This is a genomic window from Globicatella sp. PHS-GS-PNBC-21-1553, assembly GCF_033564055.1.
Lineage (GTDB): Bacteria > Bacillota > Bacilli > Lactobacillales > Aerococcaceae > Globicatella > Globicatella sulfidifaciens.
The window spans coordinates 980,413-1,038,083 of sequence record NZ_CP085470.1 but is presented as its reverse complement, the minus strand read 5'-3'; the positions used below and the strand labels follow the sequence as shown (position 1 = coordinate 1,038,083).

55 protein-coding genes, 10 tRNA genes, 5 pseudogenes and 1 riboswitch (2 of these 71 only partly in view) are annotated in these 57,671 nt (G+C 34.7%); of the genes and pseudogenes, 64 read left to right on the top strand and 6 right to left on the bottom strand.

From position 1 onward, the window contains the following. From LB888_RS04890 to LB888_RS04825, 14 genes are all read left to right on the top strand, one after another. Positions 1-42: transfer RNA gene (locus LB888_RS04890), tRNA-Glu, on the top strand; it begins 30 nt to the left of the window's first position. A 15-nt stretch (positions 43-57) separates the two neighbouring features. Then, positions 58-130 (top strand) — tRNA-Val (locus tag LB888_RS04885). A 4-nt stretch (positions 131-134) separates the two neighbouring features. After that, a tRNA-Asp gene (locus LB888_RS04880) sits at positions 135-207 on the top strand. A 3-nt stretch (positions 208-210) separates the two neighbouring features. Then, positions 211-283 (top strand) — tRNA-Phe (locus tag LB888_RS04875). An 11-nt stretch (positions 284-294) separates the two neighbouring features. Continuing rightward, positions 295-375, top strand: a tRNA-Tyr gene (locus tag LB888_RS04870). Positions 376-398: 23 nt separating this feature from the next. Beyond that, positions 399-469: transfer RNA gene (locus LB888_RS04865), tRNA-Trp, on the top strand. 14 nt (positions 470-483) lie between these two features. After that, positions 484-556, top strand: a tRNA-His gene (locus LB888_RS04860). A gap of 12 nt (positions 557-568) precedes the next feature. Then, a tRNA-Gln gene (locus LB888_RS04855) sits at positions 569-640 on the top strand. Between the two features lie 38 nt (positions 641-678). Continuing rightward, positions 679-749, top strand: a tRNA-Cys gene (locus tag LB888_RS04850). A gap of 9 nt (positions 750-758) precedes the next feature. Next, positions 759-842 (top strand) — tRNA-Leu (locus tag LB888_RS04845). A 307-nt stretch (positions 843-1,149) separates the two neighbouring features. Further along, positions 1,150-1,989, top strand: coding sequence for a pur operon repressor (purR, locus tag LB888_RS04840; RefSeq protein ID WP_318753791.1), 840 nt, complete (start codon positions 1,150-1,152; stop codon positions 1,987-1,989). A gap of 76 nt (positions 1,990-2,065) precedes the next feature. After that, positions 2,066-3,436, top strand: coding sequence for a bifunctional UDP-N-acetylglucosamine diphosphorylase/glucosamine-1-phosphate N-acetyltransferase GlmU (glmU, locus tag LB888_RS04835; RefSeq protein WP_276645997.1), 1,371 nt, complete (start codon positions 2,066-2,068; stop codon positions 3,434-3,436). A gap of 40 nt (positions 3,437-3,476) precedes the next feature. Next, entirely contained in the window at positions 3,477-4,460 is a 984-nt protein-coding gene (locus LB888_RS04830) for a ribose-phosphate diphosphokinase (RefSeq protein ID WP_078755411.1), read from the top strand. A gap of 782 nt (positions 4,461-5,242) precedes the next feature. Continuing rightward, entirely contained in the window at positions 5,243-6,817 is a 1,575-nt protein-coding gene (locus LB888_RS04825; RefSeq protein WP_318753790.1) for an ABC transporter ATP-binding protein, read from the top strand. Between the two features lie 1,093 nt (positions 6,818-7,910). Here the strand turns inward: LB888_RS04825 and LB888_RS04820 are convergent. Next, positions 7,911-9,146: a transposase gene (locus tag LB888_RS04820; RefSeq protein WP_318753789.1), complete on the bottom strand. Its 1,236-nt coding sequence runs from the start codon at positions 9,144-9,146 to the stop codon at positions 7,911-7,913. Between the two features lie 377 nt (positions 9,147-9,523). Here LB888_RS04820 and LB888_RS04815 point away from each other — a divergent pair, with 377 nt between their 5' ends. The 16 genes and pseudogenes from LB888_RS04815 (at position 9,524) to ftsX (ending at position 25,532) form a co-directional block, all read left to right on the top strand. Further along, positions 9,524-11,011, top strand: coding sequence for a nicotinate phosphoribosyltransferase (locus LB888_RS04815; RefSeq protein ID WP_318753788.1), 1,488 nt, complete (start codon positions 9,524-9,526; stop codon positions 11,009-11,011). Then, positions 11,011-11,841 carry an ammonia-dependent NAD(+) synthetase gene (nadE, locus tag LB888_RS04810; RefSeq protein ID WP_318753787.1) on the top strand — a complete coding sequence of 277 codons (831 nt, stop codon included), beginning with the start codon at positions 11,011-11,013 and terminating at the stop codon, positions 11,839-11,841. The genes LB888_RS04815 and nadE overlap by 1 nt, the downstream gene beginning before the upstream one ends. Before the next feature lie 26 nt (positions 11,842-11,867). After that, the gene (locus LB888_RS04805; protein ID WP_318753786.1) at positions 11,868-12,038 is read left to right on the top strand and encodes a hypothetical protein; all 171 of its coding nucleotides are present in this window, start codon (positions 11,868-11,870) and stop codon (positions 12,036-12,038) included. A 62-nt stretch (positions 12,039-12,100) separates the two neighbouring features. Next, entirely contained in the window at positions 12,101-12,904 is an 804-nt protein-coding gene (locus LB888_RS04800; protein ID WP_318753785.1) for an MraY family glycosyltransferase, read from the top strand. A 14-nt stretch (positions 12,905-12,918) separates the two neighbouring features. Continuing rightward, positions 12,919-13,790, top strand: a pseudogene (locus LB888_RS12155) (DegV family protein). Next, positions 13,777-14,451: a YigZ family protein gene (locus tag LB888_RS04785; RefSeq protein WP_318753782.1), complete on the top strand. Its 675-nt coding sequence runs from the start codon at positions 13,777-13,779 to the stop codon at positions 14,449-14,451. Before LB888_RS12155 ends, LB888_RS04785 begins: the two are co-directional and overlap by 14 nt. 14 nt (positions 14,452-14,465) lie before the next feature. Continuing rightward, positions 14,466-15,341: a DegV family protein gene (locus LB888_RS04780; RefSeq protein WP_318753781.1), complete on the top strand. Its 876-nt coding sequence runs from the start codon at positions 14,466-14,468 to the stop codon at positions 15,339-15,341. Between the two features lie 287 nt (positions 15,342-15,628). Continuing rightward, positions 15,629-16,666: an LLM class flavin-dependent oxidoreductase gene (locus LB888_RS04775; protein ID WP_318753780.1), complete on the top strand. Its 1,038-nt coding sequence runs from the start codon at positions 15,629-15,631 to the stop codon at positions 16,664-16,666. 94 nt (positions 16,667-16,760) lie between these two features. Beyond that, complete coding sequence (locus LB888_RS04770) at positions 16,761-18,113, top strand: DEAD/DEAH box helicase (RefSeq protein ID WP_318753779.1); 1,353 nt, start codon at positions 16,761-16,763, stop codon at positions 18,111-18,113. Beyond that, positions 18,106-18,825 carry a ComF family protein gene (locus LB888_RS04765; RefSeq protein ID WP_318753778.1) on the top strand — a complete coding sequence of 240 codons (720 nt, stop codon included), beginning with the start codon at positions 18,106-18,108 and terminating at the stop codon, positions 18,823-18,825. Before LB888_RS04770 ends, LB888_RS04765 begins: the two co-directional genes overlap by 8 nt. A 209-nt stretch (positions 18,826-19,034) precedes the next feature. After that, a complete protein-coding gene (hpf, locus tag LB888_RS04760; protein WP_066126250.1) occupies positions 19,035-19,589 on the top strand; it encodes a ribosome hibernation-promoting factor, HPF/YfiA family in 555 nt (184 codons plus the stop codon). Between the two features lie 112 nt (positions 19,590-19,701). Further along, positions 19,702-19,947 carry a hypothetical protein gene (locus LB888_RS04755; protein WP_318753777.1) on the top strand — a complete coding sequence of 82 codons (246 nt, stop codon included), beginning with the start codon at positions 19,702-19,704 and terminating at the stop codon, positions 19,945-19,947. A gap of 172 nt (positions 19,948-20,119) precedes the next feature. After that, positions 20,120-22,555 (top strand): preprotein translocase subunit SecA, encoded by a 2,436-nt coding sequence (gene secA / locus LB888_RS04750; RefSeq protein WP_276645973.1) that lies wholly within the window; start codon positions 20,120-20,122, stop codon positions 22,553-22,555. 216 nt (positions 22,556-22,771) lie between these two features. Continuing rightward, positions 22,772-23,886 (top strand): annotated as a pseudogene (gene prfB, locus LB888_RS04745) (peptide chain release factor 2). A gap of 82 nt (positions 23,887-23,968) precedes the next feature. Beyond that, a complete protein-coding gene (ftsE, locus tag LB888_RS04740) occupies positions 23,969-24,655 on the top strand; it encodes a cell division ATP-binding protein FtsE (RefSeq protein ID WP_276645968.1) in 687 nt (228 codons plus the stop codon). Beyond that, the gene (ftsX, locus tag LB888_RS04735) at positions 24,642-25,532 is read left to right on the top strand and encodes a permease-like cell division protein FtsX (protein WP_318753776.1); all 891 of its coding nucleotides are present in this window, start codon (positions 24,642-24,644) and stop codon (positions 25,530-25,532) included. The genes ftsE and ftsX overlap by 14 nt, the downstream gene beginning before the upstream one ends. Before the next feature lie 51 nt (positions 25,533-25,583). Here ftsX and mscL read toward each other — a convergent pair whose 3' ends face one another. From mscL to LB888_RS04715, 4 genes are all read right to left on the bottom strand, one after another. Then, positions 25,584-25,952, bottom strand: coding sequence for a large conductance mechanosensitive channel protein MscL (mscL, locus tag LB888_RS04730; protein ID WP_276645961.1), 369 nt, complete (start codon positions 25,950-25,952; stop codon positions 25,584-25,586). Positions 25,953-26,049: 97 nt separating this feature from the next. Further along, positions 26,050-27,159, bottom strand: coding sequence for an FAD-dependent oxidoreductase (locus LB888_RS04725; protein WP_318753775.1), 1,110 nt, complete (start codon positions 27,157-27,159; stop codon positions 26,050-26,052). Positions 27,160-27,416: 257 nt separating this feature from the next. Then, a complete protein-coding gene (locus LB888_RS04720; protein WP_318753774.1) occupies positions 27,417-27,608 on the bottom strand; it encodes a hypothetical protein in 192 nt (63 codons plus the stop codon). 71 nt (positions 27,609-27,679) lie between these two features. Then, complete coding sequence (locus LB888_RS04715; RefSeq protein WP_318753773.1) at positions 27,680-27,955, bottom strand: hypothetical protein; 276 nt, start codon at positions 27,953-27,955, stop codon at positions 27,680-27,682. Positions 27,956-27,989: 34 nt separating this feature from the next. Then, a riboswitch (THF riboswitch) is annotated at positions 27,990-28,081 on the bottom strand. A gap of 121 nt (positions 28,082-28,202) precedes the next feature. Between LB888_RS04715 and LB888_RS04710 the strand changes: the two genes are divergently transcribed. From LB888_RS04710 to LB888_RS04655, 12 genes and pseudogenes are all read left to right on the top strand, one after another. Continuing rightward, a complete protein-coding gene (locus tag LB888_RS04710) occupies positions 28,203-28,955 on the top strand; it encodes an NADPH-dependent oxidoreductase (protein ID WP_311920677.1) in 753 nt (250 codons plus the stop codon). Between the two features lie 299 nt (positions 28,956-29,254). Then, positions 29,255-29,974: a 16S rRNA (guanine(527)-N(7))-methyltransferase RsmG gene (rsmG, locus tag LB888_RS04705; protein ID WP_078755428.1), complete on the top strand. Its 720-nt coding sequence runs from the start codon at positions 29,255-29,257 to the stop codon at positions 29,972-29,974. A 15-nt stretch (positions 29,975-29,989) separates the two neighbouring features. After that, positions 29,990-30,751, top strand: a complete 762-nt coding sequence (locus tag LB888_RS04700) for a ParA family protein (protein ID WP_078755429.1) — start codon at positions 29,990-29,992, stop codon at positions 30,749-30,751. Beyond that, positions 30,744-31,627: pseudogene (locus LB888_RS04695) on the top strand (ParB/RepB/Spo0J family partition protein). Before LB888_RS04700 ends, LB888_RS04695 begins: the two are co-directional and overlap by 8 nt. 9 nt (positions 31,628-31,636) lie before the next feature. After that, positions 31,637-31,845 (top strand): annotated as a pseudogene (locus LB888_RS04690) (DUF951 domain-containing protein). Positions 31,846-31,860: 15 nt separating this feature from the next. Beyond that, positions 31,861-32,961, top strand: coding sequence for a redox-regulated ATPase YchF (ychF, locus tag LB888_RS04685; protein WP_276932581.1), 1,101 nt, complete (start codon positions 31,861-31,863; stop codon positions 32,959-32,961). 14 nt (positions 32,962-32,975) lie between these two features. Continuing rightward, complete coding sequence (locus tag LB888_RS04680) at positions 32,976-33,833, top strand: DUF1129 domain-containing protein (RefSeq protein ID WP_318753771.1); 858 nt, start codon at positions 32,976-32,978, stop codon at positions 33,831-33,833. Between the two features lie 408 nt (positions 33,834-34,241). Continuing rightward, the gene (gene guaB / locus LB888_RS04675; protein ID WP_318753770.1) at positions 34,242-35,717 is read left to right on the top strand and encodes an IMP dehydrogenase; all 1,476 of its coding nucleotides are present in this window, start codon (positions 34,242-34,244) and stop codon (positions 35,715-35,717) included. 481 nt (positions 35,718-36,198) lie between these two features. Continuing rightward, positions 36,199-37,206, top strand: coding sequence for a sugar kinase (locus tag LB888_RS04670; protein WP_318753769.1), 1,008 nt, complete (start codon positions 36,199-36,201; stop codon positions 37,204-37,206). A 22-nt stretch (positions 37,207-37,228) separates the two neighbouring features. Then, positions 37,229-38,068, top strand: a complete 840-nt coding sequence (gene kduI / locus LB888_RS04665) for a 5-dehydro-4-deoxy-D-glucuronate isomerase (protein WP_318753768.1) — start codon at positions 37,229-37,231, stop codon at positions 38,066-38,068. An 11-nt stretch (positions 38,069-38,079) separates the two neighbouring features. After that, positions 38,080-38,859: a 2-dehydro-3-deoxy-D-gluconate 5-dehydrogenase KduD gene (gene kduD, locus LB888_RS04660; protein WP_318753767.1), complete on the top strand. Its 780-nt coding sequence runs from the start codon at positions 38,080-38,082 to the stop codon at positions 38,857-38,859. A gap of 80 nt (positions 38,860-38,939) precedes the next feature. After that, on the top strand, positions 38,940-39,779 hold the full coding sequence (locus LB888_RS04655; protein WP_318753766.1) for a sugar phosphate isomerase/epimerase: 840 nt from the start codon (positions 38,940-38,942) through the stop codon (positions 39,777-39,779). Between the two features lie 455 nt (positions 39,780-40,234). Here the strand turns inward: LB888_RS04655 and LB888_RS04650 are convergent, their stop codons facing one another. Beyond that, entirely contained in the window at positions 40,235-40,789 is a 555-nt protein-coding gene (locus tag LB888_RS04650; protein ID WP_078755436.1) for a hypothetical protein, read from the bottom strand. Between the two features lie 114 nt (positions 40,790-40,903). On the opposite strand from LB888_RS04650, the gene dnaX reads away from it, so the two are divergent. The 22 genes and pseudogenes from dnaX to LB888_RS04540 form a co-directional block, all read left to right on the top strand. After that, positions 40,904-42,919: a DNA polymerase III subunit gamma/tau gene (gene dnaX, locus LB888_RS04645; protein ID WP_318753765.1), complete on the top strand. Its 2,016-nt coding sequence runs from the start codon at positions 40,904-40,906 to the stop codon at positions 42,917-42,919. Positions 42,920-43,417: 498 nt separating this feature from the next. Then, complete coding sequence (locus LB888_RS04640; protein ID WP_318753764.1) at positions 43,418-43,924, top strand: hypothetical protein; 507 nt, start codon at positions 43,418-43,420, stop codon at positions 43,922-43,924. A 4-nt stretch (positions 43,925-43,928) separates the two neighbouring features. Further along, positions 43,929-44,678 (top strand): glycosyltransferase, encoded by a 750-nt coding sequence (locus tag LB888_RS04635; protein ID WP_318753763.1) that lies wholly within the window; start codon positions 43,929-43,931, stop codon positions 44,676-44,678. Further along, positions 44,678-45,634, top strand: coding sequence for an NAD(P)-dependent oxidoreductase (locus tag LB888_RS04630; protein WP_318753762.1), 957 nt, complete (start codon positions 44,678-44,680; stop codon positions 45,632-45,634). The genes LB888_RS04635 and LB888_RS04630 overlap by 1 nt, the downstream gene beginning before the upstream one ends. Further along, positions 45,609-46,394: an MBL fold metallo-hydrolase gene (locus LB888_RS04625; RefSeq protein WP_318753761.1), complete on the top strand. Its 786-nt coding sequence runs from the start codon at positions 45,609-45,611 to the stop codon at positions 46,392-46,394. Before LB888_RS04630 ends, LB888_RS04625 begins: the two co-directional genes overlap by 26 nt. Before the next feature lie 9 nt (positions 46,395-46,403). Further along, entirely contained in the window at positions 46,404-47,708 is a 1,305-nt protein-coding gene (locus tag LB888_RS04620) for a F390 synthetase-related protein (RefSeq protein ID WP_318753760.1), read from the top strand. Then, positions 47,689-48,627 (top strand): 3-oxoacyl-ACP synthase III family protein, encoded by a 939-nt coding sequence (locus LB888_RS04615; protein ID WP_318753759.1) that lies wholly within the window; start codon positions 47,689-47,691, stop codon positions 48,625-48,627. The genes LB888_RS04620 and LB888_RS04615 overlap by 20 nt, the downstream gene beginning before the upstream one ends. Positions 48,628-48,806: 179 nt before the next feature. After that, the gene (locus LB888_RS04610) at positions 48,807-49,121 is read left to right on the top strand and encodes a YbaB/EbfC family nucleoid-associated protein (RefSeq protein WP_318753953.1); all 315 of its coding nucleotides are present in this window, start codon (positions 48,807-48,809) and stop codon (positions 49,119-49,121) included. Positions 49,122-49,135: 14 nt separating this feature from the next. Beyond that, positions 49,136-49,732: a recombination mediator RecR gene (gene recR, locus LB888_RS04605; RefSeq protein ID WP_078755444.1), complete on the top strand. Its 597-nt coding sequence runs from the start codon at positions 49,136-49,138 to the stop codon at positions 49,730-49,732. Between the two features lie 11 nt (positions 49,733-49,743). Next, positions 49,744-50,385 (top strand): dTMP kinase, encoded by a 642-nt coding sequence (tmk, locus tag LB888_RS04600; RefSeq protein WP_276646839.1) that lies wholly within the window; start codon positions 49,744-49,746, stop codon positions 50,383-50,385. Positions 50,386-50,401: 16 nt separating this feature from the next. Beyond that, the gene (locus tag LB888_RS04595) at positions 50,402-50,731 is read left to right on the top strand and encodes a cyclic-di-AMP receptor (RefSeq protein ID WP_078755547.1); all 330 of its coding nucleotides are present in this window, start codon (positions 50,402-50,404) and stop codon (positions 50,729-50,731) included. Continuing rightward, entirely contained in the window at positions 50,731-51,684 is a 954-nt protein-coding gene (locus LB888_RS04590; protein ID WP_276933051.1) for a hypothetical protein, read from the top strand. Before LB888_RS04595 ends, LB888_RS04590 begins: the two co-directional genes overlap by 1 nt. 14 nt (positions 51,685-51,698) lie before the next feature. After that, complete coding sequence (locus LB888_RS04585) at positions 51,699-52,052, top strand: initiation control protein YabA (protein WP_159443846.1); 354 nt, start codon at positions 51,699-51,701, stop codon at positions 52,050-52,052. 5 nt (positions 52,053-52,057) lie between these two features. Then, the gene (locus LB888_RS04580) at positions 52,058-52,798 is read left to right on the top strand and encodes a tRNA1(Val) (adenine(37)-N6)-methyltransferase (RefSeq protein WP_318753758.1); all 741 of its coding nucleotides are present in this window, start codon (positions 52,058-52,060) and stop codon (positions 52,796-52,798) included. Next, positions 52,788-53,132: a GIY-YIG nuclease family protein gene (locus LB888_RS04575; RefSeq protein ID WP_078755449.1), complete on the top strand. Its 345-nt coding sequence runs from the start codon at positions 52,788-52,790 to the stop codon at positions 53,130-53,132. The genes LB888_RS04580 and LB888_RS04575 overlap by 11 nt, the downstream gene beginning before the upstream one ends. After that, positions 53,107-53,993, top strand: a pseudogene (gene rsmI, locus LB888_RS04570) (16S rRNA (cytidine(1402)-2'-O)-methyltransferase). The gene LB888_RS04575 and the pseudogene rsmI overlap by 26 nt, the downstream one beginning before the upstream one ends. A 12-nt stretch (positions 53,994-54,005) precedes the next feature. Then, the gene (locus LB888_RS04565; RefSeq protein WP_318753757.1) at positions 54,006-55,016 is read left to right on the top strand and encodes a YdcF family protein; all 1,011 of its coding nucleotides are present in this window, start codon (positions 54,006-54,008) and stop codon (positions 55,014-55,016) included. Positions 55,017-55,031: 15 nt separating this feature from the next. Then, positions 55,032-55,214 carry a hypothetical protein gene (locus tag LB888_RS04560; protein ID WP_066125448.1) on the top strand — a complete coding sequence of 61 codons (183 nt, stop codon included), beginning with the start codon at positions 55,032-55,034 and terminating at the stop codon, positions 55,212-55,214. Beyond that, positions 55,201-55,761: a DNA-3-methyladenine glycosylase I gene (locus LB888_RS04555; protein ID WP_318753756.1), complete on the top strand. Its 561-nt coding sequence runs from the start codon at positions 55,201-55,203 to the stop codon at positions 55,759-55,761. Before LB888_RS04560 ends, LB888_RS04555 begins: the two co-directional genes overlap by 14 nt. A 267-nt stretch (positions 55,762-56,028) precedes the next feature. Continuing rightward, positions 56,029-57,087 carry an acyltransferase gene (locus tag LB888_RS04550; RefSeq protein ID WP_318753755.1) on the top strand — a complete coding sequence of 353 codons (1,059 nt, stop codon included), beginning with the start codon at positions 56,029-56,031 and terminating at the stop codon, positions 57,085-57,087. A gap of 23 nt (positions 57,088-57,110) precedes the next feature. After that, positions 57,111-57,599 carry a GNAT family N-acetyltransferase gene (locus tag LB888_RS04545; protein ID WP_311920642.1) on the top strand — a complete coding sequence of 163 codons (489 nt, stop codon included), beginning with the start codon at positions 57,111-57,113 and terminating at the stop codon, positions 57,597-57,599. Positions 57,600-57,663: 64 nt separating this feature from the next. Then, positions 57,664-57,671, top strand: the start of a protein-coding gene (locus tag LB888_RS04540) for a neutral zinc metallopeptidase (RefSeq protein WP_318753754.1). 967 nt of this gene lie beyond the right edge of the window; the window shows 8 of its 975 coding nt (coding positions 1-8); its start codon is at positions 57,664-57,666; the stop codon falls past the right edge of the window.

Sequence of the window (57,671 nt, the reverse complement as noted above, 5' to 3'; positions counted from 1 at the left end):
CCTTTCACGGCGGTAACACGGGTTCGAATCCCGTACGGATCATAAGAGAATAGACATGGAGGTTTAGCTCAGCTGGGAGAGCATCTGCCTTACAAGCAGAGGGTCAGCGGTTCGATCCCGTTAACCTCCATTCCGGTTCCGTGGTGTAGGGGTTAACATGCCTGCCTGTCACGCAGGAGATCGCGGGTTCAAATCCCGTCGGGACCGTATGGCTTGGTAGCTCAGTTGGTAGAGCATTTGATTGAAGCTCAAAGTGTCGGCGGTTCGATTCCGTCCCAAGCCATTTAATAAAACGGAGGGATAGCGAAGTGGCTAAACGCGGCGGACTGTAAATCCGCTCCTTCGGGTTCGGCAGTTCGAATCTGCCTCCCTCCATAGGATAAGACCTAGAGGACGATAGGGACTTAGTTTAACGGTAGAACAACGGTCTCCAAAACCGTTAGTGTGGGTTCGATTCCTACAGTCCCTGTTAGGTGGATAATGGCGATTGTGGCGAAGTGGTTAACGCATCGGTTTGTGGCACCGACATTCGAGGGTTCGATTCCCTTCAGTCGCCTCTTTATATTATTGGGGTATAGCCAAGCGGTAAGGCAACGGACTTTGACTCCGTCATTCGTTGGTTCGAATCCAGCTACCCCAGTTTTTTAGTTTAAATAGAAACATAGCTATAAAAGATATGGCGGTATAGCCAAGTGGTAAGGCATGGGTCTGCAAAACCTCGATCACCGGTTCAAATCCGGTTACCGCCTTACAATTAGGCCGGTGTGGCGGAATTGGCAGACGCGCTGGACTCAAAATCCTGTGCCTTCACGGGCGTGTCGGTTCGACCCCGACCATCGGCATCTTTTTATAACGACATTAGTTTTGAAGACCTTAGTTGCTTGGTAGCGCTAAGGTTTTTTTGTATGCCTATGAATTTTTAGTCTATTTTTATTAGCTCTATGTCAAGAAATGTTGTGGAGCTTGAATTTCGCCTCTATGATAGATGAATTTTTTTAATAATTCTTATGCACTTTGAGGGTTGAGCAAGTTTTTTACTTATTAAAACTTGGTTAATTTTATTATTTTTCACGAACATTAACATTTATTTGCTAGCTATCATTTGTTTTTTTGCTATAATAGATTTATTAAGAGACTGGAGGTTTTTTTATGGCAACAATGTCGAATAAAATGAAACGCAATCAGAGGATTGTATATATTAGTCAATATTTTGTGACTCATCCAAATGAATTAATTGGTTTATCATATTTTTCTGATTATTTTAACTCTGCTAAATCTTCCATCAGTGAAGACATTGATTTTGTTAGAGGGATTTTTGAAGAAACAGAGATTGGTGTCATTGAAACAATAGCGGGTGTTCAAGGCGGCATGATTTTTAGACCGGCTTATTCAGACGTTAAGACAAATGAATTAATGGATGAAATTCGTCAAAGATTAACCGAAGGAAAGAGAATTTTACCCGGAAATTATGTATATTTGGCGGATTTATTACAAGATCCGAGGTTATTAGATAATATTGCGAAACTAATTGCTGTTAAATATCAAAAAGAAGAGATTGATGCTGTCGTAACGATTGAAACTAAAGGAATTGGACTTTGTGTTGCGGTTGCTAAATATTTAAATGTTCCACATGTAGTCGTTCGTAGAAGTTCTTCTGAGATGGATGGTTCTACTATTTCTGTTAACTATGTGTCAGGGTCTCACCAAAGAGTTTCTAAAATGGAGCTTTCAAAAGTGAGTTTAAAAGCAGGAAGTAAAGTATTAATCATTGATGACTTCCTACGAAATGGTGGCACAATGATTGGTTTAATGAATTTAATTGAAGAATTTGATTGTAAAACTGTTGGTATTTGCGTGTTTGTCGAGAGTACGTATCGAGACCATGAACCCATCCCGAATTATGACTCTTTATTAAAGGTCGAGATCGTTTATAATAAAGAAGAATCTCGTTTTGAACTTCAATCAGAACTTGGAACTTTTTTTGAGTAAATGCAGTTTTTTTATCAATATTCTGTTCTTGTTATGCTATAATTAGGTGGTAAGAAATACACAGAGGAGTGTTTTGATGGAAAATCGTTTAGCTGTTATTCTAGCAGCCGGAAAAGGAACCAGGATGAAGTCAAAATTATACAAAGTATTGCATCCAGTATGTGGCTTATCGATGGTGGAACATGTGGTAAATTCAGTAAAATCATCGGGTGTAGATGAAATTGTTACAATTGTTGGCCATGGTGCTGAAACAGTTAAAGAAGTTTTAGGTGAACAATCTAAGTACGCATTGCAAGAAGAACAATTAGGGACGGGTCACGCGGTCCTACAAGCTAAAGATTTAATTGGTGATTTAGAAGGACAAACATTGGTTATTTGTGGAGATACGCCGTTACTTTCAAGTGACACTTTAAATTACCTATTTAAATATCATTCTGAAAATCAAGCAAGTGCTACTATTTTAACTGCTATTGCTGAAGATCCAACGGGCTATGGGCGTGTCGTACGTTCTACGAGTGAAGATGTTGAAAAAATTGTCGAACAAAAAGACGCTTCAGAATCAGAATTAAAAATTACAGAAATCAATACAGGTACTTACGTTTTTGATAATAAAGCCTTATTTAAAGCTCTAGCAAATGTCAAAAATGATAATGCTCAAGGTGAATATTATTTACCAGATGTGATTGAATTGATTAAGGCTGAAGGCGGTAAAATTTCCGCTTATATTATGGATGATATGTCAGAAGCATTAGGGGTCAATGATCGTGTTGCTTTATCTCAAGCCAATGAATTAATGACAAAACGTATTAATTTAGAGCATATGCGTAATGGTGTCACAATTGTGAATCCAGCCACCACTTTTATTGAAGCGAGTGTTAAAATCGGCAACGATACCATTATTGAGCCAGGTGTCATGTTAAAAGGAAATACTGTCATTGGTTCTGACTGTGTAATTGGTGCAAATAGTGAAATAGTAGATAGTGAAATCGCAGATAATGTTGAAATTACCCAATCTGTTATTGAAAAATCAGTAGTTGCAGAAGGCGTGACGATTGGACCGTTTGCTCATCTTCGTCCAAATAGTAAGTTGGATAAAAATGTCCATATTGGAAACTTTGTAGAAGTAAAAAATAGTACGATTGGTGAAGGAACCAAAGCAGGTCATCTAACTTATATCGGGGATGCTGATTTAGAAGAAAATATTAATGTGGGATGCGGTACTATTTTTGTGAATTATGATGGTAAACATAAACATCGTTCACATGTTGGAAAAGATGCCTTTATTGGATGTAATGCGAATATTGTTTCACCTGTTAATATTGGCGAAAAAGTATTTGTTGCGGCCGGCACAACGGTAATTAAAGATGTTGAATCAGAATCATTAGTCATTTCAAGATCTGAACAAAAAAATATTCCAGGCTATTGGGAAAAATTACAAAAAAAATAAGCGTCAGAAAATAGATCAAAATTAATTGGAGGTTCATTTCGTGACAAAAGTACATTATAAAGATCCAAAGTTGAAGATTTTTTCATTAAGTTCAAATAGACCTTTAGCAGAAAAAATTGCAGAAGAAGTAGGAATTGAATTAGGACAATTAACAATTTCTCATTTTTCTGACGGTGAAATTAAAGTAAATATTGAAGAAAGTGTTCGTGGGGATCATGTTTATATAGTCCAATCGACTTCATTCCCAGTAAGTGATCATTTAATGGAATTAATGATTATGATTGATGCTTTACGACGTGCAAGTGCAAAAACAATTAATATTGTAATTCCTTATTATGGATATGCGAGACAAGACCGCAAAGCCCAATCAAGAGAGCCGATTACAGCTAAGTTAGTAGCGAATATGTTAACGATGGCCGGAGCTTCTCGTATCTTAGCATTAGACTTGCATGCAGCTCAAATTCAAGGGTTCTTTGATATTCCAGTGGACCACTTAATGGGAGCACCTTTATTAGCAAATTATTTCTTAGAAAATAATTTACATGGGGATGATTGTGTAGTCGTTTCCCCTGACCATGGTGGTGTTACTCGCGCTAGAAAATTAGCAGAATTTTTAAAATCTCCGATTGCGATCATTGATAAACGTCGTCCACGTCCAAATGTTGCGGAAATCATGAATATCGTTGGGGATGTTGAAGGTAAAAAATGTATTATTATTGATGACATGATTGATACAGCTGGAACCATTACTTTAGCCGCCAATGCCTTAAAAGAAAAAGGTGCTAAAGAAGTTTATATTTGTTGTACTCACGCTATTTTATCAGGCAATGCAAAAGAAAAATTAGAAGCAGCGCCAGTTGAAAAAGTGATTATTACCGATTCAATTGTCCTACCGGAAGAAAAGAGAATTGATAAAATTGAAATTATTTCCGTTAGTCAGTTAGTGGGAGAAGCCATTCGTCGTATCCATGAAAATCGTTCTGTCAGTCCATTATTTAGCGAAAAATTCAATATTTTGGATTAATTTAAGTTAAACAGTTAATCTATTATTAAAACCTTTCAAACCAATTTACGAAGTTTGAAAGGTTTTTTGCGGTGCGCCTAGCATGGGCGTTAACTTGGCGGCTTAAGTTCGCTCCTTCTAACGCATCTGAGACAGGGCATAAACTTGATAAATTTAGTTAAGATTATTATTCATTAATTAAAAGCGCAGTGGTTGAGTGGTCTCAAACTGCGTCTTAACAAGATTGAACATAAATTTGAAAAATTCAGTCATATTAGTGCTTATTCATTAAAAGCGCAGTGATTGAGTGGCCTCAGATGGGGTCTTAACGACTTGTTTGAGACCTACTCAACTTTGCGGGGGTAGGCCGACGAAGCGAAAATTATTTAATTTTCTACTTCTTGCCCACTCCCAGCAAGGCTTTGCAGTAAGAACTGTTAGCTAAGGGCAAGGGGGTCGGTAGCCTATCCTTAATCTATAAGAGTCAAGTCCATAATATTGTGTAAAGGGAAACGAGTTTTTCCCTCCATAACTATTACAAAGTCTTGATGAAAATAAACGAACAAAATACACTATAAGATTAAAAAAGAATTAGAAAAAAGGTTGTTTTTTTTTATTTTTTTAATATAATAAAATAGTATATTAAATTAAGAGTTTCCAAGGGTTTTATGACTTCAAAATTCACTATTTCGTAGGATAATTGGCGAAACTGTTGGTTTTGTTTTATCTAACAAGTTAGTAGTATTGAATAAAAGTCTATTTATTTGCGAAATCCTAAATATATTATTTAAAAGGGGGATTTTATGAATTTAAAAACAACATTAAAATGGACACCTTGGTGGTTATTAGTTTTGCTTGTTTTCTTCTCGCTAGTAGCATCATTGGATGGTGTCGTTTTTGCTGAAATTATTGGTCGGCTGTCGACATTAGATGATAGCGTATCTCAGCCACAGGTGGTTGAGTTTGCGGTGTATGCTTTAGCTTTGCGCTTGTTTGTTTTCTTAGGAATGTACTTTAATTATCAAGTCAAAGCCAAAATTGAGCAAATTCTTAATACTCGACTTAAACAAAATTACCTGAATAATATCTATCACAGTCAGGAGTTTATTAAACCATCTGAGAGTATAGCGACTATGACAAGTGATTATGAAGTAATTAGTGATAAATATTTTGGAGTTATTTTTGAAATATTTGGGTATTTGTTGATGCTCATTACGTCAATTGTTTATATTCTATCAATTGACCTTAAATATGGTGCAATATTTGTAGCTGTTTCCTTGTTAGCTTTATTACCTAGTTTTCTTTTTAGTCAACCGATGAATAAACGTACACAGGAGTATCTTGATAGTAATCAGTATTTGCTAGCAAGGTTGTCAGATATTATTCACGGTCTTAAAACGATAAAAACTTACCATCAAGAAAAGACGATTCAGGCAATGTATGAATCGAGTCTCAATCAAAGGGAGCAAGCCAATTACAAAATGGTGATGTTTCAAACATTTGTGACGATGTCATCTAGTATCATATCCTTTGTTGGTCGTTTTGTGCCAGTTGTTCTGGCGCTATATTTTATCCAGTCAACTCAACTGACAGTTGGGGGAATTATCGCCATGTTCTTGGCGAGTGATAGAATTGATTTTCCAGTTCGTATCATTTCAGGTTATTTGACAATGGCTAAGTCAACACAACAAGTTCGTCAAAAAGTTATTATTAATCCTCCTTATGAAAAATCTGTTACGCCATTAAGTAATTTATCGCAGATAGATTTGGAAAATGTGAATTTTGCTTTTAATGATCAGAAAATTTTACAGGATATTAATCTTAATATTCAGCAAGGAGATAAAGTTTTAGTGACAGGTCCTTCAGGAGTTGGAAAATCTACCTTGCTAGATGTTATTCATGGTTTCCTTAACCCTCAATTAGGTCAAGTTAAGTTGAAAGCCAATGGTAAACTTGTCGATCAATCTTTAACCACATTTGATTCGGTTAGTATTATTCAACAGAAACCTGTAATTTTTAATGAAACAGTACGCTTTAATATATCTTTTTCTAATGATACTGTAAATGATCAAGAACTGATGGCCCTTCTTCAAAAAGTAAATTTAGATACTGAACTTGGGGAACAACCGCTGGATTTAATCATTGAGGAAGAGGGAGCAAATCTTTCTGGAGGACAGAAACAAAGAATAGAAATTGCTAGAGCGCTCTATCATAAGCCTGAAATTATCTTCGTCGATGAGATGACTTCCGCACTAGATGCGACTAATGCTAAGGCAATGCGTGAATTAATCTGGAACTCTCCAGCCACTGTAATAGAGATTGCTCACCATTTTGACCAAGAATTGATGGAAAGAGCAAACCAAGTGATACGTTTATAACGAATTATGTTTTTGAGAAATATGAGAGGCTGGCTGGGTATAAACTTGATAAATTTAGTTAAGATTATTGTTCATTAATTAATAGCGCAGTGGTTGAGTGACCTCAAGCTGCGTCTTAAAAAGGTTAGGCATAAACTTGATAAATTCAGTAAAGTTATTGTGCGATAAATATTAGCGCAGTGATTGAGTGGTCTCAACCTGCGTCTTAATGAGTTAGGTATAAACATAAAAAATTCAATCAAGTTATTGCTCGATATTTAAAAGCGCAGTAGTTGAGTGGTCTCAACCTGCGTCTTAATGAGTTAGGTATAAACATAAAAAATTCAATCAAGTTATTGCTCGATATTTAAAAGCGCAGTGGTTGAGTGGTCTCAACCTGCGTCTTTCGACTTGTTTGAGACCACTCAAATGTGCGGGGGTAGGCCGACGAAGCGAAAATTATTCAATTTTCTACTTCTTGCCCACTCCCTTTATATCAGTCCGTTTAATTTCTTAATCTATTTCAGGTTGATAAGTAAAGTGTCTTACTAAATTTTATTGTATAGTAAATTACAGCAATGCAAATTATATTTATCAGTAAATTTCCAGTTTATCTAACTAAAGAACAGTTATGATGGAGCCATATTAATCAAAACCGACGTAAATTTTTGCGTCGGTTTTTTGCGGTACGCCTAGCATGGCGTTAACTTGTCGGCTTAAGTTCGCTCCTTCTAACGCATCTGAGACTGTAATGATTAAAGTCAAATAGTCCCAGCAAGGCTTTGCAGTAGGAAATGTTAGCTAAGGGCAAGAGTGTCGGTAGCCTATCCTTAATATCTAGGAGGTAGGCAGACGAAGCGAAAATCATTTAATTTTCTACTTCTGGTTCACTCCCTCCTACTCGATACTCAAAAGCAGTGTCTAATTTGGTAGTTAACATTAGCGGTAGACGATGAAGTATCAACTACTCTCTGTTAAAACAGAGAGTTTGTCCTAAACATGGTGGTTGTACAAACGATGTCATATCTCCAACCGTTTAAAGACACTAAGGGATGGTTGACTGGCACCCCATCAATAAGCGGTCTGTAGACACTTACTGAATATTGTTTGATGTTTAATAATTTTGTATTGGCACAACTTTTTCAAACCGTAGGTTTTTCTCACTCGACAGATATCGGTGACCCAATTCTTTAATATTGATAGCTGCCACACGGTCATCATTTGATTGATACCCACAATTCTGACAAGTAAACAAGTGCTTATCTTGTTGTCTATTCGCTTTATCAATTGATTCGCATTTTGGACAACGTTGGGACGTAAATTGTGCGGATACTTTTAAAACTTGCGAACCACTTTCTAAAGCTTTATACATTAACTTTTCTTCAAAATCGAAGAATCGCCAAGAATGGTGTTCATACCGTGCATCTTGCTTACGATGGTGAGTCGTGTTAAAAGTAACGTTCGTAAGATCTTCCACCACAAACAAGGTATTGGCCCCGTATCGGTCAACGAGTGTCTTTGATAATTGATGGTTCACATCATTCATCCAGCGGTTCTCTCGTCTTTCAATTGTTTTAAGGCGTCTACGACTTGATTTGGTGTTCTTCGCTTGTAAGGACTGGCGCAATTTCATAAAATGCCGTCTTTTCTTTATCAAGCTTTTACCCGAATAGAAGGTAGTATGAGCTGTATCATCCGCAATCGTTAGTATTTGTCTTAAACCACGGTCAATGCCTACAATCCGTTGAATATTAGCTTCATCTAGGTTGTCTATCTCTTTACTTGCGGACACGTGTAAGAACCACTTACCCTTACGACAGAGTAATTCAGCTTGACCGAACTTGTAAGCATTCTGGCTAAATTGTTGAAGATAAGCGATATGTTGCTTATCACAAGACACTTTAATTCGCCCTTGATTAGTCGTCAGTGAATAGGTGTCGTCTTGATGATAAGCGTAGTTACGATTACGTACGAACACAGCGATTGGTCGCTTAAACCCTAGGGGTTTCGTTAAATGGTAAAGGTCTTTATATAGCGTATGATATTTACCTGTATGGATATCTTTATAACGCTTAGGTTTTTGTTTAAACTGTGTTTTCACGGTCTTATATCTCGCGATTACCGTACGCATCACGGACTGGGCCATTTGCGATTGCAGTCCAAAATCCTGACGTATCTGATGATACAAGGCGTTATGTAAAGTCGTTTGACCTAATTCAAAATCATGGTCAAAGATATATGTCGAAACAAAATTACAAGCGTTTAAAAACTGTTGTTGGGTTTCTTCCAATTTTTCAATATCACTAGCACTTGGGTATAATTGCACTTTAATCGTTTTCGTTAACGGCATCTTGTCACCTCATTTCTCTTAAATACATTATACTATCTATTTAGTAAAAACATAAACGATAACCTAGTAAAATCAATAAAAATAGCTGTCAATTTCGCTAATTCCTCCTAGGTATTAATACCGAGGTTTCCTTAGCTGACAGCTTGTAAATGAATCGTCGGGAGTAAGGGGGCTTTATATTTAATGATAACTCAATAATAATTTAATATACAAACCAATCGAGATAAAAAATCAAGTGTAATTGAAAATTTTTAGCAAGGCTTTCTCTATAGAAACTAAAGCTCTCCATGGAACTTGACTAATTAGATGTGGTATAATGAACAAAAGTAAAAGTCAAAATAAAGATTAAATTGACGTTAATAATGAAGGAGTATATTATGTTTAATTATACGGATGATAGTTTATCATTACATACTGACCTATATCAAATAAACATGTTAAAAACGTATTGGGATGACAATACAGCAGATCGTCATGCGGTATTTGAAGCCTATTTTAGAAAAAATCCTTTTGAAAATGGATATGCTGTTTTTGCAGGATTAGAACGAATTGTTCAATATTTAAGTAATTTGCGTTTTTCAAAAACTGATATTGATTATTTAGAAAGCTTAGACTTGTATCCACAGGAATTTTTAGATTATTTACGTGATTTCAAATTTACTTGTACCGTGAGAAGTTTGGTTGAAGGAGAACTATGTTTTGCAAATGAACCTTTAATTCAAATTGAAGGGCCTTTAGGTCAATGTCAAATCGTTGAAACAGCGGTTTTAAATATTTTAAATTTCCAAACATTGATTGCCACTAAAGCCTCTCGTATACGTAGTGTGATTGGTGAGAATGATAAATTATCAGAATTTGGAACTCGTCGTGCTCAAGAAATGGAAGCAGCTATATGGGGCACGCGCGCTGCTTATATTGGAGGCTTTGATTCGACTAGTAATGTTCGTGCTGGAAAATTATTCGGTATTCCTGTTTCCGGTACTCACGCTCATTCTTTAGTACAAGCCTATCGTGATGAATATACCGCGTTTAAAAAATATGCCGAATCACATAAAAATGTCGTATTTTTAGTGGATACTTATGATACATTACGTTCAGGTGTTCCCACTGCTATCCGTGTAGCCCGTGAAATGGGTGATAAAATTAATTTCTTAGGAGTTCGAATTGACTCTGGTGACATGGCTTATCAATCCAAAAAAATTCGTGAACAATTAGATGAGGCAGGTTTCCCAGATGCTCACATTATTGCGTCGAACGATTTAGATGAAAAAACGATTCTTAACTTAAGAATGCAAGGGGCAAAAATTGATGATTGGGGTGTTGGGACTAAAATTATTACTGCTTTCGATCAACCTTCATTAGGAGCGGTATATAAATTAGTCAGCATTGAAGATGAAAATGGTGAAATGGTACCAACAATGAAAATTTCAAGTAATGCTGAAAAAATGTCGACTCCAGGTGTGAAACAGGTTTGGCGTATTACGCGTAATCGTGATGGTAAATCCGAAGGCGATTATGTTGCTTTAATTGATGAACGTCCCGATTTATTAGATGAACTTTTTATGTTCCATCCGGTACACACTTATATCAATAAGACAGTTAAAGACTTTACTGCTAAGCCATTATTAGTTGAGGTATTTAAGGAGGGTGAGTTAGTATATGAAGTTCCTTCATTATCTGAAGTGAAAGACTATGCTAATAAATCAATCCATGCATTATGGGATGAATACAAACGGATTTTAAACCCTGAACAATATCCGGTAGACTTATCTCAAAAATTATATGATGAAAAAATGGCAAGTATAAAAGATATTCGTTCAAAAATCGACAGTCAAGTTAAAAAAATAGAAAAAGGTGATCAATAATGCGTCCTTTACAACAGGAAATTATTAGAGCTTTGCATGTTGCTCCTACGATCGACCCAAAGCAAGAAGTGAGACGAACCATTGATTTCTTAAAAGACTATTTAATGGCACACCCATTTTTAAAAACTTATGTTTTAGGAATTAGTGGTGGACAAGATTCAAGTCTAGCCGGTCGTTTAGCTCAATTAGCAATGGAAGAAATCAGAGCAGAAACCGGTGATGAAAGTTATCAATTTATAGCAGTTCGTCTACCTTATGGGATTCAAAATGATGAAGCGGATGCTATAGCGGCGCTTGAATTTATTCAACCCGATCAAATAATGACCATTAATATTAAAGAAAGCACCGATGCGATGGTTAAAGCATTGGAAATGAATCCGTTAGAGATTAGTGATTACAATAAAGGAAATATTAAGGCTCGTCAAAGAATGATTGTTCAGTATGCGATTGCCGGGCAAATGGCTGGGGCAGTGATTGGTACCGATCATGCCGCGGAGGCCGTAACCGGCTTTTATACCAAATTTGGCGATGGCGCCGCTGATATCACACCATTATGGCGCTTAACTAAAGGCCAAGGACGCGAATTAATGAAAGAACTTCAGTCACCAGAACGATTATATTTAAAAGTTCCCACAGCGGATTTAGAAGACAATAAACCGATGATTGCTGATGAAGTTGCTTTAGGGGTAACATATCAAGCCATTGATGATTATTTAACTGGTAAAGAAGTACCAGAACAAGACGCAGCAACAATCGAAAAATGGTACCTTAAATCGCAACATAAACGTCATTTACCTATTACCATTTTCGATGATTTTTGGAAAAATTAATAAGTTGGTAGAAAGGAGACAGTGAGATGCTAAGCCAAATAGGAACGGCCTTCTTACAAGTAACTCTTTTATCTTTTGTACTAACAGCTGTACTATTACATATTGCTAAAAGAAAAAAGTGGCTCGATAAGGACCCACATCAAATTCAAGAGAGTCAAAAAAAGTTGCCAGTTATGGTGGGATTGCCATCTTTTTAAGTTTTTGGATCGGGTCTATTTTCACAATTCCCCAATTATTATCGTCAAGTAATCAATTTTGGTTGTTCATTGCCTCGATTGTCATCCTAATCGTGGGGATTATTGATGATACAATTGAATTAAATCCGATACAAAAAACAATTGGGATTCTATTAGCTGCGAATCTATTGTATTTTAAAGCTGGCATTGAATTTTCTTCGGCATTATTACCTGAAGCTAGCCCATTATTTTTTGAAATATTATCCTATTCCGCTACGATTATTTGGATTTATGCGGTGACTAATGCGGTAAATCTGATTGATGGCGTTGATGGTTTAGCTTGCTCAGTATCCATTGTGAGTTTAATTACCTTAATTATTACGACTTACTTTTTTAGTTTATCCATTAGAATGGCTTTCCTGACAATGTTAATCTTATTAACAGGAGCTATTTTAGGCTTTTTACCCTTTAATTGGGTACCGGCAAGAATCTATTTAGGGGATACTGGGGCTTTATTTATTGGCTTCATGTATGCTGCTTTATCGGTTTCAAATTTGAAAAATGCTAGTTTATTTTCATTAATAGTACCTGTTTTAATCTATATGGTTCCATTGTTTGATGCAAGTTATGCGATGATGAGACGATTTTTAACGAATAAACCGATTGGTCAAGCTGATCGCGAGCATTTACATCATCGATTGTTAAGATTTGGTTTTTCAAAGAGACAAGTGGTTTTATCAATGATTTGTATCACGATAATCTTTTCTTTAATTGCAATCTTTTCACATATATGGCCTAATTATCGAGTAATTTGGTTAATCGTAACCGGAATCATTTTAATTATTTTAATGGTAACAATGAATAAATTGTCTAAACAAAATAAATAGGAAAGGATGATAGAATGAAAATAGCTTATATCGTAGACAGTACCGCTGGCTTAAAAGATGAATTAAAACAACATCCAGATGTCAATGTTTTAAATTTAACGATTAATTTTTCGAATGGCGATGTCTATGAGGATTCAACAGAAAATTCAAAAGTAAAAGCTTTTTATCAACGTTTAAAGGAAGAAAAGCAATTACCCACTACTGCTCAACCGTCACTTGGTGAATATTATCAATTAATGGATCAATTAATAGCAAATAATTACCAAGCAGTTATTGTTATTAATTTGTCTAGTCAGTTAAGCGGCACTTTTCAAACATCGCAAATGGTTTTAAACGAATATTCGGATCGTTTAAAGGTCACAGCGATTGATTCAAAAGGGACTTCTGTTGTAATTGAAAATATGTTAGAACAGGCGTTAGAGATGCAAAATATGGGACTTACTTTTGAAGAGATTAATGAAAAATTAAATTGGTTAGCAGAAGAATCTCATATTTATATGGTTATTGAAGATTTGAATAACCTAGTCAAATCAGGGCGCTTATCATCTGCGAATGCTTTTTAGGATCCTTGCTGCAAATAAAACCGTTATTAGAATTTACTGATACGGGAGCAGTTCAAGTGATTGAAAAAATTAGAACCGAAAAGAAAGTTTATAAGCGTTGGGAAGAAATTATTGAAAATGCATTGCAAAAGTTTCCTAATGGCATCCATTTAAGATTTGCTCATGGAGACGCTTATGAAGCGGTCGCAGCTGTTCAAGAAAAGATGAAAAAGAAATTTCCTCAAATAAAATCCTTTGGCATAGGTTATTTGACACCGGTAGTAGGCGTACACGGCGGAAATGGTGTCAAAGGAATGGCGATAATTCCTGATGCAATTAATTAGGAGGGATCAATTGTCCGAGAATTTTCGTACTATTTTAAAAGAGTTTGTTTTTGAAATGGAAATAAAAAAATCACGCTTTATAACTTACTTGGTCCCAGTTGAGTCTGAGGGCGAAGTAGAAGAAAAATTGAAAATTATTCGTAAAGAACATCATAAAGCGAATCACCACTGTTCAGCCTTTGTCATAGGGGAAGATTTTTCCATTCAAAGAATGAGTGATGATGGTGAACCTAGTGGCACGGCGGGGGTACCAATGTTAGAGGTGTTAAAGCATCATCAGCTAACTAATATATTGGCTGTGGTGGTTCGCTATTTTGGAGGTATCAAATTAGGAACTGGCGGATTAATTCGGGCTTATGGTAATTCAGTAAGTGAAGCTTTAAAAGAGGCAGAAATCGTCGCTAATATAAGTCAAATGCGGATTTCTTTAATTATTGGATACCCTTCAGTAGATACTTTTAATTATTTTCTCAATAAAACCGAGCATCCTATTACTATTCTTGATACAATGTATACCGACCAAGTCAACTATCAATTAGCTGTTAATATCGAAAGTGTTAAAACAGTAGAAGAAGAGTTAATTTCATTATTTAATGGACAACTGACTTGGAAAAATATTGGTGAAGACACGGTCTATATTCCAATAAAAAATAAATTATGAAGAGGAGGTAATCAATGAAAACTGCATTAATTGTCGATAGTGTAGGCTATCTGTCTGACGAATTAAATTCACTATCAAATGTTTATACAATTGATTTAACAGTTAATTTTAGTGATGGCACTGTCATCAATGATACCTGTGCGCCAGCACAATTAAAATCATTTTATGATCGTTTAAGTAAAGAAAATCAACTACCTACCACCTCGCAACCACAAGTAGGTAAATATTATGAATTACTTGATCAATTAGTAGCTGAGGGTTATCAAACCGTTTTTTGTATTCATTTATCAGCTGGGATTAGTGGTACTTATCAAACTGCGGTAATGGTTACCAGTGAGTATCAAGATAAAATACAAGCCTATTGTATTGATTCCAAGGGAGCTTCTGTGACGATGGAAGGTCTAGTAAGAGCGGCTTTAAAAATGATTGATCAAGGAGAAGACTCTTCACTCATTGCGAATAAATTAAATTGGTTGGCTAATGAAAGTCGTATTTATTTAATGGTTGAAGATTTAACCAACTTAGTAAAAGGTGGCCGATTAAGTGCCACAAGTGCCCTCTTAGGTGGGGTATTACAAATACGACCATTACTTTATTTTGATCAAGATGGTAAGATTGTTTTGTTTGAAAAAATTAGAACCAATAAACGTGTATTTAAGCGGTGGTCTGAATTAGTTCAAGAAGCACTCGAAAAATATCCTAAAGGGATTAGTATTGCTTTTGCTCATGCCGATGTTTATGATGAAATTAAAAAGGTAGAGATGCAAATTGTTGCTGAGCATCCAGGAATTACGTCTTCGGTTTCCGCTTTGGGACCTGTCGTAGGAACTCATACGGGACGAGGAACCAAAGGTATTGCCATTATTCCACATATTGATAATTATTTATAATATATAACAGCGCTGAATTAACATCATAATTTCTAATGCTCTTTCTATCCTCGTCATAGTAAACGACTCATGATCTTCATGTTGAACTTATAAGAATTGCATAGAGCTGTTTAGTTCGGGAGTGGGTTAGTTGAAGGTAAGTTAGTTTTATTACTTCACTCTCATTCCTTTTTTATTTTTTATCTTTATATTTTAGCTAGCGGTAGAATTTTTTACCACTTTAAGGTATGATGAAAAGGTAAATAAAAGCATCATTTTAAATGGATTAGATACTTAGGAGGGATTATGTGTCCACAGGATTAGAATTAGGTTTATATACTTTAGGAGAACATGTTGTAAACCCTCATACCAAACAATTGATTACGCCACAAGAACGGATTAAAAATATCATTGAAATGGCACAATTAGCCGAACAAGCTGGTTTTGATATTTTTCAAGTAGGAGAATCTCATCAACGTAATTTTATTAGCCAAGCTCATTTAATTATTTTAAGTGCGATTGCTCAAAGTACGAAAACGATTCGCTTAGCTTCAGGTGCCACCATTATAGGCGTAGCTGATCCGGTACGGGTATACGAAGCCGCATCAACCATTGATTTATTGTCGGATGGTCGAATGGAATTGGTATGTGGCAGGTCTGCTCGGACGGGTCTTTATAAGACATTAGGATTTGAATTAGCTGATTACGAAGTCTTATTTAATGAGAAATTTGAACTTTTAAAATTAATCAATCAACGTGAGATTGTTAACTGGACTGGTGAACATCGTGCACCTTTAAATAATGTCCCTGTGTTACCCCGTGCTCTTCAGAAACAAGGATTACCGATTTGGCGTGCTGTTGGCGGCAGCTTAGAGTCAGCTAAACAGGCTGGTCAGGCGGGGGATCCAATTTATGTGTCGCACTTTAGTGGGGATTTAAAACATTATCAATTATTAATTGACCAATATCGTCAGTCGCTAAATCATGAAGGCTTTGAACCAAGTCAGTACCCATTAGCTGTTGCAAGCTACTTATTTGTGCGACCAGACACATCACAAGCAATTGATGATTACTATCCATTTGTCAATGAAGGTTCCATTACGGTGAATGAACAAGGAATTGAGAGAAATCAATTTGAAAAAGCTAAAAATCTTGATTCAGTCATTAATGTCGGAAGCCCGGAATTGGTAGTAGAAAAATTAATTAAACAGTATGAAGAATTGGGAATGACTCGCTATATTGGACAAATTGATTTTGGTGGCATGCCATTTGAAGAAGTTAAACGGACGATTACCTTATTGGGCGAAAAAGTACTTCCTGAAGTAAAAAAATATACAACTAAATAAGATAAAACTCTTGTCTCGATGAAATGAAGAAATCATTCATTGATTCAAGAGTTTTTATTTTTTTCACGTATTTACTTATAAAGAAGGTGAAAAAATGGAATTAGCATTAGCCGGAAGACAATTAAGTGTGTCTGATTTAGAAAAATCTCAATTGTTGGCATCAGGGTTGGAACACCAAGTGACTCTTTTTGAAAAAATCCCAGCTATAATAAAGTTAAAGAGCAATCATTGGCAATGCCAGCGCTGTGGGAATCAAACAGAGTTTAAACAACTTAATAAAGAGAGCGCTTATTGTATAAATTGTTTACAATTAGGAAGAATAAGTTCAGCAGAATTTTTGTACCGTTTTCCAGCCTATCAACATCAAATTGACGATAGTCCACTCCTTACTTGGCACGGGCAACTTTCTGATGAACAACATCGAGCATCAACAGCTATGTGTAATAAGGTTCATCAGTATCAAAAAATCCATATTATTCAAGCTGTTACAGGCGCGGGAAAAACAGAAATGATTTTTAAAGTTATCGAGAAAGTATTACAGCAAGGTGGCAGAGTAGCGATGGCTTCACCTAGAATTGATGTATGCTTAGAATTGGCACCACGTCTACAAGAAGCTTTTAGGAGCGTAAAAGTTATCACACTTCATGGGACCATGACAGAAGCCTATCATTATACTCGAATTGTCATCGCGACCACTCATCAATTATGGAAATTTTATCATGCTTTTGATTTAATTATTGTTGATGAAGTGGATGCCTTTCCCTTAGCAGGAGATGATAGCTTACATTTTGCGGTCAAAAATGCTTTGAAAAAGAAAGGGAAATTAATTTATTTAACCGCAACACCAGATAGTTATATTGAGAAGTTAATTAGACAAAAAAAGGCTGAAAGAACGATTTTACCAGCGCGTTATCATCGCTATCCACTTCCTGAACCGCAATTTATTTGGATTGGGGATTGGCGTCAACAAATAAAGTCCAAAAAAACATCAGGACCCTTAATGGTTAAAATAAAACAATTTTTAATATTAAAGGGTGTAAAATTGATCTTTATGCCAGATATTCTTTTAGCTGAAGCTTTATATGAATGGCTACAAGCAGAAGCACTCGCTAACAAAATGGCTGTTGTTCATGCGAAAGATAATTTGCGCAAAGAAAAAGTTCACCAGTTACGACAAGGAGAATTATCAACTTTAATCAGTACCACGATTTTAGAAAGAGGCGTGACTTTTACAAATTGCCAGGTAATGATCATTGGCAGTGAGGACCAAGCATATAGTAGCTCAGCGATTATTCAAATGAGTGGTCGAGTAGGCCGAAAACCGAATTATCCTACCGGAGCACTATGGTATGCGCATTATGGTATTAGTTTATCGATGATTAAAGCACGACATAATATTAGAAAAATGAATCGTCTTGCTAGAAAGATGGGACTGCTTAATGATTGATGAAATAACTCATTGTTTAAGATGCCAAGAACCGTTACGCTCACAATTAAGTTGGCAACAAATTTGGAGTTTTACTACCATTGATTGGCCATCATGTTGTGAAAGCTGTCAGTCAAAATTTAAAAAATGTGCTACTAAAGAAGTCTGTCGCTACTGTCAACATCCGCTAATAAAAGCTGATGAAACAATTTGTTTCGATTGCCAACAATGGTTAAAGTTATATGATGAACACTATTTAAATCATCGTTCTATTTTTGAATATAACGATTTTTTTAAAGATTGGATTCGTGATTATAAATATTTAGGAGACATAAGACAAGCACAAGTCATGGTACCAATTATGAAAGAATACTATTATCAATACTCAAATTATACATGGACTTATTTGCCAAGTTCACCACAAAATTATAAAAAAAGAGGTTTTAATCAAATCCAGGTATTGTTTGAAAAAGCCGGTATTCCTTATAAAGAATTATTTGATTATAATATAAATCAGCCAGGACAGAGTCAGGCTAAGAAAAATAAAACAGAACGATTGAATTTAGTACAACCCTTTATAATCAACAAAGAAAAGTTAGAGACAAAAAATATTTTAATCATGGATGATGTCTATACAACGGGAACAACCTTAATTAGAGCGAAAGAATTGTTATTTCAACATTCAATTGAACGATGTTTAAGTCTTACTCTAGCACGTGACAGTTTAATATAGACAATAATATTATGAAAATATTTGAAAACTATACAATAAAATATTTGATTACGTTTCCAAAAAATTAAAAATGTGGTATAATATGTTAAAAGCTAGCCAATGCTTTTTAACAATAGTAAAAGAAGTCATTGCGAAGAATGCTTCTATTTTTAGCGGAATCAAAATGATGGATTTACTCATTGTAACTTTATATGAAATGAGGGATTTATATGTTTACGTATAATGTTCGTGGAGAAAATATTGAGGTTACTAAAGCAATACGAGATTATGCCGAAAAGAAAGTTTCAAAATTAGAACGTTTCTTTGATGATGTACCTGAAGCAACAGCGTATGTTAATTTAAAAGTTTATCCTGATAAAACTGCAAAAGCTGAAGTAACGATTCCACTATCATTTTTAGTATTGCGTGCAGAAGAAACCACTCCAGATTTATATGCAAGTATTGATTTAGTTGTGGATAAATTAGAAAGACAAGTACGCAAATATAAAACAAAAATTCATCGCAAATCTAGAGAACGTGGATTTGATGGATTAGCAACACAATTTGTTGCAGAAGATGTAAAACCAGAATCAGAAACTGAATTAGAGATTGTACGTTCAAAACGTGTGAATTTAAAACCAATGGACAGTGAAGAAGCAGTATTACAAATGAATATGCTTGGACATGACTTTTTTATCTTCACTGATGCTGAAACAGATGAAATTAACATTGTTTACCGTCGTAAAGATGGACGTTATGGTTTAATTGAAACAGCTTCAATGTAAGTAAATTAACTAATTAAGGATGTGAAAACGAAAGAATTCATAGGAGTTCATTCGTTTTCCATCCTTTTCTTATGTTATAATTTAAAATGATAATGAAGATTAGGGGGATTTTATGAATCAAAGTCAAAAGAAAATTGTGACATTTATCTTCGCTATGGTAATAGGACTAATTCTGGTTCTTAACGTACCAATGGCTTATTTTATCGGTCTTATTTTATCATTTATAATTTTATTTGGTCAAAATCATCATGATGTGATGAATATAGGTAAAACCGACTCTATGGGAAAACCAGTAGATTACTTTCCTATCATTTTAGTCGGTTATTTGATTGCTGGCATCATTAGTTTTTTTATTTAATCTGTTTTAAAGCATAAAAAATGCCAAAAGCTAAATGATGCGCTAAGATATGTTTAAAATAGAAAAAATGTTTCTATTTATAAGGCTTTAATGATATAATGAGAGAGTGAATGTATAATTTTAATTGAGATTATAAAAGATAAAGATTGATTGACAAAGGAGCTATGAATTAATGGCGAATATTCTGAAAAATATGTTTGAAAATGACAAAGCAGAATTGAAAAGAACAGCAAAAATTGCTGATAAAGTAATGGAATTAGAACAACGTTACAAGGATATGACCGATGAAGAGTTACGTGGTCAAACTAATATCTTTAAAGAACGTTTATCTAAAGGTGAGACCCTTGATGATATTACCGTTGAAGCATTTGCGGTGACCCGTGAAGCAGCAAGACGTGTTTTAGGGTTATTCCCTTATAAGGTACAAATTCAAGGTGGACTTGTTATCCATAATGGCGATATTGCCGAAATGAAAACCGGTGAAGGTAAAACATTAACCGAAACAATGCCTGTTTATTTAAATGCTTTAACTGGAAAAGGGGTTCACGTTGTAACGGTTAACGATTATTTAGCAACACGTGACTCAAAGGAGATGGGGGAAGTCTTCCGTTTCCTAGGCTTAACAGTTGGTTTAAACTTGAACAGTATGTCAGCGGCGGAAAAACGCGCTGCTTACAATTGTGATGTAACTTATTCGACTAATAATGAATTAGGCTTTGACTATTTACGTGACAACATGGTTGTTTATAAACATCAAATGGTTCAACGTCCTTTACATTTTGCGGTAGTGGATGAGGTAGACTCTATTTTAATTGATGAGGCTCGTACACCTTTAATTATTTCAGGCCAAGCAGGTCGTTCAACAGCCCTTTATTCACGTGCTGATTATTTTGCAAAAGGTTTAAAAGAAGAAGAAGATTATACCATTGATTTAACTTCTAAAACGATTGCCTTAACCGATACCGGGGTTGATAAAGCGGAACGCGTCTTCCGTTTACCAAATCTTTATGATGTTAACAATACGGCTCTAGTTCACCATATTGATCAAGCGTTACGTGCCAACTACATCATGATTCATGATATTGATTATGTAGTTGATGAAGGTAAAGTGAAAATCGTCGATCCATTTACAGGACGTATTATGGAAGGACGACGTTATTCTGATGGCTTGCATCAAGCGATTGAAGCAAAAGAAGGCGTCGAAATTGAAAATGAATCTAAAACAATGGCGACCATTACTTTCCAAAATTATTTCCGCATGTATGAAAAATTATCCGGAATGACCGGGACTGCGAAAACAGAAGAAGAAGAGTTCCGCGAGATATATAATATGAATGTTGTTTCAATACCGACCAATCGCCCAGTTATTCGTGATGATGCACCCGATTTATTATATCCAAACTTAAAAACCAAATTCCGCGCAGTCGTTAAAGACATTAAGGAACGCCATGAAAAAGGACAACCGATTTTGGTGGGGACAGTTGCGGTGGAAACCAGTGAATACTTATCGCGTTTACTAACACAAGAAGGCATACCACACGAAGTGTTGAACGCTAAAAACCACTTTAAAGAAGCGGAAATCGTGATGCAAGCAGGGCAACGTGGTGCTGTTACGATTGCAACAAACATGGCTGGTCGTGGTACTGACATTAAATTAGGTAGTGGTGTGAAAGAAATAGGCGGTTTATGTGTAATCGGAACAGAACGCCATGAATCACGTCGTATTGATAATCAATTACGTGGACGTGCGGGTCGTCAAGGAGATCCAGGTGCTTCTCAATTTTATTTATCTTTAGAAGATGATTTAATGCGACGCTTTGGTTCAGAGCGTGTCCAAGCTGTTTGGCAAAAATTAAATATGACTGAAGATGAAGATGAGGATGTAGCAATTCAAAGTAAGATGTTATCACGTCAAGTTGAATCAGCTCAAAAACGTGTTGAAGGTAATAACTATGATACCCGTAAAAACGTTCTAGAATATGATGAGGTCATGCGTGAACAACGTGAGGTTATTTATGGTCAACGTTTACAAGTTATTCAAGAAGAAGGTAGCTTAACTCCTTATATTAAAGCAATGATTAAACGCACGATTCAAGCCCAAGTAGATTATGCTACTGAAGGTGAAAAGAAAACATGGAATTTAGAAGGCTTATTAGAATTTGCCCACAATTCATTATTCCATCCAGACGAAATTTCATTAGCTGACTTACAAGGTAAATCACCAAAACAATTGGTTGATTATTTATACGATAAAGCATCTAAAGCGTATGATGAAAAGATTCAAACCCTAGCAACACCAGAACAAGTCAATGAGTTTGAAAAAGTAATTACACTGAAAGTGGTAGATGCGAAATGGACAGATCATATTGATATGATGGATCATTTAAGACAAGGTGTCGGATTACGTGCTTATGCACAAACAAACCCATTAACGGAATATCAAACTGAAGGTTATGAACGATTCCAAGAGATGATCGCTGCAATTGAAGCGGATATCACACGTTTTGTCATGAAGGCTCAAATTAGACAAAATGTCGAACGTGAACAAGTGAATAATCCTGCAGCTCGTCCAGCGCCTAGTTCAGCACCAAAAGATGCGATTAAATAATATTATTATTTGAAGATAGGTGGAGCATACTAAGATTATGTTTTTCACGACCTTCTTAAAAATCTAAAAGTGCAGTGGTTGACTGACTTAAAACAAAGTTCGGTTGGACTGGTTTTAAAAACGAGTCAACTGTGAGGGGTGGGCTATAGAAGCGAAAATCACAGATTTTCAACTTCTAGTCCACTCTTTTTTTAAAGAAAGGAATATTAATTACCGATGGAATTATATGAGATAAAACAGTTTATGACAGAAGCCGAAAAACAGATTAATAGTTTTAGGGGGTCTCTTTGACTTTGATGCATTAGAAGCCGATATTGCAGATTATGAGCATCAAATGACGGATGCCCATTTTTGGGATGATAATGAACAAGCTCAAAAGACTATTAATTTATTGAATGAAGCAAAATCTACTTATCAAACTTTTAAAGGATTAGAAAGACAGTTTGAAGAGATTTCAATGGCAGTCGAACTATTTGAAGAATCTGATGATCATGATTTAATGGAAGAAGCAATTGAGCAAGTAGGTCAATTGAAAAAAGTTTAACGAATTATCAATTGAAATTATTATTATCAGAACCACATGATGCCTCTAATGCTATTTTAGAGATTCATCCCGGTGCGGGCGGGACCGAATCACAAGATTGGGGTAGTATGTTATTAAGAATGTACCAACGTTGGGCAGACCAAAATGGTTTTAATGTGAGTATGGTAGACTATCAAGATGGTGAAGAGGCCGGTATTAAAAGTGTGACTCTGGAAATTGAAGGTCATAATGCTTATGGATATTTGAAATCAGAAAAAGGTGTCCATCGTTTAGTAAGGATTTCGCCATTTGATTCGAACAGTCGTCGACACACCTCGTTTTGTTCAGTTGAAGTCACACCGATGATTGATGAAACAATTGAATTAGAAATCAATCAAGACGATTTACGGATTGATACTTATCGAGCATCGGGAGCTGGGGGTCAACATATTAATAAAACCAGTTCAGCAATCCGAATCACGCATATTCCAACTGGCATTGTGACACAAAGTCAATCACAACGCTCACAATTCCAAAACCGTGATTTGGCAATGAAATTATTAAAAGCAAAACTCTATCAATTGGAGGAAGAAAAAAGGCCCAAGAAATTGCGGAATTAAAAGGAGAACAAAGTAAAATTGCTTGGGGTTCACAAATTAGATCGTATGTCTTTCACCCTTATTCAATGGTAAAAGACCACCGTACCAATTATGAGACAGGCAATACTCAAGCAGTCATGGATGGCGATTTAAATGAGTTTATTGATGCCTATTTAAAATGGCGTATTCAAGATCATCGAGAAGAATGACATGATTTGATACTCGTTTGACAAAAGATAATAATATTTTTATGTTAAACTAGATGAGAAAATACCTGAAAAGGAGAAAATGATGATAGAACTAACGAATGTAACGAAGCAATATCCTAATGGTATTAAAGCATTAGACAATATCACCTTACGTATTGAGCAAGGCGAATTTGTTTATTTAGTCGGACCAAGTGGTTCAGGAAAATCAACTTTTATGAAATTACTTTATCGTGAAGAAGTTCCTACGAAAGGACGCGTTCAAGTAGGTAAATATCAAATGCCTAAAATGAAGGACAAAGAGGTCCCTTTTTTAAGACGTTATGTAGGCGTTGTTTTTCAGGATTTTAAATTATTACCCAAACTAACTGTTTATGAAAATGTTGCTTATGCAATGGAAGTCACTGGTAAGAAAAGTAAAGATATTAAGCATCGAGTTAATGAAGTGTTAGAGCAAGTAGGTTTAAGAACTAAAGTCAATCAGCTACCAGAAGAATTATCTGGTGGTGAGCAACAAAGAGTGGCGATTGCTAGGGCAGTCGTTAACAAGCCCGCTATTCTAATTGCCGATGAACCGACTGGTAATTTAGATCCAGAGACCGCTCTAGGAATTTTGAAATTATTGGAAGATATCAATAATTTAGGCACCACTGTTATCATGGGAACACATAACGAAACATTCGTTAATGACTACCGTCATCGTGTATTAGAATTGAACCGAGGATACTTGGTTCGCGATGATTATAAGGGGGAATACGATGATCATCATTAGAAATTTCTTCCGTCATGTTCGTGATGGTATCCGGAATTTATTTAGAAATGGTTGGATGACAACCGCTTCCGTTTTTACAATGGCCTTAACCTTGTTTATGATAGGAGGACTCGTCTTACTATTAACCAATATTGAAAAGATTACTTCAGATATTGAATCCAGTATTCAAATTCGCGTTATGATTGATGCTGCCGCCAATGAGCAAGATGAAAAATTGTTAAAAGAAGAAATTCAAGCGATACAGCATGTTAAGACGATTACGTATCGGACTAAAGATGAAGAACTAGAAGCCTTAATCGAAAATGTAGGGGAAGAATTTGCTCTCCATGAAGGCGATGCAAATCCTTTATTAAATGTATACGTTGTAGACGTAGATGATGTTGACAACATTAGCCAAGTTGCTAATCAAATTAATGACTTAAAGTATGTTTCAGAAGCGACTTACGGTGCCTTAACAGCAGATAATTTATTTAAGCAGATTGATGTCTTACGTTATATTCTCGCTGTGATTGCGGCTATTTTAATTGTAGTAGCGGTCTTGTTAATTAGTAATACGATTCGTCTTACAATCTTCGCGAGACAGACAGAAATTGAGATTATGCGTTTAGTAGGAGCGAAAAATAGCTTTATTCGTGCACCCTTTGCTTACGAAGGAGCTTTTATCGGTATTTTGGGCGCAGGCATTGCCTTTGGTATACTCTATGCTATTTACGAAGCTGTTCGTCGCGTACCAGGACAAATTTTCGGAATGGTAAATATCCAATTTTTACCAACGATACCATTACTACTATATATTGGAATCGGCATATTGATTATAGGAATAATTTTAGGTATTTTTGGAGCCCGTCGTTCAATGCGCCAATTTTTAAGAATATAAGATAAAAAACGTTGTGAAGCAGAAAATGGTTCACAACGTTTTTTTATAGAATTATTTTTTACGTAATTCGGTTAAAATGTCTTGTAATAATTCAGTTTCAGTTGGTGCAGCCGGACCTTCTTCAACAGGTTTAGGTCTTTGAACTTTTTCTAAACCTTTAATAACCATGAATAAGAAAGCAGCGATTAAAATAAAATTAATAATAGCTTGAATAAAGTTACCAACACCTAAAGTAGTGTTACCAATTTTTAAAGCAATACCTGAAACGTCTGCTTGACCCGTGATGGCTACAATGATTGGCATAAAAATATCTTCAACTAAACTAGTAATAATTGCAGTAAAAGCAGTACCCATAATAACAGCAGTTGCTAATTGTAAAATATTATCATTAGCAATAAACTCTTTAAACTCTTTCCACATTTTTTCCCTCCTAAATTCAATGTGTCTCAACTATACCATAAATTTGAAATAATTTCATTTAAAAAGGTGCCAATCCTTATTAAAAAAGATTATAAATTTACTTTGTAATATATTTTTCAATAGGGTAGTCATTGGGATTGATATCCCATTGTCCATTCATTATCAATTGACTCCATTGATATCCTAAATAAGGACCACTAGTGAGACCAGATGAGCCGAGTCCAGAAATGGCCCATAAAGTATGGGTTTCGGGTACTTGTCCTACTAAAACGGAATAATCAGACGTATAAGCACGTGTTCCTACACGTGTGGATTTAATCTGATACTGATCAATAGTAGGTATCCATAATTTAGCTTCAGCTGTTAATTCTTTTAATTTTGAAGCATCAACGGATAGGTCAAAACCTTGATCATCCTCGTGAGTAGCACCAAGTATAATTTCCCCTTTTTTATTAGGGATAATATCTATTTTCCCTGGAGGCATAATAACAGGCCATTGGTTATTTTTCCATTGATCATTATGAATCGTATAGAGCTGTCCTTTTTGAGGTCGAATATCGACTGAATAGCCTAAAGGATTTAATAAATTGGGTAACCAAGCTCCGGCTGCTAATAAGATTGCTTGAAATTGTTTTTGTCCTAAAGAAGGAGAGTAAAGTGTATCGGGTGATCTTAATTTAGCTGTTTCATAGTAGATCGTCCCACCTAATTTTTGAATAGCGGCATGTAAGGTGTTGATTAAACCAAGTCCATCTACACGGGCGCCACCTGTCACAAACGTAGCATTTAAATCTGTTTCCAATAGGAGACAGTAATCTTTTAGATTGTCATTCCAGACAGTCTTAACTTCTTGAATAGCTGGGGAGTCTTTTCTTTTTTCTTTCGCAGCTTTTTGGTCACGATTCAAGGCTTTTTCTGATTTGCGAATGAGTAACGTTCCTTGTTCTTCAAAAATGTTAGCCACATCAAATGAATCACTGGATAAATCCGCTATAAGCTGACGATAAAATTCAGCACCTTTTGACACAAGATGATACCAAGGTTTATTGCGTCTTTGACTAAACCATGGACAGATAATGCCGGCAGCCGCTTTGGTAGCTTGACCTGTCCCTTCATCGAAGAGCGTGACATGGTAACCAGCCCTCGTTAAATAATATGCAGCGGTAGATCCAACAATACCACCACCAACAATGGCAATTTGTTTCATTATTTTGCCTTCTTCCTTTATTAATAGTTAGGTATATTTTATCATAAAGGCTGGTCAAAAACTTAAAAATTTTGTTTGTTTTCAGCTCTTTACTTGATAGCATAAAAGATAAAAGGTCTCAAACGAGTCATTAAGACGCAGTTTGAGACCACTTAATATGCGGGGGAGGCAGACGAATTGAAAATCAGCTAATTTTCTACACCTTGCCCACTCTCGCCAAATTTTTGAATGTTAATTATCAGTCATCGGATAGATTGTTAAAAATGATATTGTTGAATATATTTTTTAATAATCGGATGGTTAAATAGGGAATAAAGGATGGCAGTATTTAAAAATAAAGAAATAGCATTTTTTATAATACGCATTCCCATGAATACTTCCCAAGCTTTTCCAGTCATCATCCGAACCCATAAAGAACCGAGACCTAAATTTACGAATAAAGTAATCACAAGCACTACTAAAAAGACTCGTTTTAAAGTGATCTTTTGACGCCAAAAACCATAACCATAAATAAAACCTCCTACGGCTGCACTAAGTGTGTAACCAAAAAGAAGTTTTGGCCGGTCAAGAGGGCACCAATAATATCGTTGAAAATCCCAATAATAAGGGCGTACCATGGACCAAATAGAATTCCTGATAAACCAGCACCAATGAAACCAAAGCCAATTTGAACAAAAGGTTCAATTTTCACTGACGGTAAAAATCCTAATGCGATTCTTAAGCCTAAAATAATTCCTAAGAGTGAAATTTGAGAAGCAGACAATTGATGTCGCTTATTGTTAAATATTTTTTCCATAAAAACTCTCCTTTGAGACAGAGAGCTACAATTAAGCAGCGAATGCGAGAAATTACCGCGAGTATACTCTTCGTCTAACAGCAACATTCCATCTGATAGCACTTAACGCAATTTCTCTACTCTGTTATAGTATTTTTGATGACTGATACAAGTAATATACCATTAAAAACATTATAAGTATAGAGGAGTGCTTGTAGTTGACAGTTCAACATGCGAGAGTTTACACTCATTTTATGAGGTGAAGAATATGAATGAAATGATTAAAAAGCAATTAAATCATCGGACAATTCGTTTTTTTAAAGATAAGCAAGTAGCGCCAGAACAATTGAATACTATTTTAGAAGTGATCAATCAAACCGCTAGTAGTAATGCATTACAAGCTTTTTCAATTATTCGAGTAACTGATCAAGAAAAGCGATCTAAGCTAGCTGAAATTACTAAACAAGCCTATATTACAAAAGTACCAGAATTATTTATTTTTGTAATTGATAACTATCGTAATGCTACTATTGCCAAAGCCAAAGGATATCAAGGAGAAAGTTATCGTTCAATGGACTTTTTCTTTCAAGGAGCAGCCGATAGTTATTTAGCAGCCCAAAATGCTACCAATGCCATTGAAGCATTGGGAATGGGGGCTGTTTATTTTGGAAGTATTTTAAACGATGCGCAAGCAGTTGTTAATTTATTTAATTTACCAGAATTAACTTTTCCTATATTAGGACTTGGTTTTGGTTATCCAGATGATGAACCACAATTAAAACCTAGAATGAATCTTAAGCTAAAATTAGGTGAAAATGAGTATCCAAAACGAGATGATATAGTAGTTGATTTAGCGGCTTATGATAAACAGATGCAAGAATATTACGATACTCGTGATAAAAATCGCAGAGTAGATAGTTTTACCAATCAAGTGGTAGCCAAATATCAATCCGCACCAAAATTAAGAGCAGAATTATTACGTGTTGTTCAAAGACAAGGATATCAATTGAATCTTGAGTAGAAAAATTACAAAATGAGAGAGTTAGTAAGGATTTTGAAGATTGCTGACTCTCTATTTTTTTATTCAAATCATTAAATCGTACTCCTATGTGGATAAGAACACTGATGGTTGACTCTTTATTTTTGTAGTTTAAATCTTCGATATTTGAATATAAAGTTAAGCTAGCTTTTAAATAAAGAAATAGTTAAATATAAAATGAATATAGATAAAATAAAGAGGTTGATATTCATCTTGATTTCAGTTAAAGTTATAATGGTGTGGAACATAAAATGTTTCACGAAAAGAGAGGGGTTATTTTGATGAACCAAGAATTATTTATCGCGATGCTAAAGGACAAAGGGATTGAATTAACACCTACTCAAATTGACCAATTTGAAACATATTATCAATTATTAGTTGAGTGGAATGAAAAAATTAATTTAACAGCGATTACCGAAAAAGAAGAGGTCTACCTCAAACATTTTTTTGATAGTATTATGGTACTTTGGGAAATGCCATTAGCAGATTATCAAATTAAGCTAGTAGATGTCGGAGCAGGCGCTGGATTTCCAAGTATACCATTGAAAATTATTAAACCTGAGCTCGACATTACGATTATTGATTCTTTGAATAAACGAATTAATTTTTTGAAAATCCTAACAGAAAAACTCGGTTTGGAAAACGTTAAAGCTTTACATGGCAGAGCCGAAGATTTTGGACAAAATCCTGAATTTAGAGGACAATTTGATATCGCAACAGCTAGAGCAGTCGCTTCATTGAATGTTCTATCAGAATTTTGTTTACCATTAGTAAAAAAAGGTGGCTATTTTATTGCATTAAAAGCGGCCAAATCGGATACTGAATTACAAGAAGCTCAAAAAGCCATTGCTGTTTTAGGTGCTAAATTAGAAACAGTTGTAGAGGATCTTTTGCCTTTTGAAGAGAGTGAAAGAACCTTTATTAAAATAAGAAAAACCTTGGAGACGCCGAAGAAATATCCAAGAAAACCAGGAAAACCATTGAAACAACCAATTAAATAAAGGAGGAAATACATAATGGGAAAAATGATTGCAGTGGGTAATCAAAAAGGTGGCGTTGGTAAGACAACTACTACCGTAAACTTAGGAGCAGCTTTAGCTGCATTAGGGAAAAAAGTTTTGATTATTGACTCAGACTCCCAAGGAAATGCTACCAGTGGGTTAGGAGTAGAGCGAGCAGATGTTATTAATAGTCTTTACGAGATATTAGTCGATGAAATCCCAATGGAATCATGTGTTCTTCCAACATCCAGAGCAGGACTGTATATTGTACCTTCAACCATTCAATTAGCAGCAGCAGAACTAGAACTCGCGAGTGTTCCCAACCGTGAATCAAGATTAAAAAATGCGGTCGAACCCCTTCGTGATCAATATGATTTTATATTGGTAGATTGCCCACCTTCTCTTGGACAATTATCGATTAATGCCTTTACAGCAAGTGATACGATATTAATACCTGTTCAAGCTGAATATTATGCATTGGAAGGCTTAAGCCAATTACTCAATACGATTCGTTTAGTGCAACGTAGCTATAATCCTGATTTTCGTATTGAAGGTGTTTTACTGACAATGTTAGATGCGCGCACCAATCTGGGATATGAAGTGGTTGAAGAAGTCAAAAAATATTTCCAAGAAAAAGTATATAATACCATTATTTCAAGAAATATTCGTTTATCAGAAGCACCTTCTTATGGACAATCAATTATTGACTATGATCCACGTTCAAGAGGAGCAGAGATGTATACCGAATTAGCAAAGGAGGTTTTAGCAAATGGCTAATAAAGCTAAAAAAGGCGGGTTAGGCCGTGGAATGGATGCCTTGTTTTCAACTTTTGAAGAAACACCTAATGATAATGAAGTAGTCGTTGAATTAAAAGTTTCTGATATTCGAAGCAATCCTTATCAACCTCGTAAAAATTTTGATGAGAAAGCTTTACAGGAATTAGCAGATTCAATCAAACAGTCTGGTGTTTTTCAACCGATTATAGTACGTCGTTCAACTATTAAAGGCTATGAATTGATTGCAGGAGAACGAAGAGTCCGCGCTAGCCAATTAGCTGGTAAAGAAACTATACCTGCCATTGTTCGTCAAATTGATGAAGAGCAAATGATTGAAATTGCTGTTTTGGAAAACTTACAACGTGAAGACCTCAGTCCAATGGAAGAAGCAGAAGCATATAATGTGTTAATGGAAAAATTGAAATTAACGCAAGCGGAAGTGGCAGAAAGAATGGGTAAAAGTCGCCCTTATATAGCCAATTATTTACGTCTATTAGCACTACCAGAAAAAGTAAAAAAATTGTTAAATGATAATTCACTTTCAATGGGACAAGCCAGAACATTACTTGCTTTAAAGGATAAAAGTAAAGTGGTGGCTATTGCAGAAAAAGTAGTAAAAGATCAGTTAACGGTGAGACAATTAGAAGAATTGGTTCAAAGTTTAAATGAGAAAAAAGATGAACCAGAAAAAAAGATGAGAAAAGTAAGCCAGTAAGTAAGCCAACACACATTTTAGCAGTAGAAGAAAGAATGCAAGAATATTTTGGGACTTCAGCTACTGTGCATCAAAAAGGGGACCGTGGTAAAATAGAAATTGAATTTTTGTCTCAGTCCGATTTGATCAGAATTTTAGATTTATTAAATATTCATTTATAGGAGTATAGAATGGAAAATAAAGTATATGATAAACTAGATATCGTTGAAATGCGCAAACCACATGCTTGTCAAACGAATCGTTGGCAAATCATTCGTATGGGCATGGATATCCGTATAAAATGTGAACATTGTGGACATATTGTGACGATGACACGACGCGATTTTGAGAAAAAATGAAAAAAATTCTTCAAAAACATGAAGAACAAGTGAGTGAATAGAAAGAGAGTGAAAGAATGGCTTTAACAGCTGGAATCGTTGGATTACCAAACGTTGGTAAATCAACCTTATTTAATGCAATTACAAAAGCGGGAGTAGAAGCCGCAAATTATCCCTTTGCTACTATTGAACCTAATGTGGGGATGGTAGAAGTGCCCGATCATCGTTTGAATGATATTACTAAGTTAGTACGGCCTAAGAAAACTGTTCCTACAACATTTGAATTTACAGATATTGCTGGGATTGTTAAAGGAGCAAGTAAGGGCGAAGGCTTAGGTAATAAATTTTTAAGTCATATCCGACAAGTGGATGCTATCTGTCAAGTAGTTCGTTGTTTTGATGATGGCAATATTACTCATGTATCCGGAAAAGTCGATCCGATTTCCGATATTGAAACCATTAATTTAGAATTAATTTTTGCTGACTTAGATACTGTTGAAAAGAGAATGGCTCGAGTCGCTAAAATTGCCAAAACAAAAGATAAAGATGCCGTAGCAGAAATGGAAGTTTTAGAAAAATTAAAAGAGGCATTAGAAAACAATCAGTTGGCTAATACCGTCGAATTTTATGATGAGCAATTACCATATGTCCGTAACCTCTTTTTATTGACTCGTAAAAAAATGTTATATGTCGCAAATATTGGTGAAGATGAAGTAGCTGATCCTACTGGTAATCCATATTTAGCACAAGTAGAGGCATTAGCTAAAACTCAAGGCGCTGAAGTTGTACCCGTTTGTGCACGATTAGAAGAAGAAATTGCGGAGCTAGATGATGAAGAAAAACAAATTTTCTTAGAAGATTATGGTATGACGGAATCTGGTTTAGATCGTCTAATTAAAAAAGCCTATAGTTTATTAGGATTAGCAACCTATTTTACAGCAGGTGAGCAAGAAGTAAGAGCTTGGACTTTTAAAGTAGGAATGAAAGCCCCACAAGCAGCAGGCATTATTCATTCTGATTTTGAACGTGGATTTATCCGTGCAGAAACATTATCTTACGATGATTTAATGTCATATCAAAGTGTCGCAAAAGCACGTGAAGCAGGTAAATATCGTTCGGAAGGTAAAGAATATGTAGTCCAAGATGGCGATATTATGCTTTTCCGCTTTAACGTATAATGGAGGAAGAATCAATGACAGAAAAATTAAATCAAAATTCAGAATCTGAAATGAAAGAAAATGTAGCAGAAGCAATTACTGAAAGCACCTCCCAGGCAGAGTTAGAGCCAGTAGGAGCAATGGAAGAAGTTCAACAAAATGGTGAGTTATCCTCAGATTATAAAGAACAATTAGCAGATAACAATGAAAATCAATCATCAATTATTCCGGGGATAAACTTAGCTACATTTAATCAGATGACTAAGAAAAATCAACAATATTTATTATCTGTTGAAAAACAATTAGATAGTATCGATAAGGAAGGAACTACTTTTAAAGCAGTTATTAATGAAATTGCGGATACTTTAATTCAAGGCCAAAAAACCGGACAAACTGCGAAACATTTGTATGGAACGCCAACCGAATGTGTTGAAATTATTAAGCAACAACATTTTCCAACTGAAAAAGTTGATGATAAAACACCATCTGAACCTTGGAAAATTGGGCTTGACGGTGCCTTATTATTAGGATCAATTTATACCTTAATGACCGGTTTATCATTGATGACTTCTAAAACTCCAAGTATTACTGGGATTGGCTTATTAACTTTAATTGTGAATTATATTGTAGCTGGTTTTGCAATGTTATTAATTGCAAGAAACTTACCAAAACCTGATGCACCTAAGGGAGAAAAAGGATATTTTAAATATTTTGGAATGTCAACTTTAGCAATGATTAGTTGGGTGGCTGCAGTCAGTTTAGTAACAGCTTTTGCGCCAAGTATCATTAATCCTATTTTACCGCCTGTTGCCTTATTAATAATAGGTGCCGTTACTATGATAGCGCGATTTTACATTAAAAAAGTATTGAATATTAAAGGTGGCGTATTCTAAAGACGCATGAATGATGAGACTAAGCAGAAACAGAATTTTTGCTTGGTCTCATCTTGTTATTTATATGAAGAGGGTGAGAAGTATAAAATATGGATGTTTCCTATAAATTTGCTTGAATGAAAAGGACATCCAAACATGCGATGAATCCTTTTTACTTCCTGATCACTCTCGACTATGTTGGGGAGGATAAACGAAAATTATTTAATTTTCAACTTGTTGCCCACTCATGAAAGTATTTGCTAAGAAAAAATTTATAGATTATGTCCAATATAGAATGGAAAATGGTTTTTGCAAAATCGAAAGATAATCATTAAAATTAAATTAAATTTCGTTTATTTGATAAAAAAGTCTTGAAAAAATTTTCCGTGAGTGATAGTCTATAATACAATAAACTCGAGGAGGTATAAAATGTCCAATTGGGAAACAAAATTTACTAGAGAAGGTTATACATTTGATGATGTCTTATTAGTGCCAGCAAAGAGCGAAGTATTACCAAATGATGTCGATTTAAAGGTGGAGCTAGCTCCTAATTTAAAGCTAAATATCCCGATTATTAGTGCAAGTATGGATACTGTGACCGACTCAAAAATGGCAATTGCGATGGCACGTCAGGGTGGTTTGGGTGTTATCCATAAAAACATGTCCATTAGCGATCAAGCTCATGAAGTACGTAAAGTTAAACGTTCGGAAAATGGCGTTATTTTAGATCCATTTTACTTAACACCGAGTCATTCACTCGCTGAAGCAGAAAATTTAATGTCACAATATCGCATCAGTGGGGTTCCAATTGTCAAATCGATGGAAGATAAATTATTAGTGGGTATTATTACCAATCGTGATATGAAGTTTATTGAAGATTATGATTTACCAATTAGAGATTATATGACGAAAGATAATTTAGTGACCGCACCAATTGGAACGTCCCTAGAATCAGCAGAAAAAATATTATATGAACATCGTATTGAAAAACTACCATTAGTAGATGATCAAGGGAAATTATCTGGACTGATTACTATTAAAGATATTGAAAAAGTAATTGAATTTCCGAACGCTGCGAAAGATCAACATGGACGATTATTAGTAGCGGCTGCTGTAGGAATTACAAGTGATACCTTTGAAAGAGCAGAAGCCCTTATTAAACAACAAGTCGATGCATTAGTGATTGATACAGCTCATGGTCATAGTGCAGGGGTAATTCGTAAGATTAAAGAAATTCGTCAAGCATTTCCAGATGTTACAATTATTGCCGGCAATGTCGCAACAGCTGAAGCAACCAGAGAATTATTTGAAGTAGGTGTTGACATTGTTAAAGTGGGAATTGGACCAGGTTCGATTTGTACCACACGTGTCGTAGCAGGTGTTGGCGTTCCTCAATTAACTGCTATTTATGAATGTGCGTCAGCAGCTAAAGAATATAATAAAGCGATAATTGCTGATGGTGGTATTAAATATTCGGGTGACATCGTAAAAGCAATTGCAGCAGGTGGTCATGCTGTCATGTTAGGTAGTATGTTAGCAGGTACTGATGAATCTCCAGGAGAATTTGAAATTTATCAAGGTCGTCGTTTTAAAACGTATCGTGGTATGGGTAGCTTAGCTGCTATGGAAAAAGGTTCAAGTGATCGTTATTTCCAATCGACAAACGAAGCAAACAAATTAGTTCCAGAAGGAATTGAAGGGCGAGTTGCTTATAAAGGTAGCGTAGCCGATATTGTCTTCCAAATGATAGGTGGCTTACGTTCCGGAATGGGTTATACTGGTTCAGCTAATTTACGTGAATTACGTGAAGAAGCCCAGTTTATACGTATGAGTGGCGCTGGATTAATTGAATCTCATCCACATGATGTGAGCATCACAAAAGAAGCACCAAATTATTCAAGATAATAGAAGTGAATCTTAATCAAAAATGATTAATTTGGAAAAAGTATCTTTTTTAAAAATATAAAATTGTAAAATATGCAACGGCGAAGTTTCTCGTAATAAAGAAACTTCGCCGTTGTATTATTCTTTTTTAATATTTGATGATATAAAAGGGATGTTCATTATAATAAAGTAAAATCAAGAAAGCAAGTAAATTTTTTACTTAGGCAATTTAGTGGATTTAAGCGCTTTTGTACAAGATTGTAAATATTTATTTTAAGATAGTGAAAATTTATTAAAAAGATGTTGAATTTTAACCAATAGTAAATATGTGGTCTTGTTCATATCTCAATGTGAAAGTTACTCTTGAGATAAATAAATATAATAAACACTTGAAAAAACGTTTTCTATACTATATACTATAGGTGTAGATTTCTTTTTAAGAAATAAGTTTTCCTATAAGGAAAACGACAAAGATAATAGAATTTAAAGAGGAGTTGAAGTGATGCCCAAAATCTTAACTTTAGGAGAAAGCCTCTTAAGGTTATCTACAACAAAAAATGAAAGGTTGAGAAACCTAAGCGAATTAAAAGTTGTCTTTGGAGGCGCAGAAGCCAATGTCGCTAATAACTTAGCGATGTTGGACAATGAAGTAATATATGCAACAAAATTACCTAAAAGCGAATTGTCCCAGAATGTTGTTTATCAATTGAAAGGGGTTGGAGTGAATACAGATAATGTAATCCTTAAAGGAAACGGCAGAGTTGGAAGTTATTTTGTTGAAGTTGGATCAGATTTAAGAGCAAGTTCAGTAATTTATGATCGAAAATATTCTAGTATTGCCACTATGGACGAAAAAGAATGGGATTTAGACAAATTATTTTCCGGTGTTACTCATTTTCACACTACAGGTATCACATTGGGCTTAAGTGATTTTTGGCAAGGGTACTTATTAGAGATTATTAAATATGCAAAAAATAAAGGAGTAAAAACATTTTTTGATGTAAACTTTAGAAGTGGATTATGGACACAAGCAGAAGCTAAAATTGCTTTATCCAAAGTGTTCCCGTTAGTGGATTATATTTCTGCAAATAAATTAGATGCCAAATATTTTATGGATATTGATACTGATTTTTATGACCAACCTGAGCAATTTATTAAAGAAATGTCAAAGGCGTATCCAAATTTTAAAGTAATTTTTGGAACTCAAAGAGAATCGTTAACACCTAACTCGTACAACTTTACAGGATTTTATTACGATACTGATTCGGAACAATTATTTAATTCTAAAAAATACCACATTCAATATGTTAATGACCGCGTAGGTGCTGGTGATGCTTATGCGGCTGGTATTATCGATGGCGTAGTAAAAAATAAAAACGGCGTTGATATTGTAAATTTTGCTACTGCTTCATCTGTTTTGAAGCATACAATATTCGGTGATGCAAATAATTTTACATCAAACCAAATAGAACAATTTATGAATACGCAAGGCGGAAATATTATTAGATAAATTAGAAAGAGGAGATTTTATTATGACAACTTATGAAACTCGATATTCACACGCACCAGAAGATATTCGGCACTATTCTACAGAAGAATTAAGACGTGAATTTTTAGTTGAGAAGGTGTTTGTTCCTGGAGAAATCAAACTTACCTATACCCATGATGATCGTCAAATTTTTGGTGGTGTAACACCAACTAACGAAGCATTAGAAATTATTTTGTCAAAAGAACTAGGTGTTGATTATTTCTTAGAAAGAAGAGAATTGGGAGTAATTAACATAGGTGGGGATGGTTTTATCACAATAGATGGTGAAAAAGAACCTATGAAAAAACAAGATGGATATTATATTGGAAAAGAAACTAAATCAGTGTTGTTTGAGTCTGCTGATGCAAATAATCCAGCAAAATTTTATGTTGTTTCAGTACCAGCTCACCATAAATATCCAAATGTTAAAATTTCAATTGATGAAATCACTCCTCGTGAAACAGGGGAAGACATTACATTAAATAAACGAAAAATTTACCAATATATTCATCCGAACATTTGCGAAAGCTGTCAATTACAAATGGGGTATACAATCTTACAAGAAGGTAGTTCGTGGAATACAATGCCTTGTCATACTCATGAACGTCGTATGGAAACGTACTTGTACTTTGATATGGATGATGATACTAGAGTATTTCACCTTATGGGACGTCCAGATGAAACTAAACATCTTGTGATGTCTAGTGAACAAGCAACGATTAGTCCAAGTTGGTCTATTCATTCTGGTGTCGCGACTAGTAATTATAGTTTCATTTGGGCAATGTGTGGAGAAAATATAACTTACGATGATATGGATTTTGTAGAAATGAAAGATTTAAAATAGGAGGAAAAAACATGTCAGAATTAAATAATTATTCAAGAAATTTCTTTGATTTAGATGGAAAAGTTATTATTGTAACAGGGGGAAATACTGGGTTAGGACAAGCTTATGCGGTAGCATTTGCAGAATCTGGTGCAGATTTATTTATTACAACTTATGACGATAATTGGAATGAAACGCGAGAATTAATCGAAGCTAAAGGACGTAAGGTTCATTTCTTCCAAGTTGATTTAACCAAAGAAGGTGCTGCTCAAGCAGTTGTTGACGAATGTGTAAAAGTATATGGAAAAATAGATGTATTGGTAAATAATGCCGGAACGATTAGAAGATCTCCGTTGTTAGAGTATAAAGATGAAGATTGGAAAGCAGTATTAGATATTAATTTAAACGCTACTTATTATCTAAGTCATGCAGTAGCCAAAGTAATGGCAAAACAAGGTCATGGTAAAATTATTAATGTTGCCTCTATGTTAGCTTTCCAAGGAGGAAAATTTGTTCCTTCGTACACAGCTTCTAAACACGGAGTTGCAGGTGTTACGAAAGCTTTTGCTAATGAGTTAGGTGGGTTAAACATTCAAGTAAATGCGATTGCCCCAGGATATATTAAAACAGCTAATACTGCGCCAATTCGTGCTGATGAAGTACGTAATAAAGAAATTTTAGATCGTATTCCAGCTGGCCATTGGGCTGAACCACATGAGTTGATGGGAGCAATTGTCTTTTTAGCAAGTCGCGCATCAGATTATGTAAATGGACATATCTTGGCTGTAGACGGCGGTTGGTTAGTTAGATAATTTATATTTGATGGAGATACTTAGAATCTTTCTTGGTATCTCTGTTTTAATTAGTAAATGATTAATTTGGAGGATGAAAAATGTATGAATTAAATTTAGGTATTCGAGCGCATGATATGAATGAAAATGAATTTGAAAAAGTCTTACACAACATGAATAAATTCGGATTAAAACATACACAATTAGCACCATTTAAGCAATTTAGTAATGAAATAAAATCAATAAATCAATTATCTCCAGGATTTGCAAACAAAATTCGACATCAATTGGAAGATGCAAAAATTGATATAGGGGTATTAGGTTGTTACATAAATATGGTTCATTTAGAAGATGAAATTCGTAATGAAGAGCTGAAAAAGTTTTTTGGTTGCCTAAGATTAGCAAGAAATTTTGGTGCTACACTTGTAGGAACTGAGACAGGTTCTGTTGGAAATGGATACACCATTGAGAATTACACGGAGTCATCATTTGAAAGAATGATAGAGTCGATTTTGATAATGATAAAAGAAGCTGAAAAATGGGGGATTACGATTGGTATTGAACCTGGAATTAATCATCCACTACATACAATCGAAAAAACAGAAAAATTACTAGAAAGAGTTACTTCGAACAATCTTCAACTGATATTAGACCCAGTGAATCTTTTACATGCAGATAATTATCAAAATCAAGTTTATGTGACAGAACAAGCAATTCAAAGACTGGGCGATCGAGTAGCGGTATTCCATCTAAAAGATTATGTTATGGAAAACGGTAAAGTTAAATTTGTTCCATTAGGTCAAGGAATAATGGATATTAAACCTATTCTAAGATATGCTAAGTATGAACGACCGAATATTCAAATTAGTTTAGAAGAAACAAAAGAATTTCATTTAGAAGAGAGTTTAAAATACATTTTTAATGAATATGAAAAAGTATAAAATATTTATTGAGGGATAATCTATTTTACGATTTCTATGCTACTAAGAATTGTAGCTAGTATCTATTAGAAATATTTTTGTATATTCTTTCAAAACAATTCGCTAGACATTTAAATAAACTTATAATTTTATAGTGTTGGCACTAAAATTCTCGATACTATTTTATTTAAATTTTACAACTTTTAGTGGGGAAATGATAAAAATACAGGCTAAAATTCGTTATCATAATACGAATTTTAGTCTGTATTTTTTTGAATGTTCGTAATTTCCTAAATTGCACTAATTCAGGAATGCCTGATTTAAGAAAAATATTGATATAATATTTAATTTTGAGTCATTTTCTTTCAGATAAGTTTATCATAGGGCACGAGAAAGAATTAATTAATAGCCAATATTATAAAAAGCATTATAATCCACTCGGTTATACAATTAAATTGACATTATCAATTTTTATATTAAAACTTTTTCTTTGGGTGTTTATCAATGATTTCAGGGTATTTATTTAGTAATTTTTCTCCTTTATTAGTTAATTTATATTTTCTAATCGTAAATAATTCTCCTAATTCTTCTTCAGAATAGTGTTGGTGTATGGCTTCAATTAATTGTGCTTTGGTCATCTTACTATAGCCGTGAATGCCTTTATTCTTTAAATAGATTTTTAACTGACCAGCTGTTTGGAAATCAAGAGAATCCATTGCGCTTAACTCAATCACATAGCCATCATGTATTAAGTTATTCATTTCTTTTTTAGCATCTATCCCATATGTATATTCAAAATATTTTGAGATAACAGTTTCATTGGTGTAGGTGCCAAATTGTACACGCCAAAGAATAATGATATGGCCTGGTAAATATCCTTCATCTAACCGAATCATATTGCGTTTGGGTACTAATTTATTACTGGATGTTTCGACTTCTTTAAGCCAAGTTGCTAAGTCACGATTTGGACTAATATAGGGCATTTCAGGATGTTGAGCATATTTTTCTTTAATTTTCTCGAATAAGGTCATTTAAATCTCTCCTTTTTTGATTATATTATACTTTATTCCTTTTTAATTAACTAGAAATTAAACGGTTGTTTCGATATAATGAGAAGGTGTAATAATCAAAGAGGAGGAAAATAGATGAGTTATCAAGCCCTGTATAGGGTATGGCGCCCACAATCATTTGATGAATTAGTAGGACAAAAAATGATAGCCGAAACACTGGCCAATGCAGTGAATCATCAACAATTGAGTCATGCTTATCTGTTTACTGGACCAAGAGGAACCGGTAAGACGAGTGCGGCAAAAATATTATCAAAGGCCGTCAACTGTTTAAATCCTCAAAACGGGAATCCATGTAATGAATGTGAAGTGTGTCAAGCTATAACACAAGGTCAAGCAGCCGATGTGATTGAAATAGATGCGGCAAGTAATAATGGTGTAGAAGAAATCCGCGATATCCGCGATAAAGTTCGATATGCGCCAACGATTGCGAAGTATAAGGTCTATATTATCGATGAGGTGCACATGCTAACGACAGGAGCGTTTAATGCTTTATTAAAAACATTAGAAGAACCTCCAAGTCATGTTATTTTTATATTGGCTACGACGGAACCACATAAAATTCCGGCAACCATTATTTCAAGAACACAACGATTTGATTTTCAACGCATTCATAATCAAGATTTAATCGCGCGAATGGAATACATATTAAATCGTAATCAGGTTAACTATGAAATTGAAGCTTTAGAAATAATTGCTAGAACAGCGAATGGTGGGATGCGGGATAGTTTAAGTTTATTAGACCAAGCATTATCATACCGTGAAGATTTAACAATCGAGTCAGCCTTACAAGTATCTGGCAGCATCAGTCATCAAGAGTATGTCCGCTACATTGAAGATGTTTTTGTCGGTGAAGGGTATGATGCATTAAAAATAGTTCAAGAAGCGAGTCAAAAAGGAAAGCAAGCAAGTCGTTTTATTGAAGAATTAATTTTATTTGCTCGAGATATTTTATTATCAGCTCACACCAAACAAAATTATACCCTATTGCCAAATGAAGAATTAACGGATTTGTTAGCAAAAGTAGATGTTAATTTTTATTTCAAAATGATTGACCAGTTGAATCAAGCACAAAATCAAATGCGATTCAGCAACCAACCCGATTTATATTTAGAAGTAATCACAGTTCAATTAGCTCAAAATGCTGAAATAAAGAGTGATGAGGGCACCCATTCTGAAGCGTTTATAAAGTTAAACAATAAAATTATAGCCTTAGAAGAAAAAATAAATGTGTTAGAGCAACAATTAAAACAAACGCCATTACCAACACCACAGCCAAATCGCTTTGAAGCACCAAGAGTACGTCCGCAAATAGCACAACAAGAATATCAGCAAATGACAGAAAAAATTTATGACGTATTAGACCAAGCAACTCGTGCACATATTACTCGTTTAAAACAGGAATGGCCGATGATTTTATCAATGATTGCCCCTCAAGAGAGAGTGAAGTTTAATGGTACCGTACCACTGGCGGCAGGTCCAGGTGTTGCCTTAATTAGTTTTTCGAATATTGCTTTTTGTGGTTTAGTACAACATGATCAAGCTTTAGAACAACAATTAATTAATGTGGCAGAGAAACGATTAGGCGAATCAATGGTTTTTGTCTATATTATTGAAAGTGAATGGCGAACCGTTCGCAATGATTATAAAATCTTAAGAGAAAAAAACGGTGGTAAACCCTTAAGAGAACATTCAATGAACCAAGAACCCACATCCAAAATAAAATCAGAGAGTGTGGAACATTTACAAGCAGATTCTGACAATCAATCTTCACTAGAGAATTTAGGACAAAATGACCCTGCAACTATGTCGCGTTCTGAACGAGAGAAACCGATGAGGGTTGATCATTACCTTGACCAAATGGATGAGGAGTCACAACCCTTAACCCAAGATGAATTAGCTCAAAGAGAAGCCGAACTAGGTGAACCAGCCGTTTCAATCCAAGAGGCGTTTAAACAAAAACGCTTATCAGAAGCAAAAACGAACGAAGATGATTTAGCAAAAGATGAAGCGGCATCAGAAATACCAGATTCAGTTACTCAGGCTATTCAAATTTTTGGTGAAGATAATATTAATATCTACTATGATAAATAAACTGAATAATATTAAAAGAGAGACTAGGAAAAGTCCCAAAATAACCGAGACATATTTCAAAATAATGAGATATTCTTGGTTATTTTTGCATATATACCTTTATTCAAATTTATTCCTTTATGGCTAGATGTGTGAGTCATTTGTGGTTACTCTATTTAAGTATGAGGTGTAATGTTTAGGATCTCACTCAAGTAATTTTTTCTTTAAATTAAATAACTTAAAAAATATTCGATACTTGTTGGTCGGAGTTAATCTTGGAATTCAATAAATATAATATGCTAAAATTAGTTTATAAGGAATATTGAGTAATGTTATTTGTAGTGAATGTTAAGTAGATAATGAATGATTCAAAATCAAAAAACTCAATTTTAAATCAAAAACTTATTAAACTAGTTATATTGAGATGACATATCAAGACTAAAATTAGTTTAGATTAAGAGTTGGGTATTATTTACTTAACTCTTTTTTTATACAAAGAAACAGAAAGGGTGAATCCGTTTGGCGAAAATACTTTTTGTTAGTATTCCCTTAGCAGGTCACTTAAATCCACAAATTGGATTGGCGCAAATACTGCAAAGGGATGGTTATGAAGTAGTAATGGTCACAACGAAAGAAAAGCAAAAGTTGATTGAATCCCTGGGACTTAGATGTGTTACGATATTAGACGATTTTCAGGATGAGTTCCATGCTCTTATCAAAATTGCCCAAGATAAGCGAATCAAACATTCGCTATCAAGAATGTTTAATACTTTAAGTGCTATGGATACTTTCTTGATTGAAGCCTATATTGAATTTTTAACGATATTAAAGAAAGAACAACCTGTATTGTGTATTCATGATTTTTCGACTTTATTTGCTAGTTATGCATGCGAATCATTAAAGATTCCATTTATAACAGATTTACCGTCCCATCAAATTATCGAATCGAATAATCCTTGGCAAAGATGTTCCCTATTTTTTGGGAGGACTTTACCCACAAAAAGGATGGTTAGGAACAATACGTAATCGAATGGGTTGGCTAATATTAAAAAACATTAAACGTTGGTACGGCAGAAGGCGTATTTTTAAAGAGCATGGTTGGCGCGTCTATCGCTCAGATGGCAGTGAAAATTATTATTCAAATCAGTTGGTGCTGGGACTAGGGATGAAAGAAATCGAATTTAATGCTCATTTACCAGCGTATCTTCATTATATTGGGCCGAGTATTCCCTCAGTGAGTGTGAAAAATGGCGAGCGTAAATTGCCTAGTGGGTTTGAAAAATACATCTTTTTTACATTTGGCACGATATTAGAAGGGATGAACGATCAGTTAAAGGAACAATATGCTACCCTCATTAAACAGTTTCCGGATTACTTATTTGTCCTTTCAGATGGTAATTTAGATTTATCAGAAAATGAACCCGTTTGGATGGGAGACAATTTAATTAGATTTGGTTATTTATCCTATTCTGAAAATATTAGCCAATTTGATTTGGTTATTCATCATGGTGGTATTGGGATTGCTTATGATTGTATAAAATGGGGGATTCCTAGTATTGTCTTTCCTCAAGTGTGGGATCAGTTTGATTTTGCTGCTAGATTAGATTATTTTGGTGCCAGTATCCGCATAAAAGATGCAGAAGAGATGACGCAAGCGATACGACAAGCAAATGTTTACGATTGGACAAGGCTTTATCAACTTCAAAATAAATTAATGGAGTATGACACAGAACAGAATTTATTAAACATAGTAGAAGGTATTCTAAAAGGAGCAAAATGATGATATTAATAACAGGAGTTTCCGGATTTTTAGGAGGAGAGCTAGCCAAAACACTAGTAAAAAATGGAGCAAGCATCCTTGGTATCTCAAGAACACAACCTAAATACGATATAATACCGTATCAAGCAATCGATTTAAGTGATAAACAACAGGTAGCATCTCTATATAATCAGTATGAAATCAAATATGTTATTCATTGTGCTGCTAAAAGTTCAGCATGGGGCACGTATCAATCATTTTATGATTCAAATGTTTTAGCAACTGAAAATTTAATGATAGAAAGTCAAAAGCATCAAGTGAAGCGCTTTGTACATATTTCTTCGCCTAGTGTTTATGCCCAGTTAAAAGATCAAACCTTTGTAGAAGAAACCACCGACATCACCTCAATCAGACCCTTAAATTATTATATTGAAACGAAAAAACAAGCTGATATGATCGTGCAAAAATCGAATTTATCATTCAACATCATTCGACCGCGAGCATTGATTGGAGTGGGAGATACGAGTGTTGTACCGAGATTAATTAAAGTTGAGAAAAAACTAGGCATTCCGTTGTTTAATAGTGGTCGAAATTTAATGGATGTGAGTTGTATTGAAAACGTGGTTCATGCATGTATTTTAGCGCTTGAATCAAAAGTGGATAACGGAATTTATAATATTACGGATGGCAATCCGATAACCTTTCAAGCCCTTATTGAGATGCTCTACCAACAATTTGATTTAACACCTAGATTCCGTAAATTTCCTTATCAATTTTTGTCGATATTAGCGAGATTGTTAGAAGCGTTATATCCTGAATCAAAAGAACCGCCGTTAACATTATATACATTATCAACCATTGCTTTTTCGCAAACTTTATCCATTGAAAAAGCAAAAAAAGAATTGGGTTATCAACCCATTGTGAGATTAGAAGAGAGAATAGGTGAGTACAGTGAGTGGTATCGACGCTATTTATAGAGTGCATATTGGTGGCTGTTATGTCAAAGAAAATCTTATTCGCTACAAAGCAACTCCCACACCCATATTTTTTCCAGCCAGTTGTTTTTTAATTAAAACGCAAAAACAATGGTCGATGGTGGATTGTGGTTATAGTGAGGGGATTTTAAAACGGCACTGGGGTTTGGCGATTTATCGCAAAATTATGACGATTGAACCTTATCAGTTAGATCTTATAAGTGCTTTCGATAAATTGGGCATAACACCTGCGGATATCAAGACGGTTTATTTAACTCATGTGCATCCAGATCATATTGGACATCTTTATCGTTTTCACCATGCCCATTGGATCATGACAGAGGTAGCCTATCGTCAATTATTAAGATGGCAACGGATTAAACCAATGAAAGAAGCGATGATAGGTTCTATATCCTCCAATATTACTACCATTAATTATTCAAAGCAATTAGAGATAGAAGGTGTATCTTTTAATGCTTTTCCTTTAAATTCTGAGATGATTGCATTAGATTTGAGTGGTCACAGTCGCCAAATGATGGGAATATTCTTTCCGCAAAAAAAATTAATTTTAGCGATTGATGCTAATTGGCGCAAAGATTGGATGTCATCAGAAGCATTGAAAAGATATACATTTGCAGCACGAATGGTACAGAACAATTGGCAACAATATCAAGAGACAAACCAAAAATTATCTCTGTTGTCAGAAAAGGGGTATCAGATTGACCTGACGCATGATAATCAGTCGGAATCACGCTTGTTTTAGGAGAAGAAGATGTTATTGAAATATATTAAAGAATTCATTTTTACTAGGTACCAGTTGTCACATTTAAAACGTGAGCAATTAGAACAATTGCAGCAAACTAAATTAAAGCGACAACTCGAGCAAGTGACGCAACAATCTCCTTATTACCAACCATATAAAGGGAGTGTTTTGCTTGATTTTCCAGTTATGAAAAAACAACACTGGATGGCACATTTTGATCAAATAAATACTAGGGGTCTAAAAAAGGACCTAGCCATGAAGTTGGCTTTACAGGGTGAAAAGACCCGTGAATTTGAATCGCGTTATCAAGGAATCTCAGTAGGACTGTCATCTGGAACGAGTGGCCATCGTGGGCTATACACCTTATCTAAAGGAGAAGAAGCTTTGTGGGCGGCTAATGCACTAGCAAAATTACTACCTAAAAAGAAATGGTTAGGCAATAATATTGCATTCTTTATGAGAGCCAATAATAATTTATATTCTTCTTTAAACAAACCGGGTCTGAGATTAGATTACTATGATTTAGAAAAAGATTTTAAACTGTTAATGAAGCATCTGCAAAAGCAAGACCCTAATATTATGATTGCACCACCATCGGTTTTATATGATATTCGTCATTATTTTGGGAAATCACCTTTCAAAAAAATAGATCTTGTAATCAGCGTAGCCGAAGTATTAGAAGAACAACAAAAAGCATTGTTAGCACAATTTTTTAAAGTGCCTTTTATTAGTCAAGTTTATCAATGTACAGAAGGTTTTTTAGCTTATACTTGTCCACATGGTAGTTTTCATTTATGTGAAGACATCGTCTATTTTGAAAAAGAATGGTTAGATAAACAGCGCTTTATCCCAATCATTACCGATTTACATCGAACAGTTCAACCAGTGATTCGGTATCGATTAAATGACATCCTCCATATAGGTGAACCTTGTTCATGTGGCTCGCCGTTGACGGTGATTGAAAAAATAGAAGGACGTGAAGATGATGCGTTTTGGTTATTTAACTCACAAGGAGACAAAGTTAAAATATACGCTGATTTTATTCGTAGGTTAATGTTGTTTGTTAAGGGGATTAGTCGTTATCGAGTCACTCAATATCAAAATGTTATTATTTGTGAAGTTGAATATGAACAACCTAATGAATGTAAGGTTATCGATCAAGCGATTCAACAAGAATTTAATAGCTTGTTTGAAAAGTTCAAGGTTCAACCCTTACAAGTTTTGATTTATCCTTTTGAAAGAGGGATGAGATCACAAAAATTAGCTCAAGTCCAATATAGAGGAGAGATTACTTATGAGAAGAATGAAGATTAGAAGTTATGCTTACACTAAAGGACCTGATGAAATAAAATTCAAGGATGGTTCAAGATGGCGGCATCCTTATTGTGCCAAGAATTCGTATCAATTAGATATGTATGAAAAAGTCAGTCAGGAAGCGGTTGAAAAGGCTGGCATTGAGATGAGTGATATTGATTTGATTATTGTTGCCAGTGCGGGGATGGTCCAAATGATTCCATGCACGGCAGCCTTATTACAAGAGAGAATTGCTCCTAATTCTGGTATTCCTTGTATGGATGTGAATACGACTTGTACCTCTTTTATCACTGCTCTAGACGTAGCGAGTTCCTTTTTAGTAACGGAGCTATACCAAAGAATATTAATTGTGTCCGGGGACTTAGTATCCCATTTTATTAATCCCAATCAAGAAGAAAGTTATCGCCTGTTTAGTGATAGTGGAGTAGCGTTTATTGTCGAAACCACTAAAGAAAATAAAGGCATCTTATATTCTAAACAAGAGACATGGTCTGAAGGTGCTCATACTACTGAAATTAGAGGAGGACTCACGGCCTATGGTCCCTCACTCTATTCTGAAGACACTAAAGAAGATTTTTTATTTGATATGGATGGAAAATCTGTTCTAATGCTGACGTTAGATAAGTTACCTAAGATGTTAAAGGAAACGTTGCAACATAATAATATTCAATTGTCAGATATCTCAAAAATCGTTCCACACCAAGCTTCTCGTGCTCTGTTCATCGTTGAAAGAAAATTAAAATTAAAAAAAGGACAACTTATAAATTATTTTGAAGAGCTAGGCAATATGGTTTCGGGCTCAGTTCCTTATACATTAGGTTTAGCGATGGATCAAGGAGAAATAAAAGAAGGGGATTTAATCTTACTTATCGGCACGGCTGCAGGCTTAACGATGAATTGCATGCTGATTCAATTATAAAATCGTTCTCTTTGTAATTTAAGTCGGAAGGTAATTTTATTAAGTCATAGACTATGATATAATTTTTAAGAAGACTAATATTATCGTTATTGGATTAAAATAAGTGTTTTAAAGCAATATATAATCAATAATTTGATATAATATTAATAAGTAAAGGAGGCCGAATAATGGCAAGAGGAATGGGAAATATGGGAAATATGCAAGGAATGATGCAGAAAATCCAAAAAATGCAAAAAGAGATGACTAAAGAACAAAAAAACATTGAAGAAACTATTTTTGAAAAAAGTGATGCCAATAGTTTATTAACTATTAAAATGAATGGCAAAAAAGAAGTAACGGATTTAGCAATTTCACCCGACTTAATCGATCCAGACGATCCAGAAATGTTACAAGATTTATTGATTGTGACACTGAACGAATTAATGAATGAAATTGATGAAACGACAGAAGCACGTTTAGGTAAATATACTAAAGGAATGAACTTACCGTTCTAGAGAGGATGTCATCAATGCAATACCCAGCACCTATTGCTAAATTAATTAATAGTTTTACTAAATTACCAGGAATTGGTGCGAAGACAGCAGCACGGTTAGCATTCTATGTAATTGAAATGGATGAGCGAGAAGTAACGGAGTTTGCCCAAAATTTAATCAGTGTTAAACGTGATTTAATGTATTGTAGTATTTGTGGCAATATTACAGATTCGGATCCATGTCCGATTTGTCAGGATGAAACACGGGATCGTTCGGTGATTTTGGTAGTTGAAGATACAAGAGCGATTATGTCATTAGAAAGAATGCAAGAATATCGTGGGGTTTATCATGTCTTACATGGCGTCTTGTCACCGATGGATGGGATTGGGCCCGATGATTTAAATATCACTCAGTTGATTCAAAGATTGCAAGATGATACAGTTCAAGAAGTGATTGTGGCAACCAATGCTACAGCAGAAGGTGAAGCAACGGCTATGTATTTATCACGATTATTAAAACCAGCAGGAATTAAAGTGACACGATTAGCTCATGGGTTATCAGTAGGTAGTGACATTGAATACGCTGATGAAATGACTTTGTTTAGGGCTATTGAGGGTCGTCGAGAGTTATAAGGAGAGTATCATTGAGAAAAGGATATTTTATTACATTAGAAGGACCTGAAGGTGCGGGAAAAACAACAGTTATTCAACATTTGGTTCGCGAACTAGAAGCAAAAGGTCATCAGGATATTGTGGTGACACGAGAACCAGGTGGCAGTAATATAGCTGAACAAATTCGGAATGTCATTCTTGATGTTAACAATATAGAGATGGATAAACGTACGGAAGCATTATTATTTGCTGCAGCTAGAAGACAACATTTAGTAGAAATTGTATTACCAGCACTTGAAGCAGATAAAATTGTCATCTGTGATCGTTTCATTGATAGCTCCTTAGCGTACCAGGGTTTAGCCAGAGATATTGCAATGGCCTCTATTTGGGAAATTAATCAATTTGCTATCGAAGGCCACTTACCAGATTTGACTTTATTAATTGATGTTCCAGCAGAAGTTGGATTAGAGCGCATACACCAAGGTCGTAAAGACGAGAAATTTGACCGTTTAGACCGAGAAGCCGTCGATTTTCATCATAAAGTTCGTAATGCTTTTCTCACACTAGCAAAAGAGCACAAACGAATTCAAGTTATTGATGGAACTCAAACAATAGAGGCGGTTGTCAAAAATAGTTTAGAAAAAATTGAAAATTTATTAGTCGAAAAACAATAAGGGGGAAGTTGATATGATGAAATTAGTGATTGCGGTCGTTCAAGATCAAGATAAGAATATTTTAAGTGATGCTTTTTATGAAGCGGATATTCGGGCAACTAAATTAAGTTCAACCGGTGGATTTCTACGTTCTGGAAATACTACCTTTATGGTAGGGATTGAAGAAGATCGTGTGGATGATGTATTAGATATTATCAAAAATAGTTGTCAATCGCGTGAGCAATTTATTTCTTCACCAGTCAACTTGGATGTAAGTTTAGATGTGACAGCATCTTATCCAGTAAAAGTGAAAGTAGGAGGCGCAACGGTATTTGTATTACCGATAGATGCGTTCCATCGTTTCTAATGAAGGTGGAGGAACAACTTAGCCACTATTTCTTTCGTCAAATATCGTTGCAGCATTTAAGCCATGCCTATATTTTTTCGGGAGATAATTTACAGGCAAAAAATACAGTAATAGAATCTTTGATTCAAGCGATGGTCTGCCCTAACTTCTCAGAAGTGGGGCAACCTTGTTGTCAGTGTAATGAATGTCAAAGAGTAATAGATAACCAGATATCGGATGTTTTATATTTAGAACCAGATGGTAGAAATATTAAAGTTGATCAAATCAGAGAGTTGCGTAATTGGCTTAATCGCAGTCCGGTTGAATTTGATTTTAAAATAGCAATCATCCATCAAGCTGACTTAATGAATCCGTCTGCTTCAAATGCGCTGTTAACTATATTGGAAGAACCAAATAGTGAAATTTACATTATTTTAGATGTGATTGAAGTGGATTCATTATTGCCAACTATTCGCTCACGAGCACAAAATATAATTTTTACGAATTACTTTCAAGATGATTTTTCAGATGTACAAATAGCCAAAAATTATCAAAAAATCTTGTCTTTATTACCAGGGACCACGAGTCAGGTGCTAAGAGAGTTTGATCCAGTAGAATTAGAAGAATGGTTTAAGGGGCTCAATGAGTTTTATCAGTTACTGCTAACGAAATCACCTTTAGCCTTTGCGCTAATTCCTATACGCATGAAGTCTATTTTAACCACTCAAAAAATTGATTTAGGTTTAGACTATTTAACCTTATTAAATCATCAATCTTTATTACACACTTTTTCTAATTCAACTAAAAAAAGTGTTTCACTGAATTGGTTACAAGCAATTATTGAAAAACATGCGATTTCAACACAAGACTTGTTAGCCATTAATCAACAGTTAATTGAAGCCAAAGAATATCTAAATGCGAATGTTTCATCTCAATTAGTATTAGAACGAATTGTTTTAAATCTGATTAAATAGAGAGGGGGAGGATGATGATACATCAAGATATACAAGAATTAATTAATAATGTTCAAAACCAACAGCAACAATATCAAAATAATATTCTTCAATTGACACAAGTTGTATTAGAGTTGAAAGAAGAGAATAATCGATTGCGGATGTTGAATCATAATCTTGAAGATCAGTTACAAAAGCTTGTAAATGAATCAACAACTCAAGAGGAAGATACCCCAATCGAGGAACAGCATATTAGTGGTAAAGACCGTCTACAAGGTTTTTATGATGATGGTATTCATGTATGTCATGAATTATTTGGAAAACGTCGTCAGTCTTCAGAAGATTGTTTATTCTGTCAAGATGTATTAATGCGATTAACAAAAGGGTGACATGATTGGTTGAATTAAAAGAATTTGAACGAATAGACTATTTATTTAGAGAAAATAGAAAAATCATTCAAAGCAAAAGGTTTTTTTCCTTTTCTTTAGATGCCGTTCTTTTAGCAGATTTTGTTAATCTGCCGCAAAAGCGACAATTTAAATATCTTGATTTTTGTTCAGGCAATGGTATTATCCCGATTATTTTAAGTGCTAAAACAACTAATCCACTAGAGGGCATTGAATTGCAATCAGAATTAGTCGAAATGGCTCGTAGAAGTATTGAACTCAATCAACTTGAAAATCAGATCACGATACACGAAGGCGATATAAATGAATTTCCACATGGGAATGCGGATTATGATTTTATTACCTGCAATCCTCCCTATTTCTTATTAGAAACTTCTAAAGAAATCCATCGTTTAACCAGTCACCATCTAGCTAGACATGAAGTGTCGCTCACAATGGATCAATGGTTATTTAAAGCGAGCAAACTATTAAAAGACAAAGGGCGTTTATATATTGTCCATCGTCCCGAACGTTTGGATGATTTAATGGAGGGCTTGTTACAACATGGTTTTTCAGTAAAAAGGATTAAGTTTGCGTATCCCAAAGTCGGAGCGTTAGCGAATATTGTGTTGATTGAAGCAATTTATCGAGGCGGACGACGGGGCGTTCGGATTGAGCCACCCCTCATTGTTCATCAAGAAAACGGAGAATATACTCCAGAAATGAAGGCTATTTATTTTGGAGAATGAAACACATTTTTTCTATGTTTTATATTGTCAAGATAATACGCTATATGGTGGCTATACAAATGATTTGTCCAAGAGACTTTTAGCACATCAAACGGGTAAGGGCGCAAAATATACACGCGTTAAAAAAAGGCAACCTGTAAAACTAATTTATGCAGAACGATGGTCAACTAAACAGAAAGCAATGTCACAAGAATATCATTTTAAAAAACAAACGCGCATGCAAAAAGAGCAGTATTTAAAAGCAGCAGGTGTACAAGATTATAGCAATGGCACCTTTGTTTTAGTCAACGGTCAGGAGGAAGCAGAAGATGAATCAACAAAAGAGTTATCTTGATGGTAACGGCAAACTATATTTAGTTCCGACTCCTATTGGTAATCTTGAAGATATGACTTTTCGAGCCATCGATACATTAAAGCAGGTTGACTTAATTTTAGCTGAAGATACTCGTCGTACAATTAAACTGTTAAATCATTTTGAAATTAAACAACCTATGATGAGTTTTCATGAGCATAGTAGTCAAAATCAAGTCATACAATTGATTGATCGATTAGTTCAAGGCGAAAACTTAGCGCTTGTTTCGGATGCCGGGATGCCGTTAATTAATGACCCGGGTCATCCGCTCGTCCAAGCAGCTATTCAACATAATATTTCGGTCATAGCGCTACCCGGTGCGAATGCTGCGATTACCGCTCTAGTTGCTTCAGGACTTAATGCGGAAAGATTTACTTATTATGGTTTTTTCCCTCGTGAAACTAAGGAACAAAAGGATTTAGCAATTCTTATTGGCCAAAGAAACGAAACTGCCATTTTTTATGAGTCACCCTTTCGTTTAAAAAAACCGTCAAAAGAATAGCTGAATATTTATCAGCAGACACTCAAATTGTGTTAGCGCGTGAAATATCAAAGCAATATGAAGAATATTTACGAGGAAAGTTGTCTGAGATACTGGAGTTTTTAGAACATAATGAAATAAAGGGAGAATTTGTTTTATTAGTTGAAGGTGGACGAGGCGTTACAGCGGTTGATTCTGTTGTCATTGATCTTGAATTGCCTTTAAAGGAACAAGTGGACCAATGGATAGCGGAATATGGGGTTTCATCAAAGGAAGCTGTTAAAGAGGTTGCGAAATTAAATGGATTAAGAAAACAATTGGTCTACCAAGCGTATCATAATCCTACAGATGTCAATTATTAGAGGAGGGAGGAAGTGTTATACTGGATTAATGCATTTATTTTTTTAGTTATTGGAATATATGCACTTTCTCATCAAAAATCATCGATTTCACCTGCTTTTTGTGCTATTTTTAGTTTGACAAGTTTGATTATGGCATTATTTCAAATGAGTAATTGGTTGCCTATTTTTATACTAAGGTACTTTCTATATTTGGTAAGTGCAGTTTTGTTAGCAATCGTTCCCTTTATCTTATTAGCATTAGGCATTTTAATTTTACTAAGGGAAACGAAACAATCGATATCCTATTTTGGACGTGCACTTAGTACTATTTTAGCGAGTGTCATTTTGACATTTTTTGTCTATAGCTTGTATAATCTTGTTAATATCCGTGATGTTCAATTAACCATTATTATTAGTCTATATAGTTCCATTGCGATTTATTTTACAGCTTTTTTTATTAGTTATTTATTGATTAGTTGGTTAATAAAAGTCAGTTATAAAAAGAAGCAGCCCTATTTAATTTTTGTATTAGGGACGGATATTAATGATGAAGGGCAAGTAAAGTCTGATTTAAAACATCGTTTAAATTCAGCGATTACTTTTTATCGCTCTTTATCTTCAGTAATACAAAATGAAACTTATTTTTTGGTGTCAGGTGGCAATGCAGCAGCTAATGGGATGACTGAAGCGGAAGTGATGGCCCATTATTTAATGAAACAAGGCATCAACAAGTCTCAAATTATTTTAGAAAAATCAGCTCGTAATACAACTGAAAATATTCAATTTACCAAGCCGTTAATCCGACATTTGGGTAAGGACCGATCACTTGTCATTGTGACGAGCACTTATCATTTACCTCGCACTTCGTTTTTCGCCAGAAAATACCAAGTACCTGCCCGGTATATAGGGTCAAAAACCGCCATAATATCATGGCCTTATGCAGTGGTAAGAGAATTTTTGGCAATCTTATTATTAACAAAGGAAGTCAGTGTATTTTATATTGTTTATATTATCGTGACGGAGTTTTACAAAATTTTTATGTGAAAGTAGAGTGACAAAATGGCATTAAAAGATGAAGATACATTAATGAAACGTAAGCGTGAACTAGAAGAAGCTATTCATAACTTAGGGATTAGCTTTGAAGAGGAAGAAATAGCAGAACAGGATGATTTAGCGAATCAGTTTTCATTCGATGAGGAAGCTTTAGCAGAAATGAACCATAATGAGCATGAAAACAAATAATCTTTCAAGGTGTCATTGGATTGAAGGAAAGCCCGATTATTATGTTCAATATCATGATGAGGTTTGGGGAAAGCCAGAGCACAATGATCAACAATTGTTTCGCTGGTTAATATTAGAACTTTTTCATATAGGCTTATCATGGCAGCTCGTTTTATCGAAAATAGATAATTTTGACCAGGCCTTCGATTACTTTGATTATCATAAAGTCGCTCATTATAATGAAACGAAAATTCAGTCTTTAATGGACAATGAAGGTATTATACGTCATCAACAAAAAATTAGAGCCGCTGTTAATAATGCTCAAGCATTTATAAAAATTCAAAATGAATTTGGCAGTTTCGATCATTACATTTGGTCTTTTACAAATGGCAAAACCTTATTACGTGGACAAGGTCAACCTCTGCTGGCTCAGTCTGACTTAAGTGATGAAGTGACGAAAGACTTGAAGAAAAGAGGATTTAAGTTCTTAGGCAGTGTGACGGTTTATTCTTATTTGCAGGCAATTGGTATCCTGAATGATCATGATATTCATTGCCATTTTCGTTAAAAATATAAATACAAAAGTCATGCAATTAGAAAAAAAGTCCAATCCGTTCCGTAAAAGACAAGGGGGCTGGGCAAAAATTCCAATCCTTTCCATAAAATAAAGACAAGGTCATTATCTCAAGTGAGCAATGACCTTTTTTATCACGCATAGTAGTGAAAATTTCTTATAAAAGTATTATTAATTTTTACATAATTGAGGACAGAATGCTTTTAAAAGGTAAACAGAATGAAGTTTTGATATAATGGACAGGATTTAAGGAGGCATAGCATGAGTCAAAAAAGACAATCAAATTTTGAACTATTAAGAATATTTTCAATGTTCTTAATTGTTGGTAGCCATTTCGCAGTACATGGGACGTATGAGTCACCTGATTATTCAACGATTGAACAAATAGCTTTAGATATTTTAAGAATTGGTGGGAAATTAGGTTCAAATGTTTTTGTGATGATTGGTGCTTATTTTTTAGTCGGTAAAAACTTCAAATTTGAACGAGTAATCAGAATTGGTGTTCAGGTTTGGCTATATTCCATTGGGATTCTAGCGATTGCGGCTTACTTTCTTCATTTAGATAAAAAAGATGTTTATTTATCTATTTTTCCCTTTCCCGATGCCTATTGGTTTGCTACAACCTATATTTTACTTTTACTTTTCATCCCTGTTTTAAATAAACTCATCAGTTTAGTCGGGAAAAACGGGTTAGAATTCATCCTATCGACACTTTTTATGTTGTGGATAGTATTACCGAGTTTAAATTTAGCGACTTTCGGTTTAAATAATTTTACTTGGTTTGCGTTTTTATATTTAGCTGTAAGTTATATAAAATTATATACAGATGATAAATTATCGCAAATACCTTGGGGGATGGTCGGGATAACAACACTCGCAATAACAATTTTATCAATTATTTGGTTTCACTTAGTGAGTCACTTTATTCCGGAAAAGCTAAATGTTGTGCTCATACAATTGCGACAAAATGGCTTGCTCACTGTTATTTTAAGCTTCAGTTTATTTTTATTTGCCAAGGAAAGTAAAGTTTTTATTTCGCCTGTTGTTAATTATTTAAGTGGATTAACCTTTACCGTCTATTTAATTCACGAACATCCGATAATGCGACCAATTATTTGGGGCGTCGTGGACAATCAACGTTTTAATGGTTTTTTCCAAATGATAGGTGGGGGAATACTTTCAGCTATATTAGTTTTTGTTATCACGATGATGATTTCAATAGTAACCGAAAGAATACTTCATCCTTTAATGAATGTGATCACGAATAAAGGGTTAGTGATGGTGAATTATTTTATGGATTATTTGAAAGAAGAAATCTAACAAGGGAAGGACTTGAAAGGGTTATGTTACAAATAAAAGAAGTTAAGACACCACAAGAAATAGAACAATTATTTGAGCTACTCTCGGTAATTTGGAAGGAAGTATTCACTCCAATCATTGGGAAGGAACAGGTGGCGTATATGATGCGACATTACCAATCAATTGATAACATAACGCAAGAAATTGAAGATGATGTGCATTATTATTTTTTAGAGTATAATAACCAGCCCGTAGGTTATACCGCATTTCAAGACCAAGGAGAAAAAATTTATATTAGTAAATTGTATTTAAGTCAATCTTTTCGCGGTAAGGGGTTAATGTCATCCGTTTTTGATTGGTACGAAACATTAGGTAAAGGAAAAACATTATTTTTGAATGTTAATCAAGGGAATCATTTGGCTATTGCTGTATATGAGCATCGTGGTTTTACTAAAGTGGGTGAACGATACGTAGATATTGGCGAAGGGTATATAATGAATGACTTTATCTATGAAAAAGTCTTAAAAAGTTAGTACACGCTTAGCTTATATGGTAAAATGATGATAAAGGAATATTTAAAGAATTGAGGAAATTAATATGAAATG

Bases quoted from the DNA above. Each gene is read 5' to 3' on its own strand.
- purR (WP_318753791.1), top strand. From the start codon at position 1,150: ATGGCAACAATGTCGAATAAAATGAAACGCAATCAGAGGATTGTATAT.
- glmU (WP_276645997.1), top strand. From the start codon at position 2,066: ATGGAAAATCGTTTAGCTGTTATTCTAGCAGCCGGAAAAGGAACCAGG.
- LB888_RS04825 (WP_318753790.1), top strand. From the start codon at position 5,243: ATGAATTTAAAAACAACATTAAAATGGACACCTTGGTGGTTATTAGTT.
- LB888_RS04820 (WP_318753789.1), bottom strand. From the start codon at position 9,146: ATGCCGTTAACGAAAACGATTAAAGTGCAATTATACCCAAGTGCTAGT.
- LB888_RS04815 (WP_318753788.1), top strand. From the start codon at position 9,524: ATGTTTAATTATACGGATGATAGTTTATCATTACATACTGACCTATAT.
- nadE (WP_318753787.1), top strand. From the start codon at position 11,011: ATGCGTCCTTTACAACAGGAAATTATTAGAGCTTTGCATGTTGCTCCT.
- LB888_RS04805 (WP_318753786.1), top strand. From the start codon at position 11,868: ATGCTAAGCCAAATAGGAACGGCCTTCTTACAAGTAACTCTTTTATCT.
- LB888_RS04785 (WP_318753782.1), top strand. From the start codon at position 13,777: ATGCAATTAATTAGGAGGGATCAATTGTCCGAGAATTTTCGTACTATT.
- LB888_RS04780 (WP_318753781.1), top strand. From the start codon at position 14,466: ATGAAAACTGCATTAATTGTCGATAGTGTAGGCTATCTGTCTGACGAA.
- LB888_RS04770 (WP_318753779.1), top strand. From the start codon at position 16,761: ATGGAATTAGCATTAGCCGGAAGACAATTAAGTGTGTCTGATTTAGAA.
- LB888_RS04765 (WP_318753778.1), top strand. From the start codon at position 18,106: ATGATTGATGAAATAACTCATTGTTTAAGATGCCAAGAACCGTTACGC.
- hpf (WP_066126250.1), top strand. From the start codon at position 19,035: ATGTTTACGTATAATGTTCGTGGAGAAAATATTGAGGTTACTAAAGCA.
- LB888_RS04755 (WP_318753777.1), top strand. From the start codon at position 19,702: ATGAATCAAAGTCAAAAGAAAATTGTGACATTTATCTTCGCTATGGTA.
- secA (WP_276645973.1), top strand. From the start codon at position 20,120: ATGGCGAATATTCTGAAAAATATGTTTGAAAATGACAAAGCAGAATTG.
- ftsE (WP_276645968.1), top strand. From the start codon at position 23,969: ATGATAGAACTAACGAATGTAACGAAGCAATATCCTAATGGTATTAAA.
- ftsX (WP_318753776.1), top strand. From the start codon at position 24,642: ATGATCATCATTAGAAATTTCTTCCGTCATGTTCGTGATGGTATCCGG.
- mscL (WP_276645961.1), bottom strand. From the start codon at position 25,952: ATGTGGAAAGAGTTTAAAGAGTTTATTGCTAATGATAATATTTTACAA.
- LB888_RS04725 (WP_318753775.1), bottom strand. From the start codon at position 27,159: ATGAAACAAATTGCCATTGTTGGTGGTGGTATTGTTGGATCTACCGCT.
- LB888_RS04715 (WP_318753773.1), bottom strand. From the start codon at position 27,955: ATGGAAAAAATATTTAACAATAAGCGACATCAATTGTCTGCTTCTCAA.
- LB888_RS04710 (WP_311920677.1), top strand. From the start codon at position 28,203: ATGAATGAAATGATTAAAAAGCAATTAAATCATCGGACAATTCGTTTT.
- rsmG (WP_078755428.1), top strand. From the start codon at position 29,255: ATGAACCAAGAATTATTTATCGCGATGCTAAAGGACAAAGGGATTGAA.
- LB888_RS04700 (WP_078755429.1), top strand. From the start codon at position 29,990: ATGGGAAAAATGATTGCAGTGGGTAATCAAAAAGGTGGCGTTGGTAAG.
- ychF (WP_276932581.1), top strand. From the start codon at position 31,861: ATGGCTTTAACAGCTGGAATCGTTGGATTACCAAACGTTGGTAAATCA.
- LB888_RS04680 (WP_318753771.1), top strand. From the start codon at position 32,976: ATGACAGAAAAATTAAATCAAAATTCAGAATCTGAAATGAAAGAAAAT.
- guaB (WP_318753770.1), top strand. From the start codon at position 34,242: ATGTCCAATTGGGAAACAAAATTTACTAGAGAAGGTTATACATTTGAT.
- LB888_RS04670 (WP_318753769.1), top strand. From the start codon at position 36,199: ATGCCCAAAATCTTAACTTTAGGAGAAAGCCTCTTAAGGTTATCTACA.
- kduI (WP_318753768.1), top strand. From the start codon at position 37,229: ATGACAACTTATGAAACTCGATATTCACACGCACCAGAAGATATTCGG.
- kduD (WP_318753767.1), top strand. From the start codon at position 38,080: ATGTCAGAATTAAATAATTATTCAAGAAATTTCTTTGATTTAGATGGA.
- LB888_RS04655 (WP_318753766.1), top strand. From the start codon at position 38,940: ATGTATGAATTAAATTTAGGTATTCGAGCGCATGATATGAATGAAAAT.
- LB888_RS04650 (WP_078755436.1), bottom strand. From the start codon at position 40,789: ATGACCTTATTCGAGAAAATTAAAGAAAAATATGCTCAACATCCTGAA.
- dnaX (WP_318753765.1), top strand. From the start codon at position 40,904: ATGAGTTATCAAGCCCTGTATAGGGTATGGCGCCCACAATCATTTGAT.
- LB888_RS04635 (WP_318753763.1), top strand. From the start codon at position 43,929: ATGGGTTGGCTAATATTAAAAAACATTAAACGTTGGTACGGCAGAAGG.
- LB888_RS04630 (WP_318753762.1), top strand. From the start codon at position 44,678: ATGATATTAATAACAGGAGTTTCCGGATTTTTAGGAGGAGAGCTAGCC.
- LB888_RS04620 (WP_318753760.1), top strand. From the start codon at position 46,404: ATGTTATTGAAATATATTAAAGAATTCATTTTTACTAGGTACCAGTTG.
- LB888_RS04615 (WP_318753759.1), top strand. From the start codon at position 47,689: ATGAGAAGAATGAAGATTAGAAGTTATGCTTACACTAAAGGACCTGAT.
- LB888_RS04610 (WP_318753953.1), top strand. From the start codon at position 48,807: ATGGGAAATATGGGAAATATGCAAGGAATGATGCAGAAAATCCAAAAA.
- recR (WP_078755444.1), top strand. From the start codon at position 49,136: ATGCAATACCCAGCACCTATTGCTAAATTAATTAATAGTTTTACTAAA.
- LB888_RS04595 (WP_078755547.1), top strand. From the start codon at position 50,402: ATGAAATTAGTGATTGCGGTCGTTCAAGATCAAGATAAGAATATTTTA.
- LB888_RS04590 (WP_276933051.1), top strand. From the start codon at position 50,731: ATGAAGGTGGAGGAACAACTTAGCCACTATTTCTTTCGTCAAATATCG.
- LB888_RS04585 (WP_159443846.1), top strand. From the start codon at position 51,699: ATGATACATCAAGATATACAAGAATTAATTAATAATGTTCAAAACCAA.
- LB888_RS04560 (WP_066125448.1), top strand. From the start codon at position 55,032: ATGGCATTAAAAGATGAAGATACATTAATGAAACGTAAGCGTGAACTA.
- LB888_RS04555 (WP_318753756.1), top strand. From the start codon at position 55,201: ATGAAAACAAATAATCTTTCAAGGTGTCATTGGATTGAAGGAAAGCCC.
- LB888_RS04550 (WP_318753755.1), top strand. From the start codon at position 56,029: ATGAGTCAAAAAAGACAATCAAATTTTGAACTATTAAGAATATTTTCA.
- LB888_RS04545 (WP_311920642.1), top strand. From the start codon at position 57,111: ATGTTACAAATAAAAGAAGTTAAGACACCACAAGAAATAGAACAATTA.